Origin of the sequence: Paenibacillus glycinis (assembly GCF_009909185.1) — a bacterium.
Taxonomy (GTDB): domain Bacteria; phylum Bacillota; class Bacilli; order Paenibacillales; family Paenibacillaceae; genus Paenibacillus_Z; species Paenibacillus_Z glycinis.
In genome coordinates this window covers 1-57,671 of sequence record NZ_JAAAMV010000007.1, presented here as the reverse complement: position 1 = coordinate 57,671, position 57,671 = coordinate 1, and the positions used below count along the sequence as shown (strand labels likewise).

The 57,671-nt window shown below is 60.0% G+C and carries 44 protein-coding genes and 1 pseudogene (1 of these 45 running past the window's edge); 36 read left to right on the top strand and 9 right to left on the bottom strand.

Annotated elements, in window-relative coordinates; translation table 11 throughout:
• The 5 genes from GT019_RS11490 to GT019_RS11470 form a co-directional block, all read left to right on the top strand.
• Positions 1-1,950 carry the 3' portion of an ArnT family glycosyltransferase gene (locus GT019_RS11490; RefSeq protein WP_161743294.1) on the top strand. Its footprint begins 459 nt before the window's first position, so only the last 1,950 of its 2,409 coding nucleotides appear in the window; the start codon falls outside the window, past its left edge; the stop codon is at positions 1,948-1,950.
• A gap of 12 nt (positions 1,951-1,962) precedes the next feature.
• Positions 1,963-2,955, top strand: coding sequence for a glycosyltransferase family 2 protein (locus GT019_RS11485; RefSeq protein ID WP_161743293.1), 993 nt, complete (start codon positions 1,963-1,965; stop codon positions 2,953-2,955).
• Positions 2,952-3,368, top strand: a complete 417-nt coding sequence (locus GT019_RS11480; RefSeq protein WP_161743292.1) for a GtrA family protein — start codon at positions 2,952-2,954, stop codon at positions 3,366-3,368. The genes GT019_RS11485 and GT019_RS11480 overlap by 4 nt, the downstream gene beginning before the upstream one ends.
• Entirely contained in the window at positions 3,355-4,242 is an 888-nt protein-coding gene (gene galU / locus GT019_RS11475) for a UTP--glucose-1-phosphate uridylyltransferase GalU (RefSeq protein ID WP_161743291.1), read from the top strand. Before GT019_RS11480 ends, galU begins: the two co-directional genes overlap by 14 nt.
• A 111-nt stretch (positions 4,243-4,353) precedes the next feature.
• Entirely contained in the window at positions 4,354-5,145 is a 792-nt protein-coding gene (locus GT019_RS11470) for a phytanoyl-CoA dioxygenase family protein (RefSeq protein WP_161743290.1), read from the top strand.
• Positions 5,146-5,334: 189 nt separating this feature from the next.
• On the opposite strand, the gene GT019_RS11465 is transcribed toward GT019_RS11470, so the two are convergent.
• A complete protein-coding gene (locus GT019_RS11465; protein ID WP_161743289.1) occupies positions 5,335-5,895 on the bottom strand; it encodes a GNAT family N-acetyltransferase in 561 nt (186 codons plus the stop codon).
• Positions 5,896-6,095: 200 nt separating this feature from the next.
• Between GT019_RS11465 and GT019_RS11460 the strand changes: the two genes are divergently transcribed.
• Positions 6,096-6,443, top strand: a complete 348-nt coding sequence (locus tag GT019_RS11460; protein WP_161743288.1) for a DUF805 domain-containing protein — start codon at positions 6,096-6,098, stop codon at positions 6,441-6,443.
• A 117-nt stretch (positions 6,444-6,560) separates the two neighbouring features.
• Here GT019_RS11460 and GT019_RS11455 read toward each other — a convergent pair whose 3' ends face one another.
• On the bottom strand, positions 6,561-7,448 hold the full coding sequence (locus tag GT019_RS11455) for an alpha/beta fold hydrolase (protein WP_161743287.1): 888 nt from the start codon (positions 7,446-7,448) through the stop codon (positions 6,561-6,563).
• Positions 7,449-7,879: 431 nt separating this feature from the next.
• Here GT019_RS11455 and GT019_RS11450 point away from each other — a divergent pair, with 431 nt between their 5' ends.
• Entirely contained in the window at positions 7,880-9,214 is a 1,335-nt protein-coding gene (locus GT019_RS11450; protein ID WP_161743286.1) for an arsenic transporter, read from the top strand.
• Positions 9,215-9,626: 412 nt separating this feature from the next.
• Here GT019_RS11450 and GT019_RS11445 read toward each other — a convergent pair.
• Positions 9,627-9,800 (bottom strand): annotated as a pseudogene (locus tag GT019_RS11445) (small acid-soluble spore protein H); the annotation flags it as partial.
• A gap of 273 nt (positions 9,801-10,073) precedes the next feature.
• Here GT019_RS11445 and GT019_RS11440 point away from each other — a divergent pair.
• The 3 genes from GT019_RS11440 (at position 10,074) to GT019_RS11430 (ending at position 14,126) form a co-directional block, all read left to right on the top strand.
• The gene (locus GT019_RS11440) at positions 10,074-10,628 is read left to right on the top strand and encodes a glycerol-3-phosphate responsive antiterminator (protein ID WP_201755351.1); all 555 of its coding nucleotides are present in this window, start codon (positions 10,074-10,076) and stop codon (positions 10,626-10,628) included.
• Between the two features lie 66 nt (positions 10,629-10,694).
• Entirely contained in the window at positions 10,695-12,182 is a 1,488-nt protein-coding gene (gene glpK, locus GT019_RS11435) for a glycerol kinase GlpK (RefSeq protein ID WP_161743284.1), read from the top strand.
• Positions 12,183-12,422: 240 nt separating this feature from the next.
• Complete coding sequence (locus GT019_RS11430) at positions 12,423-14,126, top strand: glycerol-3-phosphate dehydrogenase/oxidase (protein ID WP_161743465.1); 1,704 nt, start codon at positions 12,423-12,425, stop codon at positions 14,124-14,126.
• A gap of 199 nt (positions 14,127-14,325) precedes the next feature.
• Here GT019_RS11430 and GT019_RS11425 read toward each other — a convergent pair whose 3' ends face one another.
• Positions 14,326-18,021: a chemotaxis protein CheB gene (locus GT019_RS11425; RefSeq protein ID WP_235947745.1), complete on the bottom strand. Its 3,696-nt coding sequence runs from the start codon at positions 18,019-18,021 to the stop codon at positions 14,326-14,328.
• A gap of 234 nt (positions 18,022-18,255) precedes the next feature.
• On the opposite strand from GT019_RS11425, the gene GT019_RS11420 reads away from it, so the two are divergent.
• Together GT019_RS11420 and GT019_RS11415 are read left to right on the top strand one after the other, a co-directional pair.
• On the top strand, positions 18,256-18,921 hold the full coding sequence (locus GT019_RS11420; protein ID WP_161743283.1) for a cobalamin B12-binding domain-containing protein: 666 nt from the start codon (positions 18,256-18,258) through the stop codon (positions 18,919-18,921).
• Positions 18,918-19,478 carry a hypothetical protein gene (locus GT019_RS11415; protein WP_161743282.1) on the top strand — a complete coding sequence of 187 codons (561 nt, stop codon included), beginning with the start codon at positions 18,918-18,920 and terminating at the stop codon, positions 19,476-19,478. The genes GT019_RS11420 and GT019_RS11415 overlap by 4 nt, the downstream gene beginning before the upstream one ends.
• A gap of 112 nt (positions 19,479-19,590) precedes the next feature.
• Here the strand turns inward: GT019_RS11415 and GT019_RS11410 are convergent, their stop codons facing one another.
• Positions 19,591-20,511: a GH25 family lysozyme gene (locus GT019_RS11410; RefSeq protein ID WP_161743281.1), complete on the bottom strand. Its 921-nt coding sequence runs from the start codon at positions 20,509-20,511 to the stop codon at positions 19,591-19,593.
• Between the two features lie 206 nt (positions 20,512-20,717).
• The gene (locus GT019_RS11405; RefSeq protein WP_161743280.1) at positions 20,718-21,362 is read right to left on the bottom strand and encodes a GntR family transcriptional regulator; all 645 of its coding nucleotides are present in this window, start codon (positions 21,360-21,362) and stop codon (positions 20,718-20,720) included.
• 322 nt (positions 21,363-21,684) lie between these two features.
• Here GT019_RS11405 and GT019_RS11400 point away from each other — a divergent pair, with 322 nt between their 5' ends.
• The 7 genes from GT019_RS11400 to GT019_RS11370 all read left to right on the top strand — a co-directional run bounded on the left by GT019_RS11400 (position 21,685) and on the right by GT019_RS11370 (position 32,038).
• Entirely contained in the window at positions 21,685-22,515 is an 831-nt protein-coding gene (locus tag GT019_RS11400; RefSeq protein WP_201755359.1) for a transporter substrate-binding domain-containing protein, read from the top strand.
• Positions 22,516-22,537: 22 nt separating this feature from the next.
• The gene (locus GT019_RS11395; protein ID WP_161743278.1) at positions 22,538-23,191 is read left to right on the top strand and encodes an amino acid ABC transporter permease; all 654 of its coding nucleotides are present in this window, start codon (positions 22,538-22,540) and stop codon (positions 23,189-23,191) included.
• Positions 23,188-23,910 carry an amino acid ABC transporter ATP-binding protein gene (locus tag GT019_RS11390; protein WP_161743277.1) on the top strand — a complete coding sequence of 241 codons (723 nt, stop codon included), beginning with the start codon at positions 23,188-23,190 and terminating at the stop codon, positions 23,908-23,910. Before GT019_RS11395 ends, GT019_RS11390 begins: the two co-directional genes overlap by 4 nt.
• Before the next feature lie 102 nt (positions 23,911-24,012).
• Positions 24,013-25,221 carry an ornithine--oxo-acid transaminase gene (locus tag GT019_RS11385; RefSeq protein WP_161743276.1) on the top strand — a complete coding sequence of 403 codons (1,209 nt, stop codon included), beginning with the start codon at positions 24,013-24,015 and terminating at the stop codon, positions 25,219-25,221.
• A gap of 46 nt (positions 25,222-25,267) precedes the next feature.
• Entirely contained in the window at positions 25,268-26,224 is a 957-nt protein-coding gene (gene rocF, locus GT019_RS11380; RefSeq protein WP_161743275.1) for an arginase, read from the top strand.
• Positions 26,225-26,731: 507 nt separating this feature from the next.
• On the top strand, positions 26,732-31,336 hold the full coding sequence (locus GT019_RS11375) for a M20/M25/M40 family metallo-hydrolase (protein ID WP_161743274.1): 4,605 nt from the start codon (positions 26,732-26,734) through the stop codon (positions 31,334-31,336).
• Between the two features lie 204 nt (positions 31,337-31,540).
• Positions 31,541-32,038 (top strand): hypothetical protein, encoded by a 498-nt coding sequence (locus GT019_RS11370; RefSeq protein ID WP_161743273.1) that lies wholly within the window; start codon positions 31,541-31,543, stop codon positions 32,036-32,038.
• A gap of 79 nt (positions 32,039-32,117) precedes the next feature.
• On the opposite strand, the gene GT019_RS11365 is transcribed toward GT019_RS11370, so the two are convergent.
• On the bottom strand, positions 32,118-32,666 hold the full coding sequence (locus GT019_RS11365; protein WP_161743272.1) for a chromate transporter: 549 nt from the start codon (positions 32,664-32,666) through the stop codon (positions 32,118-32,120).
• 142 nt (positions 32,667-32,808) lie between these two features.
• Positions 32,809-33,297 (bottom strand): Lrp/AsnC family transcriptional regulator, encoded by a 489-nt coding sequence (locus tag GT019_RS11360; RefSeq protein WP_161743271.1) that lies wholly within the window; start codon positions 33,295-33,297, stop codon positions 32,809-32,811.
• A 185-nt stretch (positions 33,298-33,482) separates the two neighbouring features.
• Here GT019_RS11360 and GT019_RS11355 point away from each other — a divergent pair, with 185 nt between their 5' ends.
• The 10 genes from GT019_RS11355 (at position 33,483) to GT019_RS11310 (ending at position 42,874) form a co-directional block, all read left to right on the top strand.
• Positions 33,483-33,992 carry a GNAT family N-acetyltransferase gene (locus GT019_RS11355; protein ID WP_161743270.1) on the top strand — a complete coding sequence of 170 codons (510 nt, stop codon included), beginning with the start codon at positions 33,483-33,485 and terminating at the stop codon, positions 33,990-33,992.
• Positions 33,989-34,561 carry a hypothetical protein gene (locus GT019_RS11350; protein ID WP_161743269.1) on the top strand — a complete coding sequence of 191 codons (573 nt, stop codon included), beginning with the start codon at positions 33,989-33,991 and terminating at the stop codon, positions 34,559-34,561. The genes GT019_RS11355 and GT019_RS11350 overlap by 4 nt, the downstream gene beginning before the upstream one ends.
• Before the next feature lie 83 nt (positions 34,562-34,644).
• Positions 34,645-35,196 carry an AAA family ATPase gene (locus tag GT019_RS11345; RefSeq protein ID WP_161743268.1) on the top strand — a complete coding sequence of 184 codons (552 nt, stop codon included), beginning with the start codon at positions 34,645-34,647 and terminating at the stop codon, positions 35,194-35,196.
• 124 nt (positions 35,197-35,320) lie between these two features.
• Positions 35,321-36,421 carry an ABC transporter ATP-binding protein gene (locus GT019_RS11340; RefSeq protein WP_161743267.1) on the top strand — a complete coding sequence of 367 codons (1,101 nt, stop codon included), beginning with the start codon at positions 35,321-35,323 and terminating at the stop codon, positions 36,419-36,421.
• On the top strand, positions 36,418-37,266 hold the full coding sequence (locus GT019_RS11335; protein ID WP_161743266.1) for an ABC transporter permease: 849 nt from the start codon (positions 36,418-36,420) through the stop codon (positions 37,264-37,266). The genes GT019_RS11340 and GT019_RS11335 overlap by 4 nt, the downstream gene beginning before the upstream one ends.
• Positions 37,267-37,272: 6 nt before the next feature.
• Entirely contained in the window at positions 37,273-38,100 is an 828-nt protein-coding gene (locus tag GT019_RS11330) for an ABC transporter permease (RefSeq protein WP_161743265.1), read from the top strand.
• On the top strand, positions 38,097-39,170 hold the full coding sequence (locus tag GT019_RS11325; RefSeq protein WP_161743264.1) for an ABC transporter substrate-binding protein: 1,074 nt from the start codon (positions 38,097-38,099) through the stop codon (positions 39,168-39,170). The genes GT019_RS11330 and GT019_RS11325 overlap by 4 nt, the downstream gene beginning before the upstream one ends.
• A 194-nt stretch (positions 39,171-39,364) precedes the next feature.
• Complete coding sequence (locus tag GT019_RS11320) at positions 39,365-39,835, top strand: acyl-CoA thioesterase (protein ID WP_161743263.1); 471 nt, start codon at positions 39,365-39,367, stop codon at positions 39,833-39,835.
• A gap of 7 nt (positions 39,836-39,842) precedes the next feature.
• Positions 39,843-41,081, top strand: a complete 1,239-nt coding sequence (gene fabF, locus GT019_RS11315; RefSeq protein ID WP_161743262.1) for a beta-ketoacyl-ACP synthase II — start codon at positions 39,843-39,845, stop codon at positions 41,079-41,081.
• 122 nt (positions 41,082-41,203) lie between these two features.
• Complete coding sequence (locus GT019_RS11310) at positions 41,204-42,874, top strand: class I adenylate-forming enzyme family protein (RefSeq protein WP_235947742.1); 1,671 nt, start codon at positions 41,204-41,206, stop codon at positions 42,872-42,874.
• Positions 42,875-43,044: 170 nt separating this feature from the next.
• On the opposite strand, the gene GT019_RS11305 is transcribed toward GT019_RS11310, so the two are convergent.
• Positions 43,045-45,018 carry an alpha-amylase family protein gene (locus GT019_RS11305; RefSeq protein ID WP_161743261.1) on the bottom strand — a complete coding sequence of 658 codons (1,974 nt, stop codon included), beginning with the start codon at positions 45,016-45,018 and terminating at the stop codon, positions 43,045-43,047.
• A 182-nt stretch (positions 45,019-45,200) separates the two neighbouring features.
• Between GT019_RS11305 and GT019_RS11300 the strand changes: the two genes are divergently transcribed.
• From GT019_RS11300 to GT019_RS11270, 7 genes are all read left to right on the top strand, one after another.
• Positions 45,201-46,070: a helix-turn-helix transcriptional regulator gene (locus tag GT019_RS11300; RefSeq protein WP_161743260.1), complete on the top strand. Its 870-nt coding sequence runs from the start codon at positions 45,201-45,203 to the stop codon at positions 46,068-46,070.
• Positions 46,071-46,180: 110 nt separating this feature from the next.
• Positions 46,181-47,020: an SDR family oxidoreductase gene (locus tag GT019_RS11295; RefSeq protein ID WP_161743259.1), complete on the top strand. Its 840-nt coding sequence runs from the start codon at positions 46,181-46,183 to the stop codon at positions 47,018-47,020.
• Positions 47,021-47,336: 316 nt separating this feature from the next.
• Entirely contained in the window at positions 47,337-48,824 is a 1,488-nt protein-coding gene (locus GT019_RS11290) for an alpha-N-arabinofuranosidase (protein ID WP_161743258.1), read from the top strand.
• Positions 48,825-48,830: 6 nt separating this feature from the next.
• Positions 48,831-49,109: a DUF6171 family protein gene (locus GT019_RS11285; RefSeq protein WP_161743257.1), complete on the top strand. Its 279-nt coding sequence runs from the start codon at positions 48,831-48,833 to the stop codon at positions 49,107-49,109.
• 405 nt (positions 49,110-49,514) lie between these two features.
• Positions 49,515-50,513 (top strand): acrylyl-CoA reductase family protein, encoded by a 999-nt coding sequence (locus GT019_RS11280; protein WP_201755350.1) that lies wholly within the window; start codon positions 49,515-49,517, stop codon positions 50,511-50,513.
• Positions 50,514-50,701: 188 nt separating this feature from the next.
• The gene (locus GT019_RS11275; protein ID WP_161743255.1) at positions 50,702-51,559 is read left to right on the top strand and encodes a protein phosphatase 2C domain-containing protein; all 858 of its coding nucleotides are present in this window, start codon (positions 50,702-50,704) and stop codon (positions 51,557-51,559) included.
• 815 nt (positions 51,560-52,374) lie between these two features.
• Positions 52,375-57,671: lamin tail domain-containing protein (locus GT019_RS11270; protein ID WP_161743254.1), on the top strand; the 5,297-nt coding region annotated here is incomplete at its 3' end.

The window sequence follows — 57,671 nt, the reverse complement described above, 5'->3', positions numbered from 1 at the left end:
CTCTTCAAAGGCATCCGCAACCACCGCGCGGGCACGGTCGTCGGCGCGTTCGCCATGATCGGCGTCGCGTTCAACATGAAGATGCTGCAAGCCTACATGGTTCTCCCGGCGTTCTACCTGTTCTATATCCTGGCGGCAAAAGCGAACTGGAAACGCAAGACGGCGGTGCTCGCCGGGGCAACGGCGCTGATGTTCCTTATATCAATCTCCTGGGCGGTCGTCGTCGATTCGATTCCTGCCGACAAGCGCCCCTATATCGGAAGCAGCGAAACCAATTCCGTCCTGAACCTGGCTTTCGGCTATAACGGCGTCTCCCGTTTGACGGGCGATCAAGCGCCGGGAGGCGGAGGCGGCATGGGAGGCGGACGAGGAAGCCGCGGCGACGGCGGAGCGTTCACGCAGCAAAACGGCGAGGCGGGAGCGGGTACGGACGATATCGCAAACGGCGCCAATTCAGTGCCGAACGGCGGCGGCCAAGCAACCGACGGCTCGGCGAACGGAACCGCGCCAAGCGGAGACGCGTCGGGCGCCGGGGCAAGCGGCGGAATGCCCGCTCAGGACGACGGCTCCGGCACGGCCGCCGCGGCCGGCGGCCTTCCGGGTCAAGACGGCGGCCTCGGCGGCTTCCAAGGCGGAGACGGTCCCGGCGGCGGAGGCGGGAACATGTTCGGCACCGGCAATCCGGGCCCGCTGCGGCTGTTCCAATCCGGCCTGTCCGGCCAGGCAAGCTGGATGATTCCGTTCGTCATGTTCGCCGGCGTCGTGCTGCTCTCGGGCTTCCGGTTCAAGAAGTCGTTCACGCCGAAGCACGAAGAAACGCTGTTCTGGCTCGCATGGCTCATCCCGGGCATGCTGTTTTTCAGCGTAGCGGGCTTCTTCCATCAGTACTACCTCATCATGCTCGCGGCGCCTATCGCGGCGATCGCGGGAGCGGGCTGGGTCGAATCGTGGAACGCCTACCGCGGCGGCAAAGGCTGGACCTCGTATCTGCTGCCGGTTGCCGTCACGGCGACGGCGGCGCTTCAATGGTATATCATGCAGCGCTTCGACGATACGATCGGCAAAGGCTGGTCCATCGGCGTCGCCGCGGCGGGCGTCCTCGCGACAATGGTGCTGTTCGCGTTCAAGAACGGCGGCGAGCCCGGGCCGGCTCGCCTCATCGGAACGGTCAGCCTGCTCGTCATGCTGATCGGCCCCGCCTACTGGTCGCTGACGCCGATTACGTACGGCCAGAGCAGCATGACGCCCATCGTCGGTCCGGACGGCGCGTCAAACGGCTTCGGCGGAGGCGGAGCTCCCGGCGGCTTTGGCATCGGCGGCATGCAGGGGCAATTCGGCCAGGCAGCCGGCGTTCCAGCGCAGAGCGGGCAGGACGCGCAGGACCAGGATGGTCAGGCGAGTGACGGCCAGGGGCAAAACGGTCTAGGCGCACCGGGTGCAGCCGGCCAAGTAGCCGGCCAAGTAGCCGGCGGCTCGGTGCCTGCTTTCGGCGGCGGAGGAGCAATGCCATTCGCGGGCGGCATGAACGGCGGCCCAGCGATCAACGAGCAAACGCTGAACTATCTGCGGGAGCACAACACGGGCGAGGAATACCTGTTCGCGACCTTCGACTACAACACGGCCGCGCCGTACATTATCGACGAGAACGAGAAAGTCGTTACGCTGGGCGGATTCTCCGGCTCCGATCCGGTCTATTCCGCGGAGAAGCTGCAGAAGCTCGTGGCGAGCGGCAAGCTGAAGTATTTCATGATCTCCGGCGGCGGTCGCGGCGGCAGGGGAGGCAGCTCCGAGCTGACGGTTTGGATCGCCGAGCATGGCACGGTCGTGCCGACGAGCGAATGGCAATCCGCCGCATCGACGGATTCGGCGACGGAAGGCGGGGGGCAGTTCGGCGGCAGGGGCATGAACGGCGGATCCACGCTTTACGAAGTGACCTTGGATCAGAATTAAGGAGGGATCGTCATGAGCAGAAAAATCACCTTCTCCATTATCGTCCCGATGTACAACGAAGAGGCCGTCATCCAGGAAACGTACCGGCGGCTGAAGAAGGTCATGAGCGCCGCGGGGCAGACCTACGAGCTGCTGTTCGTCAACGACGGCAGCAAGGACCGGAGCGCGGCCATCATCGAGGAATACGGTTATTGGGACGAGACGGTCAAGCTGATCGATTTCTCCCGCAACTTCGGCCACCAGATCGCCATCACGGCCGGCATGGATTACGCGTCCGGCGACGCGGTCATCATCATCGACGCGGATCTGCAGGACCCGCCGGAGCTCATTCTCGGCATGATCGAGCGGTGGCGCGAAGGCTACGAGGTCGTCTATGCCACGAGAGGCAAGCGCAACGGCGAGAGCCGCTTCAAGAAATGGTCGGCCAGTGCGTTCTACCGCATCCTGCGGGCTTCGACCGACATCGATATCCCCGTGGACACGGGCGATTTTCGCCTCATGGACCGCAAGGTCGTCGATCAGATGAACCGCCTGCCCGAGAACAACCGGTTCGTCCGCGGGCTCGTCAGCTGGGTTGGATTCCGCCAGACGTCCATCGTCTACGAACGGGACGAACGGTTGGCCGGGGAGACGAAGTACCCGCTGCGCAGAATGATCAAGCTTTGCCTCGACGGCATTACCTCCTTCTCCTACAAGCCGCTGAAGCTGGCGGGTTACATGGGGGCGGCGCTGTCGGGCATCGGGTTCCTGTTCCTGTTGTACGTGGTGTACCTGGCGGTCTTCACGCATGCCACGATGAAGGGTTGGCCGTCGCTTATGGGCATCATGCTGATTTTTAACGGATTTATCCTGATTATGCTCGGCATACTCGGCGAATACGTCGGGCGGATCTACGACGAGACGAAAGGACGTCCGCTGTACATCGTCCGCGACGTCCGCGGCCTCGCGGCCGGACTGGGAGAGAAGGCAGCGCTGCCCAGGACGGGCAGCGGCGGACAGCCATGAACGGCCGGCTGCTGAGGTTCGCCGCCGTCGGCCTGCTGAATACGGGCGCCGATCTGCTCGCGTTCGCGATGTTGACGGCTGCCGGCTGCTCCGTTGTGACGGCGCAAATCCTCGCATACGGCTGCGGGATGCTGAACAGCTACCTCCTGAACCGCAGCTGGACGTTCGGCTCCGGCGCCAGCCGCTATCGGGAGCTGCCGCGTTTCTTGCTGCTGAATTTGGCCGTGCTGGCCTTTGTCGCCTGGCTGCTCGAGCAGCTGCACGCGGGAGCGGGGCTGCCGCTCCTGCCGAGCAAGCTGCTGGCCACGGGAGCCGGCATGATCGTCAATTATGCGGGGAGCCGATGCTGGGTATTCGGCGCCGGCGATTACTCAACCCAAGCAAGGAGGAAGACCCGCCATGACCATTCGTAAAGCCGTTATTCCCGCCGCGGGCCTCGGAACCCGGTTCCTGCCCGCGACGAAGGCGCAGCCCAAGGAAATGCTGCCGATCGTCGATAAGCCGGCCATTCAATATATCGTGGAAGAAGCCGTGCAGAGCGGCATCGAAAGCATCATCATCGTCACGGGACGGGGCAAGAAGTCCATCGAGGATCATTTCGACAAGTCGGTCGAGCTGGAGCAGCTGCTCGCGGACAAAGGCAAGCTCGGCCAGCTGCGGGAGGTGCAGGCGATCAGCGACATGGCGAGCATCCATTTCATTCGGCAGAAGGAGCCGCTCGGCCTCGGGCATGCCATTCTGTGCGCGAAGCAGTTCATCGGCGACGAGCCGTTCGCCGTGCTGCTCGGCGACGACATCATGTTCTCGGAGCCGCCGGCGCTGGCGCAGCTTATCGACGTGCACGCGCGGACGCGGCGGCAGGTCGTCGGCGTCAGGGAAGTCGCCGCCGGCGAGGTCGGCAAATACGGCATCGTCAAGCCCGCGGCGGCGAAGGCGAACGGCGTCTATCGGGTGGAGGGCCTGGTCGAGAAGCCCGCCGTTCGGGAGGCGCCGTCCAACCTGGCAATCATGGGCCGCTATGTGCTGAAGCCCGGGATTTTCCCCGTGCTGGAACGGCTGGAGCGCGGAGCGGGAGGGGAATACCAGCTGACGGACGCGCTGGACGCGATGTGCGCGGAGGAAGAACTGCTCGCCTTGACGCTAGGCGGCAAGCGCTACGACATCGGCGACAAGATCGGCTACATGAAGGCCGTCATCGAGGTCGGCCTTCGCCGCGAGGAGATGCGGGACGTGCTGCTGCCGTACCTTCGCGAGGTGACGGACGAGCAGCGGGTCCTCGGAAGATAGCGGTTTCAATTTTGGCAGATCGTCCGTGTTTTTCCCCTTATCGTCCAAGATGGCCCGGGGTACCCGGGTGTAGAGTAAAGGTATCCGATACGAGAAGGGGAATGAGTACGCATGCTGAACGCAACCATCGAGCTTAGCGACGAGAAAGTGGCTTTTTACCGGGAAAACGGATTCGTGCAAATCGATAACGTCTTATCGCCGGAGGAGCTCGCGGAGCTTCGGGAATACATGGACGAGACGATGAACAATCAGGGCGGGCGCGGCCTCCAGACGGATCAGGCCGGCGGCGCCTATTATAAGGTATTGAATCAGCGGGTGAACACCTGGAGGGATCACGGCGGCATGGCGAAGTTCGTGCTCGGCGAGCGATTCGCGGATCTGGGCAAGCAGCTGACGGGCTTCGCGGGCATCCGTCTGTTCCACGATCATGCGCTGCTGAAGATGCCGGGCGATTCCAAAGTGACGCCGTGGCACCAGGATCGTCCGTACTGGCCGATGGCGGAGATGAAGGAGCAGAACGCCTTCTCGATCTGGATCGCGCTGGATGACGTCGACGAGCATAACGGCTGCATGATGTTCGTGCCGAAATCCCAGAAGGTCCGCAACCTCAAGGGCGTGAGCCTGGTCACGCCGGAGGATATCTTCGCGCAGGAGGGCGCCAAGGACCTGGACCGCAACACCGCCGTCATCTGCCGCATGAAAGCGGGCAGCTGCACGTTCCACGACGGGATGACGTTCCACTTCGCGCATGCGAACGCGACGGACAAACCGCGCCGGGCGCTGGCGATCATCTTCATGGAGGACGGGACGACCTACAGCGGAGACAATCACGTCATCACGGATGGGCTCGGGCTGGAACGCGGCGACAAGCTTGGCGGCGGCTTGATGCCGAAGCTGGCGTAACGGGCGAAAAGCCGGCTCTCCTAGCGTTTGCAGCGAGGCATTTGCAGATCGGGAATGCCGCCGAAGGCAGAGACGCGCGGGTTCGCATAACCATGAAAAGCCGGACGATCATGATGATCGGTCCGGCTTTTGCCGCTTTATCGGTTTGGGGCGGGCAAGGGCGAGCTTCGGACACCGCGTCTCGCCTGCCTACAGCCGCTTCACCATCCGGCGATAATCGCTGCCGCCGATGCGCAGCAAGCCGTCCTCCGCGTAACCGCGGCGCACATATATACCGTACGCCCGCTCGTTGTACGCTTCCACGATGAGCGACGTCCGGTCGAAGCCCAGCTCCCCCGCCCGCCGCTCCGCGGCCGCCATGAGCGCTTTCGCGATGCCCTGCCCGCGGTAGTCTTCGGCGACGGCAAGCGCGTCCAAATAGTATTCGCCGTCCCGCGCTTCCCGGACGATCTCGCGTTCGGCTTCCCCGAAGTCGCGCCGCATCCGTTCCAGGAACGGCTCGTCCAGCCGCTGCGCGTCGTTGCCGGAATAGGCGACGAGCATGCCCGCGACCCGGCCGTCGCGTTCATTGACGAGAACATGCTCGCGGCTGATCCGATTGCCGGGCTGCTTGTAGAAATCCGTCAAGCGCCTTGCCGCATCGGCGTCGTCCGAGGCGCCTGTGAGCAAATAAGCGATCGGGCCGATCGCTTCCTGCAGCAGCGGAATGACCGCCGGGGCATCGTCGTTCGTTGCGTATCGCGTGTCCATGCCTATCGTCCTCCATGCGGGCAAGTTCGCAGCCGACGCCGCGAATCTGAAAATCATGCCGCTATTATGGCTAAATCGGCGCGATCCCATTCGCAAGGCCGCGCAATATCCTCACGATAACCGAAACGCGGGGCATTGTCGACGCGGCCGCGCAATAGGCTAATAAGCGAGTACACTATGCCGGCCGGAGGGATGAGCCAATGGAATGGTACGTCAAAGTGCTGCAAAATTACGTCGGCTTCACGGGAAGGGCAAGGCGGAAAGAGTATTGGATGTACGTGCTCGTCAACTGCATCCTGTCCATCGCGCTGGCCATCGTGGATGGCATCCTCGGGCTCGACCGCGTGCTCGGCGCCTTGTATTCGCTGGCCGTGCTGCTGCCGTCGCTGGCCGTCATGGTTCGCCGTCTCCACGATACGGGACGTTCCGGCTGGTGGTATTTCATCATCCTGATTCCGATCGTCGGGGCGATCGTCCTCTTGGTGTTCGCCTGCTTGGAAGGCGATTCGGGGCACAACAAGTACGGGCCGGATCCGAAGAACGAGTGAACCGGGATCCGCGGCGCGCGGAAGCAAGCAAAATTCGGGAAATCAACGCAAAAAGGCGGAGCGGCCGATCGGGCCGTTCCGCCTTTTTGCTTATAAGCCGGCGTGCCAGGGGACGAATCAGTCCCGCGAAGCCATGTACAACAGCTCGGCGATTTTCTTCGGCTCCGTCTTGAAATACGTCATATGGTCGGCGTATCCCTTGATGAGCCGGAACTGGCCGAGCCGGCTCGACATATGCGGATGCCAGCCGTAGCCTTCGCCTTGCGGTAATACGTTGTCCACCGTCAGGTAGACGTAGCTCTTGGGCGTCGTCAAGCTGTAGAACTTCTTCAAATCCAGCTTCTCGAAGAGCGGGCCGCCCGGTTCGGGCTTGACGCCGGCATATAATTGCTGCGCCGTCTCGAGACTCGCCAGATTGACGAAGGCGTCGCGGAAGAACGGGAAGGGCAGCATGATCGTGTTGTTGCCCGACTGTTTCATCAGCTCGCTGAAGAAAGCCGCTCCTTGAGGAGGGAGTTCGTCGCTCAGGCTGCCGCCGTCCTTCAGGACGAAGCCGTCGATGAAGACGATCCGTTTCAGCCGGTCCGGCACGAGCCCGGCGGCCTTCTGCACGACGGAGCCTCCGAAGCTGTGCCCGACGAGCACGACGTCGTGCAGATCATGCGTTCGAATATAGTCCGCCACCGCTTGCGACATCATGGCATGAGTGGCGTTCGTATTGGCGAAGTCCGCGCCATGGCCGGGATATTCGGGCGCGTATACGGTATGGCCCTGCTTGCGCAGCTCGGCCGAGACGCCGTCCCAGAAGCTCGCATCGGCCCAAGAGCCATGGACGAGCACGAACGTAAGCGGCTGTTCTTTCTTGCGGTTCGCTTCGAGGCTATGATGCATCGCCCATTGCTGCGCCGGAGAGACGTAATAGAACGTCGGAGGATTGGCGCCGCCGTAGGAGCCATAATGGCCGTATGGGACTGGACCGTACGGACCGGACGAATAGTAATTCATGGTGTCGATGTTCCTTTCCTGATTGAATGATTTACTATACGCCCAGATGCGAAGGGGTGTTACCCGCCCGGCCGGTATTGTTGCCCGAAGCTCCGGCCATGCCCGCGGCTTCGGGCTTTTCGCGCGCTCGGACAGCGGCGGGAACGCGGCGCCGGCCGGCAAAGAATAGGCTTTCGTCCATTGCCTCCATACGTCACGACGGGATAAACGTCAACGCTTGATAGGAGATGGTTTTCATAGAGTTAGGTAGTTTGACCAGTACGAGCTATATGCCATGTACGTATAAATACAGTACATCCTTGCTGTTCTGCGCATCCCGCCCGAACGACTCTATGAAAACCGCGGCGTCGCCGCTTCGATTTTCGGCAGCATCGAAGGAAAGCGACCGGCAGCAACGGAGCAGCATTCCGACAAGAAAGAGAGGTTGAGTCATGCATGATTTAACGGTTATCACGACGATATGCGCGTTCCTGCTTACCCTCGGATTCATCTTCCTGCGCCCCGGCGTCAACGAAGCGATACCGGCGTCGATCGGCGCGTTGTTCGTGCTTCTAAGCGGCAGCGTCTCCTTGTCCGATCTCGGGACCATCACCGAAACGATCGGCGGCGCCGCCATCACGATCGTCGCCACCATCGTCATGGCGATCGTGCTGGAGAGCTTCGGGTTCTTCTACTGGGCGGCGGATATTTTGGCCAAAAAAGCGAAAGGCTCCGGCATCCGGCTGTTTTGGCTGACGAATTTGTTCTGCTTCCTCATGACGCTGTTCGTCAACAACGACGGAAGCATTCTCATCACGACGCCGATCCTGCTCATGCTGCTGAAGAACATGGGCCTCAAAAATCATCAGAAAATCCCGTATCTCATCTCCGGCGCGATCATCGCGACGGCTTCGAGCGCGCCGATCGGCGTCAGCAACATCGTCAATCTGATCGCGCTCAAGATCGTCCACATGAGCCTGTACATGCACACGGCGATGATGTTCGTTCCGGCATCGATCGGGCTGTGCCTGTTGGCGCTCATCCTGTACGCGATCTTCTATCGCGCGCTGCCCAAGAAGATCCCGATCGCGCTGCAGCAGGGCTTCATGCCGGGCAGCCACCCGCTCAAAGACGTCTATCAAAACGAGAACCGCAACAAATTCATGCGCAATGTGCTGATCTTCGTTTTCTGCGTTCGAATCAGCCTTTTCGCGGCTTCCTACATCGGATTTCCCGTCTCGATCATGGCGGTGATCGGGTCGGCCGCGCTGCTGGCATGGCGATGGATCTATTTGAAAATCACCCCGCTGGACATGCTGAAGAAAACGCCGTGGTATATTCTGATCTTCGCCTTCGGCATGTACGTCATCATCTATGGCCTCAACAACATCGGCCTGACGGATTATCTTATCCGGCTGCTGCAGCCGATCGTCTCCGGAGGCCTGCTGAACGCAAGCGTGCTGATGGGCGCGATGATCAGCGTGCTGTCCAATCTGTTCAACAATCATCCCGCGCTTATGGTCGGCACGCTGACGCTGACGCATATGGGACTGGATCCGCTGACGCTCAAGCTATCGTACCTCGCCAGCGTCATCGGAAGCGACATCGGTTCGCTGCTGCTGCCGATCGGCACGCTCGCCACGCTGATGTGGATGCACATCGTCCATAAAGGCGGCGTCAAAATCAGCTGGATGCATTATTTGCGGGTCACGATCATTGCGATTCCGATCACGGTCGTGTTCACCTTGGTCCTGCTTTCTTATTGGGTAACATGGCTTTTCTCCTAAAGCGAGGGAGCCGTTTTCGCGTTCGGCAAACAAAAAAAGGATCTTCAGCATCGAAGATCCGAATAAGAGAAGAAGCACATCACAGTTTATGACGCGCGGCCCGTATCCGTATGGGTCTTTGGCGAAAACGGGACGATCCGGCGCAATAGCGGTTGTTGCTTGGCATGCGCGATGGAAAAACGTGGACGCTGGCGCAAGAATGATACGCAATTGTAACGCAACTGCAATGCCGTTTTCAGGTTCTCTTAATCTTCGGTCCCTATAATAAGACTCAACCCCCTATTATATAGATTGACTTCAGACCCGCAGCCCGTTGCTGCGGGTCTTTTTTTTGCGATGCGGAACGTCCGCGCTACTGCCCTTGGTCAGGCGGGCACAGCATGTGGATGCCGTCCCCTTGGAACGGGGATGCCTCGACCAAAGTGCCCAAAGCGACGGTTTGCTCTTGGTCCGGCTGGTCCAGCGGATAGATGCGGGCCGTATCGTTCTCGGCGTCCACATGCTGAATGTAGACGGGGACGCCGTCGCAGGTGACGTCGGCCATGACGGGCGATTCCGCGATTTCTTGCGCGCGCTGCGGGTTCATGCTGATGCCTCCTCGTACGAATGTGTGGTCGCTTTCTTCATCAATATGCCGCTTTATCGGCGCGTTTTATTCATGCAGCGGCAAAAAGCCGGATATCCCGGCGGCAGGATGCGGATGGCGCCGCGGCCGAATTCCGGCCGGCGGGCGATTGTCAACGCGCGGGAAATCTGGCATATTGAAAGGATAACGGAGCCGTGCGCCAGCCGCGGGAAGCGAACGCGCGCGTCATAAGCCGCATGTGCGGCCAACCTCGGCGGAAAGGGGGCGGATGCCTTGCCATTGTTCCAATCGGGCAGGAAGGTGCTGCCGGCCGTACGCAAGCCGAAGGAAGTGGAAGCGCTTTTAACGGCTGCGTTTCCCGGATTCGTGCTGCTGGGCGGCCATGTGGGGCAGATCAAGCCGATCGTGGATCTGGCGCGGGCCCACGGGAAAGACGTGCTGCTGCATGCCGATCTGATCGACGGCCTCAAGAACGATGAATACGCGGCCGATTTTCTCTGTCAGAGCATCCGGCCCGCCGGGCTGATCTCGACGCGGGCTGGCGTCATCCAGCGAACGAAGCAAAACAAGCTGATCGCCATCCAGCGGCTGTTCCTGCTGGATTCCGATGCGCTGGAACGCAGCTACGCGCTGGTCGGCAAGACGCAGCCGGATTACGTCGAGGTACTGCCCGGCATCATGCCGGAAATCATCGCGGAAGTCAAGGAACGGACCGGCGTGCCCGTCATCGCGGGCGGCTTGATCCGGACGGAGGCGCATGTGCGCCAAGCGATCGAAGCCGGCGCGGCGGCGGTCACGACTTCTCGCCGCGAGCTATGGGAGCTGTAGCGCGCGAACGGACCGTGGCTCGCCGCCCGGCAACGGGTCATACGACTGCAGGGAGGGGATACACGCATGGACAACTATATGCTGGCGCTGGATCAAGGCACGACCAGCACGCGCGCGCTGCTCGTGGACCGCAAGGGCGCGATCTCGGGCATGGCGCAGCAGGAGCTGCCGCTCCGGTATCCGGGTTCCGGCTGGGTGGAGGCGGATGCGTCGTTTATCTGGCATTCGGCGCTAGGCGTGATTCGGCAGCTGCTGGCCGAGACGGGCGTCGGCGCGGAGCGGATCGCCGGACTCGGCATCACCAACCAGCGCGAGACGACGATCGTCTGGGACCGCGCGACGGGGGAGCCCGTCTATCCGGCGGTCGTCTGGCAATCCCGCCAATCCGCAGGCATCTGCGCGCGGCTTGCGGCGGAAGGCCATGAAGCGGCGGTCAGGGAGCGCACGGGACTGCGGATCGATCCGTATTTCTCGGGCACGAAGGTGGCCTGGATCCTGGAGAACGTACCCGGCGCCCGCGAACGGGCGGAAGCCGGCGAACTGCTCTTCGGCACCGTCGATACGTGGCTGATCTGGAAGCTGACGGGCGGCGAGGTGCACGTGACGGACGCGACGAACGCCTCGCGGACGCTCATGTACAACATTTACGAGCTGGCTTGGGACGACGGGCTGCTTGCGATGCTCGGCGTGCCGAAGGCGATGCTGCCGGAAGTGCGCTCCTCCTCGGAGGTGTACGGTCATACGGCTCCCGGCCTCTTCGGCGGTTATGCCGTTCCGATCGCCGGCGCCGCCGGGGACCAGCAGGCGGCGTTGTTCGGGCAGGCCTGCTTCGACAAGGGCAGCGTGAAGAACACGTACGGAACCGGCTGCTTCATGCTGATGAATACCGGCGGGCAGCCCGTGCCGTCCAAGAACGGGCTGCTGACGACGATCGCCTGGCAGACGGACGGACGGGTGGAATACGCCCTGGAAGGCAGCGTCTTCGTGGCGGGCGCCGCGATCCAGTGGCTGCGCGACGGCCTCGGCATGATCGCCTCGGCCGCGGAATCCGCGGAGATCGCGGCGCCTTCCGCGGACGGCGTATACGTGGTGCCCGCCTTCGTCGGACTCGGCACGCCCTATTGGAACAGCGACGTGCGAGGCGCGATGTTCGGGCTGACGCGCGCCACGAACAAGGCGCATCTCGTCCGGGCGGTGCTGGAGTCGCTGGCGTACCAGACGAAGGACGTGCTGACGGTCATGGAAGAGGAGTCGGGAATCGCGCTATGCGCGCTGTCCGTCGACGGCGGCGCGGTCGCCAACGATCCGCTGATGCAGTTCCAGAGCGACATGCTCGGCGTGCCGATCGAGCGGCCGGTCGTCAATGAATCGACGGCGCTCGGCGCGGCATACCTGGCGGGCCTGGCCGTCGGCTACTGGTCCGGACGCGAGGAAATCCGCGGCCTGCGGCAGGTCGACCGCCTGTTCGCGCCGGCGATGGAGGAGGCGCGGCGGACGCGGCTGTACGACGGCTGGCGGCGCGCGGTGAAAGCGGCCATGGCGTTTTGCGAATGAGCATGGTATAGTAGCGGTAAGTTAATAACGGTTGGAGACACGGAGAAACCACGAAGATTGTTGTTTTGGCACGCCCTTGCCGGCGGTCCGGAGCAGCGACTATTCGTGGTTTTTTTGCATCGGCCGGGGCGGTGCCGGGTAATACCAATCTAACGGCGCCGACCGTCGTCCATGCGCGGGCCGGAGGCCTCCGGCGTACATTGTGAAAAGGGAAAGGCAGGCGTGAAGTTCATGACAACCATGAAGAGGAACGGCCGATTCGGAGCGGAGGACCGGGGTTCCGTCTTGCAAGACATTCAGCGTAAGCCGCTTGATCTGCTCGTGATCGGCGGCGGCATCACGGGAGCGGGGATCGCGCTGGATGCGGCCGCGCGCGGCCTCAGGACGGCGGTCGTGGAGATGCAGGACTTCGCGGCGGGCACGTCGAGCCGCTCGACGAAGCTCGTGCACGGCGGCCTGCGGTATTTGAAGCAGCTCGAGGTCGGCGTCGTGGCGGAGGTCGGGAAGGAGCGGGCGATCGTGTACGAGAACGGCCCGCATGTGACGACGCCCGAATGGATGCTGCTGCCGCTCTATGCCGGCGGCAGCTTCGGCAAGCTCTCGACGAGCCTCGGCTTGCGCGTCTACGATTTCCTTGCCGGCGTGAAGCGCGGGGAACGGCGCGTCATGCTGAACGCGCGGCAGACGCTGGAGAAGGAGCCTTTGCTGAAACGGGAAGGCATGAAGGGCGGCGGCTATTACGTCGAATACCGGACCGACGACGCGCGGCTCACGATCGAAGTGATGAAGAAAGCGGTCGAGCACGGCGCCGATGCCGTCAACTATGCCCGGGTGGAGGAGCTTCGCTACGCGGAGGACGGGAAGCTGAACGGCGCGGTCGTCCGCGATCTGATCGGCGGCGGGGCGTATGCGGTCGCGGCCGACAAGATCGTCAACGCGACCGGGCCGTGGGTCGACCGTCTGCGCGAGATGGACGGCTCCAAGGAGGGCAAGACGCTGCGCCTGACGAAGGGCGTGCATCTCGTGTTCGACCAGTCGCGCTTCCCGCTGCGGCAGGCGGTGTATTTCGATACGCCGGACGGCCGGATGGTGTTCGCGATTCCGCGCGAGGGCAAGACGTATTTCGGCACGACGGACACGAATTACGCCGGCGATACCGAGCGGCCCGTCATGACCGCGGAAGACAGGACTTATCTGCTGGAGGCGGTCAATTTCATGTTTCCGGGTCTTGCGCTGACCGCGGCGGACGTGGAATCGAGCTGGGCCGGTTTGCGCCCGCTCATCCAGCAGGAAGGCAAGTCGCCCTCGGAGGTCTCGCGCCGGGACGAGATATTCGTCTCGCCGTCCGGACTGATCTCCATTGCCGGAGGCAAGCTGACGGGCTACCGCAAAATGGCGGAGACGGTCGTCGACAAGGTCTCCGAGCTTCTCGTGCAGGAAGGCAAGCGCAAGCTGCCCGCGAGCGGGACGAAGTCGATCCCGATGTCCGGCGGCGATCTCGGCGGCTCCCGCAACTATGAAGCGTACGTGCGCACGAAGACGGGCGAAGGCCAGCTCCGCGGCTTCTCCGCGGACGAAGCCGCGTTTCTGGCGCGGCGCTACGGCTCCAACGCGCCGCTGCTATTCGAGCTGGCGGAGACGACGAAGCCGTGGGCGGCGAAGCACGGGCTGCCGCTCGCGCTGGCCGTCCGGCTGCGGTACGCGATAGAGGCGGAGATGGCGGCGAAGCCCGCGGACTTCCTCGTTCGCCGGACCGGCGACCTGTTCTTCCGCATCGCGGAGGTGCGCAAATGGAAGGACGCCGTCATCGCCGCGATGGCGGAGCGGCTGCGGTGGACGGGGGAGCAGCGGGCGGCTTATGCCGCGGACATCGAGCGGAAGCTGAAGGAAGCGGTGGAGCCGCGGGAAGCTGCGGCCGCGGAGCCGGTCCGGGCGGCGGAATAAGCCGTCAGGCCGGCAGCGACTCGAAATCCCGTCCAAAACAAAGAGCCTCTAAACCGCTGCCAAAGCAGGGGATAGAGGCTCTTGGCTGATTCCTTCAGGCTTAGAGCGATACCGATATGCACCCGCGCGAAGGTATCCTCGCCGCGATTGAACGGCTTCGGGCGCCGCGCGGAAGCCATTCTCCGCCGCCCGTTTGACGTCAGTTGAGCAAGGCGGGAAGCTCGATGGTCACGGTCGTGCCGAAGCCTTCCTTGCTTTGAAAGGCGATGCTGCCCTGATGGTTCTCGATGATTTTGTGGCTGACCATGAGGCCGAGGCCGGTGCCTTTCTCTTTCGTCGAATAGAACGGCTCTCCGAGCTTGGCCAGCTTGCTCTCGGGGATGCCGGCGCCGTTGTCGATGAAGCGCACGATGATGCGGTTGTCCGCGCCGATCGCCGCCTGCACGTGGATGCGCCCGCCCTTTGGCATGGCCTCGATGGCATTCTTGAGCAGGTTGATGAACACCTGCTTGAGCTGATTCTCCACGCACAGCACGCGCAGACCCTCCTGCAGCTCGGAGTGCATCTCCACGCCGCCGAGGTTCGCTTGGGATTCGAGCAGCATCAGCACGTCCTGCACGATCGGCCCGAGCTCCTTGTTGGCGAAGTCCACGGCCTGCGGCTTGGCCAGCACGAGCAGCTCGCCGACGATTTGCTCGATGCGGTCGAGCTCGTCCAGCATGATGCCGATATAGGAGCTCTTGCTGTCGCCCGTATTGCTGATCAGCTTGGTGAAGCCCTTGAGCGCGGTCAGCGGATTGCGAATCTCGTGCGCGATGCCCGCCGCCATCTGGCCGACGGCCGACAGCATCTCCGTCTTGCGGAGCATCTCTTCCGCGTTCTTGCGCTCGCTGATGTTCTCGGACAGCTTGACGAAATGGATCAGTTGGCCGTGATCGTCCTTGATCGGGATGATTTTCACGGATTCCCAGTAGGTATTCCCGTTTTTGGCGCGGCTTTCGAGCTCGCCCGTCCATACTTTCCCGTTTCCGACGCTATTCAGGATCGCCTCGAACGACCGCTCGCCTTCCTCCCACCGGCTGAACGTCTGCATGTTCAGGCCGTAGGCCTCTTCCAGCAGGTACCCGGTCACCATCGTGAACTGCGGATTGACGTATTCGATCGTGCCGGCCGTGTCGGTCATCATCGTGATGCTGGGGCTTTGCTCGATCGCGTACGACAGCTTCAGCAGCTCTTCGTTCACGGTCTTCAGGTCCGTGATATCGACGAAGGTGAGCACGACGCCGCTGACGAAATTATCCTCCGTCCGATACGGCAATATCCGCATGCTGTACCAGGTGCCCTTGTGGCTTTGAATTTCCCGCTCGAGCGGGACGAGCGTCTGCAGGACGTTTCGGGCGTCGCTTACCAGCGCGTCGTCCTTGAAATGGTGGGAGATGTGGTCGATGGGCCGCCCGCAGTCCACATCCATCAGATTGATCTCCTTCGTGATGGCCGGCGTAAACCGGCGGATGCACATCCGCTTGTCGAGGAAGATCGTCCCGATCCGCGTGCTGACGAGAAAATTGTTCATGTCGTTGTTCAGATCGGTCAGCTCTTGAATCTTGAACTGGTACTCCGTGTTGACGGTGACCAGCTCCTCATTGACGGACTGGAGCTCTTCGTTCGCGCTCTGCAGCTCCTCGTTCGCCGCGACCAGCTCTTCGTTGGTGGATTGCAGCTCCTCGTTGGAGGTTTCCAGCTCTTCCACCGTCGCTTGAAGCGCTTCCTCGGTCCGCTGGAGCTCCTGTTCCAATTCGAAGATGCGGGTCTTGGCGTCGCGGTCGAGATCGGCCGACGCGAGCGTCTGCGCCGGCTTCCGCGCGGGCTGCTCGGGTTCTTCGAACAGCACGAGGATATGCTTGCCGAACGCGGCATTCTTGGCGGAGAACGGACGAAGCTTCAGGTCGACGGTCCGGTCGCCCCGGTTCGTGCGGATGGCAAGCGACCGGTAGACGACTTCCATGCGCTCCTTCCGGATCTTCTGCATGGCCGTGGAGATGGCGACCCCGAGGCTCGAGTCGACCATCTTGTACACGTTCAGGCTCGGCGTGCCGCTCGCCAGCAGCAAGTAATCGTTGATCGCGCCGTTCAGGTGCACGACTTCGTTATTCGTGTCGATCACCATGCTCGGCGCTAAGTGCTCGTCCGTCAGAATCGTTTGCAGGTCATCGGTTTGCCTACGGATCTTGTTCTCCTGGACGACGGCAGGGGGAAGCTGCAGCTTGGCCCGCGGGGATGTCTGGGCGTACTGCCCGGGCATGCCGAAGCCACGGGATTCGCCGGGCTGCTTCGCGCCCTTGTGGCTGAAAATATTCCAATGGCGGTCGAGCGGCTCGAACTGGTTCGTGAATTTGCCGATCGTCTCGCTCGGCCCGAGGAAGAGGAAGCCCTCCGGCGTCAGCGCGAAATGGAACAGCGACAGCACCTTGAATTGCATTTCCGGCTGCAGGTAGATGAGCATGTTCCTGCACGTGATCAAGTCCAGGTTGCTGAACGGCGGATCCTTGATGATGTTGTGCGGAGCGAAGACGATCATTTTCCGGATCTCCTTGGTCACCTGGAACATGCCGTCGTCCTTGATGAAGTAGCGCGCGATGTCGTCCTCCGACAGATGCGAGTTGATGCTCTCGGAATAGACGCCCTGGCTCGCGTATTCGATCGATTCCTTGTCCAGGTCCGTCGCGAAGATCTTGATCGTGTAGGGCACATCCATCCGATCGGCATGCCTGCGCATCAGGATGGCGATGGAGTACGCCTCCTCGCCCGTGGAACAGCCCGCGACCCAGACGCGGATTTCCCGGTTTTTGCCGTTGTTCGCGAAGATGCGGGGGAGCACTTTCTCGTCGAGGACCTTGAACGCTTCGGCGTCGCGGAAGAAATTCGTTACCCCGATGAGCAAATCCTTGCGCAGCGCATGCAGCTCCTCCGGCTGCTGGCCGAGAAACGCCAAATAATCGGAGATATCCGCCACGTTGTTCATGGCCATGCGGCGCTCGATCCGACGCAGGACGCTGTTGCGTTTGTAATAGGTGAAGTCAATGCCCGACGCTTGTTTGATTTTGTCAAGGATAAGCTGGATATATTGTTCGATCGTGATCGTCGCCGTCTTGAATTCCCTCTTTTCTTGGGTTTGAAATGTTTGGGCGTGCGCGATCAGCCTTTCCGCCATCAGCTGGGGCGCGAGCACGGCGTCGACGACGCCGGTCTGGCAGGCGCTGCTCGGCATGCCGTCGAATTTGGCCGAGAAGCCGTCCTGCGCGATAACGAGCCCGCCCGCTTCCTTGATCGCCAGAATTCCGCGCGAACCGTCGCTTCCGGCACCGGACAAAACAACGGCAACGGCCCGCGAACCGAAATCGGCCGCGAGCGAGCGGAAAAACATATCGATGGGCAGGCGAAGACCCGTTCTCGGGATGGAATCGGTCAATTGCAGGCGTCCGCCGGCGATCGTCATGTTTTTGCGGGGCGGGATCAGATAGACGCGGTTCGGCTCCACGTACATGTCATGCTCGACCTCGACGAGGAGCATGCGCGTATTTTTGCTCAAAATATGCGGCATTAAGCTCTTATAGTCCGGCGAGAGATGCTGGACCACGATGAACGCCATTCCGGAGTCCGGCGGCATCGGGTCGAAGAAGAGCTCCAAGGCTTCGAGCCCGCCGGCCGAAGCGCCGATTCCGACGATGCAATGCGGAGATTCCGGCCCGTTCGGCGGCATCCCCTTTCCGATTTCGTGTTCGGACATTTCCTGCTGAAGATTCTCGTCTCCGTGCATCCGTTCGTTCACCTCCGGATTTCCCGATCCGCCAGGAACGGGGGTTTGTCCCGTTATCGCGCGCGTTGTCGGCAGCAAGCATCCTCCCGCTGCCGGAACCCGCGGAACGAAAATGTGACCTGTGCATTCGACTCTAGCGACCGAGGGAAATATTTCCTTGCAAAAGAGAATCATTTCCATCATATAAGTAGTTCGGGAGTCTCGTCAAATTCGACAGCAGGAGACAATTCCGGCCTCTAGGCCGAAGCGCGAATGTGTACTACAATGGTCTACAAGCGTTTACGAATTCGACAAAGCTAAGAGGTGTTCGGCATGCAAATGGAAATCGAGTGGTTTGCGGAACAATTGATTAGCGGTTCGATAGAGTCATGTTGGGAAAAGCTGCTGCGGTTCATGGACGCCGGCGCGAACAGCCTGTTCATCTACGAGCAGGTGTTGACGTCCGCCATGCGATACATCGGTTCTTTGTGGGAGCAGAATCTGATTTCCGTAGCGGACGAGCACCTGGCTTCGGGTCTATGCGATATTTTGATTACCCGCTACGGGATGGCGGTGAATCAGGCGCCGGCCAACGGTTTGAAGGCGATGTTCCTGTGCGTGGAAGGGGAGACGCACGACCTGGGCTTGAAGATCGTCGGCGCGCTGTTCCGGGAGCACGGCTGGGACACCCGGAGCTACGGCGTAGGCCTGCCGCTCGAACTCGCGGTTGCGAGCGGGATGAATTGGCGGCCGGACGTGATCGGCCTATCCGTCTCGATGGCCGCTAATCTGCCGGCCGCGCGAACGTACGAAGAATCGCTCGCGGAGCTGTTTCACGGCCCGACGATCATGATCGGCGGACGGCAGGCGGGTGCGTACGCCGCCCTCCGGCAATCATCGGAGCGCTTGGTGCTCGCAACGAGCTTGCTGGACGTCGGCGAATGGCTGCGCGCCCGTCAAACGGACATGCCGCGGCGAAGGAGCGCGGGGAAGTCATGATGGCGGCGGACGATATGCCGGTGCCGTATTTCGAGATTGCGGCCGATTACCGCATCCGGGCCGTATCCGCAGCCGCGTCGGCGATCTTTCCGCCTGTACCCGACTGGCGGGAGTTGCTCGACGCCGGTTCGCGGGACAAAGCGGCCTCGCTCGTCGCGCCGAGCCATTCCGGCATGAAGGTGGAGCTGAACCTCCGCGCCGCGGGGCGCCCCGCGGCATTGTTCGACGTGTATCAAAGCTGGAGCGGGGACGGTACCGGCCATCTGGTTTGCATCGGCCGGCAGCATCGATTCGATGCCGCGTCCGAGCAATTGCGGCTGCTCCGCGAGACGCTGGAACGGGACGGCGAGGCGGGAGGCGGCCGGCGGGAGCCCGCCCGCCGGCCGGAGCCGATTGCCCGGCCCGAAGAACGCGACGTGCGCGCCGCGCTGGAGACGATCGGCGAGCTTGTCGAGCTGCTGCGTCCGAGCTTGACGGAGCTTCATAAAGCGGATTTCGCGGACAGCATTCAAGCGCACATCCGCCTTGCGCTCGAGGCCGCGGCGCCGGAAGGTTGACCGGGTACGCGATAACCATGCCTTGCATGGCAAAAAACCTTGCCGGGATTTCGGGCAAGGTTTTTTGCTCTTTCTTTTGTATAAAGCAAACAAAAATCACCGACTTACCAGATTAATAGTAGATATATACCTTATTCGTCCTGCCATCCCAAGATACTTTGCCGCCGAGGAAGCGGCCGACGGCGCGGACGCTGACGTATGCCGATCCGTCGAGCAGCGTGAACTGGGTGACGGGGAAACCGTTGACGTACGGCATGCGGGTTGCCGCGTTCCACGTGACGGTGGCGCCGAGCGATTCGCCGAGCTGCCTGAGCGGCGCGTAGACCGTGCCGTTGCGGTTGCGTCCGTAGGCGGCTAGCTTGTCGTTGACGACGACCTTGACCGTATCTTGTTCGCTGATCGGCTGCACGGCGACGACGCCGGCATAACGGTCGAAGAACGATTCTTCCATGGCATTCAGGTCGACGTTCCCGGCAATGCCGTTCACGGAACCCGTCGACGTGTATTGGAAGACCGCCCACTCGTCCCACGTATCGTTGTCCATCGGTCGGTTCGTGCCATAGTGGGCGATCCAGAGCGGCCATTGGCCGAGCTCCTTGCCCAGGTAAGTCTTCGCGAAGCTGGCGCCGGTGTACACCATGGCGTCATGGCCCGTCAATCGTTCGACTTCCCGCAGCCACTGCGCGCACCAGTCCGTCAGTTCGTCATCGGGTACTTGCGCGGCATCGCCCTCGACGTCGAGGACATGGGGGAAGTCCGCTTTATAGCCGGCGATCACGGAGACGAAATGCGCGGCCTCCGCCGCGGCATCGTTCGATTCCGGATGCGCGTAATGATAGAAACCGACCTTTAATCCCGCCGCGGCCGCATTGACCGCATTGGACGGCAGCGTCGAATCTTTGAAACCGCCGCCTTCCGTGGCTTTCATGAACACCCCGACCACGCCGTCCGTCCGCACCTTGTCCCAGTTGACGATGCCTTGATGATGCGAGACATCGATGACTTTCAAGTTGCTTGCGCTTCTTGCTTGCATGCCATCACGGCTCCTTCGCTATGAAATGTCGCCTCTTGATAGTTTATGAGCCTGCGAGAGCCGACGTTCCAGGGAGAGTGCCTTTTTGGAAGGGAGGGCGGCGGCAATAAGCGCAGCAGTGCAGCCCGGTTATGTCGAATGAATAAAAAAACGACCCGCGCGGGTCGTTTTTTTGTAAGCGTTTATCGTTACGGCCGAATCACGGGCTACAGCATATCCGTGTCGATGATCCGCCAATGGTATTTCAGCGTGCATTCCAGCTGGGGCTTATCCTTGAGACGGATCAGCTCGACGATTTTGCGATGCTCGGAGTTGACCTCGTTCAAGACGGCTGCGAGCTTCTGTTTATCTTCGCTGGAGTAGGACTGCCGGACGAAACTGATTTTGAGCGAGTGCATCATGTCGATCAGCAGCGGATTGTCCGATTTGCGGATATAAAGTTCATGGAATTCGTACTGATCGGCGTGATACTCGGTGAAATTCAAGCGTTCTATGTCGTGATCCATTTTATTGACGAGTCTTTCCATCTCCGCAAGATCGCTTTCCTCGAGATGATCCACCGCCAGCGTGGCAGCCAGCGCATCCAATGTGCCGATGATCCGCGAGAAATCGATCTTCTTCTTTGCATCGAAAGCTTTCACGGTAAATCCGCGCCGCGGCAAATATTCAAGCAGGTTGTCGGAGGTAAGCTGGAATAGCGCTTCTCGGGTCGGCGTGCGGCTGATGTCCAGTTTCTTGCAAATTTCGGCTTCGTTGATTTTATGGTTGGGAAGGAGGGTGCCGTCTTGAATTCTTTCCGCGATGTAGTTATAAACGTGGTCTTTGAGCGATTGATACTTTGGCATCTGCATGAAAGCTTCTCCTTTCAACCGGGATAAATCTCTCGTATTACTTCGGTTATGTATATATAATAATCTATTTTATCATTGCTATACTTCGTGTTCAAGCAATGTTATTCCAGTATGTGTTAGGTTTTGTCACGCGAAAAAGGCGAATCTCTCATTTGGCGACGAATGGAAGAGGAAAAATCTTGTAGAGTCCGAGAACTGGTGTTATAATCCATTACATCGACAGGTGAATATTGTATTTTGTATACAGATTTAACGAAAGCCTGACGGGGGAATCGGGTAAGCGAAGGCCAAAAAGAAGAGGAGAGATGAGAACGTGAAGAAGATGCTGCTGGTGATGATTGGGCTAATGGTGGTTCTGACCGCCTGCGGGGAGAAGAAGAACGAAGGCGATTCCGGGAATGCCGGGGCCGCGAACGCCAATGCAACTGCCGATGCGGGAGCTTCCGAACCGGCCGGGCAGAAGACGCTCGTGCTGGGAACGAGCGCCGACTACGCGCCTTATGAGTTTCATAAAAGCATCGACGGCAAAGACGCGATCGTCGGCTTCGATATCGAGATCGCCAAGGAAATCGCCAAAGACATGAACGCCGAACTCAAAATAACGGACATGGATTTCGACGGCTTGCTGCTTGCGCTGGATACGGGCAAAGTGGACATGGTTATCTCCGGCATGACGCCGACGGAGGAGCGCAAGAAGAACGTGGACTTCTCCGACCTCTATTATTTGGCGGAGCAGGCCGTGCTGGTGAAGAAGGATCAAACCGCGCAATACAAGACGCTCGACGACTTGAAGGGCAAGAAAGTCGGCGTGCAGAAGGGTTCGATCCAAGAAGGCATCGCGCAAGAGATCGAAGGCGCCAAGCTGACGTCGCTGGCTAAAATTCCGGAGCTGATCCTGGAATTGACGAGCGGCCGCTCGGACGCGATTATCCTGGAGAAGCCGGTTGCCGACCAGTACGTCAAGACGCAGACCGACCTCGTGGTATCGGAGGCGAAGATCGTGCAGTCCGAGGACGAAGCGGGCGCCGCGATCGCGATCAAGAAAGGCAACCAAGCGCTGGTGGACAGCGCCAACGCCACGATTAAACGCCTGAAGGACGGCGGCGACATCGACCGTTTTGTCGTCGAAGCCAATGAGCTTGTCGGGGAATAACGAACGGACGGAGTAGGTGGACATGCATTTCGATTATTCATTTTTGGGCGAGTATTGGCCGACTTATCTGCGTGGCGCCTGGCATACGCTGCAGCTGTCGTTCTTCGGCGTCATTCTCGGGACGCTGCTTGGCGTCGGGTTCGCCTTGCTGCGCATCTCGCGCGTCCGGCTGCTTCAATTTCTGGCTATGGCTTATATAGAAGTCATCCGCGGCACGCCGTTCATGGTGCAGATTCTCATTATCCACTTCGGCTTGACGGAATTCGGCATCGACCTGCCTCCGTTCATGTCGGCGGTCGTCGCGCTGACCATCAACAGCGCCGCTTACATGGCCGAAGTCTTTCGGGCGGGGATCGAAGCCATCGACAAAGGCCAGACGGAGGCCGCGCGCTCGCTCGGCATGACGCGCGGCATGACGATGCGCCTGATCGTGCTGCCTCAAGCCTTCCGCAGCATGCTGCCGGCGATCGGCAACGAATTTATCGTCATCATTAAGGATTCTTCGCTCGTTTCCGTTATCGGGATCGCGGAATTGATGTATTCCGCGCGCACGGTGCAAGGGATCACCTATCAGCCGATGGAGCCGCTAATCGCGGCCGCGGCGGGTTATTTTATCCTCACGTTCACGGTCTCGAAACTGTTGGGCGCGCTGGAAAGGAGGCTGGGCAGTCGATGATCAGGGTAAGCGAACTGCGGAAGTCGTACGGCAAGCATGAAGTGCTGAAGGGGATCGACGCCGAGATTCGGAAGGGCGAGGTCGTGGTCATTATCGGTCCGAGCGGATCCGGCAAGAGCACGTTCCTGCGCTGCCTCAACCGTCTGGAGGAGCCGAGCTCCGGGGGCGTTTATTTCGAGGGGCGGATGATCACGGGCAAGCAGGCCGATTTGAACGCGACGCGCCAGCAGATGGGGATGGTGTTCCAGCATTTTAACCTGTTTCCGCATATGAGCGTGCTGGACAATCTGACGATCGGACCGCGCAAAATCAAGAAGCTGTCCAAGGACGAGGCGGAGGCGATCGCGGTCGACCTGCTCCGCAAGGTGGGGCTGGAGGACAAGCGCGACGCGTTTCCCGGCAGTCTCTCGGGCGGCCAGAAGCAGCGGATCGCCATCGCGAGGGCGCTGGCGATGCAGCCGGACGTCATGCTGTTCGACGAGCCGACCTCCGCGCTGGACCCGGAAATGGTCGGGGAAGTGCTGGACGTCATGAAGCAGCTGGCGATGAACGGCATGACGATGGCGATCGTGACGCACGAGATGGGCTTCGCGAGGGAAGTCGGCGACCGGCTCTTGTTCATGGACGGAGGCGTCATCGTGGAAGAGGGCGTTCCGAAGGACGTGTTTCTTCAGCCGCGGCATGCGCGAACGCAGGAGTTTTTGTCCAAAGTGCTTTAGTGAATTAACGCGTTTATTAGGTAGGATTGCCGGTTAACGGCTGGGAATCGGTTTTTTATACCGTCTCATGTATATTGTATACAAATAAAGGAGTGCATACAGATGGAAGTCGGCGAATCGGGGATCGCCATCGCGCTTGCGGACCGGTACGGTGCCCGTAATTATCATCCCTTGCCCATCGTGATCGCGAACGCGTCCGGCGTCTGGGTCGAGGATCCCGAAGGGCGCCGTTACATGGACATGCTGAGCGCGTATTCGGCGCTGAATCAAGGGCATCGCCATCCGAAGATCATCGGGGCGCTTGCGAAGCAGGCCGGGAAGGTGACGTTAACCTCCAGAGCTTTCCACAACGAAACGTCCGGCTTGTTCTACGAAAAGCTGTCCCGGTATACGGGAATGCCGCGGATTCTGGCCATGAATACGGGAGCGGAAGCGGTAGAGACGGCGATCAAGGCGGCGAGGCGCTGGGCATACCGGCATAAGGGCGTGCCGCGGGATCAAGCGGAGATCATCGTATGCGCGGGCAATTTCCACGGGCGGACGATCACGGTCACGTCCTTCTCTTCGGAAGAGGGCTACAAGCGGGACTTCGGGCCGTTCACGCCGGGCTTCAAAGTCATCCCGTACGGCGACATCGCGGCATTGGAGCGCGCCATCACGCCGAATACGGCCGCGTTCCTGGTCGAGCCCGTACAAGGGGAAGCGGGGATCGTCATCCCGCCGGAGGGTTATCTGCGGCAGGCAAGAGCGCTGTGCGACGCGCATCGGGTCCTGTTCGTGGCGGACGAGATCCAGACGGGATTCGGCCGGACGGGGCGCCGCTTCGCTTGCGACCGCGAATCGGTCGTGCCGGATATGTATATCATGGGCAAGGCGCTTGGCGGAGGCGTAATGCCGATCTCCGCCGTCGCGGCGAGCGACGAGATCCTTGGCGTCTTCGAGCCGGGTTCGCACGGCTCGACGTTCGGCGGCAATCCGCTTGCCTGCGCGGTGGCGATCGCGGCGATCGAAGTCGTGGAGGAGGAGGAGCTGGCGGAACGCTCGGAGCTGCTCGGGGGCTATTTTGCCGATCGGTTGGCCGAGATGGCCAGTCCGCTGGTGCGCGAGATCCGCGGCAGGGGGTTGTTTATCGGGGTGGAGCTGCATACGGCCGCGAGGCCCTATTGCGAAGCGTTGATGCGGCTGGGACTGCTGTGCAAGGAAACGCACGAGACGACCATCCGGTTTGCGCCGCCGCTTACGATCGAACGGGCGGAGATCGACTGGGCGCTGGAGCGGATCCGGCGCGTGCTCACGGGCGCGGCCATTTAGCCGGCTACACCGCCGGCGTATCATCGAGAGGAGAGAGGCTGACGCGATGGAAACGAATAGGAATGTAACCGCTGCGGGTACGCAATTGCAAGGCGCGGCCGGCACGCAGAAGAAAGTCAGGCTGATTCGCGTTCCCTTCTGGCTTGGCGGCGGCAAGGCGGGAACGGATCTCGGTCCGGAGTATATCGTCAAAGCCGGGCTTATGCGCAAGCTGCGCGCCATGGACATCGAGGTGGAGGACGAGATCGAGGTGGATTGCCCCGTGCAGCCGTTGCTGACCGGAGCGCCGGCCCGAATCAAATACCTTCCCGAAGTGCTGGAAATGAGCGGGCTGGTCGGCGAGCAGGTATACCGGGCGGCAGCCCGCGACAGTTTTCCGCTAATTCTGGGCGGCGACCACAGCGTGGCGATCGGTTCCTTGGCTGGACTGACCGCCCATTACGAGAATCTTGGCGTTATATGGTTCGATGCGCACGGCGACCTGAATACGGAGGAGACGACTCCGTCCGGCAATATGCACGGGATGGCCCTCGCGATCGCGATCGGCAAGTCAAACTTCAAGCTGACGGACATTCCGGGAGCGGGTTCCTTGATCAAGAAGGAAAACATCGTGATTATCGGTGCCCGGGAGCTCGACCCGGGCGAGCGCGAGCTTATCCGCTCGGAAGGCATCGCCTGCTTCTCCATGCACGAGATCGACCGGCTGGGGATCGCCGCCGTCATCGAGAAGGCGCTGGAAATCGCCGGGAACGGCACGGACGGCATTCATGTGAGCTTCGATCTGGATTGTCTCGATCCCCGGGAGGCGGCGGGCGTCGGCACGCCGGTGCCGGGCGGGCTGAATTACCGGGAGGCGCATTTCGCGCTGGAGCTGCTCTCGGAGTCGAAACGGGTTACCTCCATGGATATCGTGGAAGTTAATCCGCTGCTCGATTATGACAGGCGCACGGCCACCCTGGCGGTGGAGCTCGCGACGTCGCTGCTCGGCAAGCGGATTCTGTGACCGGCCGTCCGGGCGGAGGAACTTGCTCTCGAGGGTCGATCTGTCGGGAGCGACTCCAAGGCGGGCAACCGCGATGATTTGTTCCCGTTTGCGCAAGCCGGCGGACAATGCGAGATTCGCAACTCATGATAGATTCGCGTTATATTATTTAACTAAATTTTAGAATTTGATAGACTTTACTCTCAAAATGTTATATTATCTAACGCATTAGAGGGCTAAAGTGAGTGTCGGATTAAGTATTGATTATCAACTAGTAGGTATTCAGTCGTGATGTCATTATACTTAACATAATATCGTATATTGTGTTATGTATTTTGTATACATATTGTCGATCAAGCGGGCGAGAGATTATCGGGCGAATCCATGCAGCCAAGCCGGCGACGAGAGATCAGGAAACGGAGGGATGCTTAGAGGCACGGGAGTTACATGGATGTTCGCACTGAATTTTTTATGCGCGTTTTCCTTATATGAATCTTTCATCCGTTCGACAAGATTAGGAGGAATACCATGTTCAAGAAAATGATCACGCAACGCTTGCTTTCTTTCCTGCTCGTGTTCACGATGGCGGTCTCGACCTTCGTACCGGCAGCTTATGCGGAAGACGCCAATACCGGGGGGCCGGGAACGGTAGAGACAGATCCGGCAGCCGAAACGCCGTCGACGGAAACGCCGACGGAAACGCCAACGTCCGACGCGCCAACGTCCGAGACGCCGTCTACGGAAACGCCGACGACGGAAGCGCCGACGACGGAAGCGCCGACGACGGAAGCGCCGACGACGGAAGCGCCGTCGGCCGATCCGGCAAGCGAATCGTCGGTTGCCGCGCTCGATGCGCCTGTCCTTAACTTAAAGGAAGGCGAAGTAGGCTACGCGGCTTCGCAATACCTGACGTATCTGTCGACGACGATCGGTACGCGTACCGCGGGCAGCGACCCCGATAAAGCGGCCGGCGACTACATCAAGGGCGAGTTCGAGAAGATGGGCTTGTCCGCTACGAAGCAGGAATTCTCCTACACGAGATCGGGCAACACGGTCACGACGAACAACATTATCGCCACCAAGCCGGGACTCTCGGACAAAACGCTCATTATCGGCGCGCATTACGATTCCGTCAGCTCGGGCGGCAGCATGGGAGCCGACGATAATGCTTCCGGCGTGGCCGTCATGATGGAATCCGCTCTGGCCGTCGCGAGCAAGTCGACGCCGTACACGATTAAATTCATCGCGTTCGGAGCGGAAGAAGCCGGAACGAGAGGCTCGCAGTATTACGTCTCCCAAATGGATGCCGCTGCCAAGAAGAACACGGTGGCCATGATCAACCTGGACAGCGTGGCCGTCGGCGACGACATGAACATCTACGGCAATGCCGGATTCGAAGGCTTCGTGCGCGATCAAGGGCTCGCGATCGCCGACCGTCTGGACTTGAACATCAAGACAAATCCGGGCTTGAATCCCGCATATCCGGCCGGCACGACCGGCGATTGGAGCGACCACGCCGCATTCCGTAAAGCCGGAATTCCATACGGTTACTTGGAAGCGACGAACTGGACCCTCGGAGATTTGGACGGATACACCCAGACGGTCCTGGAAGGCGAAGTGTGGCACACGGGCAAAGATAATCTCGCGCATATCATCGAGACGTATCCCGGCCGAATCGAAGAGCATCTGACCTCCTTCACCAAATTGCTCACGGCGCTGCTGCTGGAGCTGAAGGAACCCGAGGTCCAGCCGATCACGCTGAGCGACGACAAAGCCTCCATGACGGAGAAACGCACGATCGACGTGGAGTTCGAGCTTCCGACCACGTCGGCCGTAACCGACCTGCAGTTCACGTACGGCGGCAAGCCGCTGTCGGATTGGAAGAAATGGAGCACGACATCCACGCCGGCCGGCTATACCGGCGACCCGTTCATTTACCTGGAAGGCACGCCGGTCGTCGAAGGCACGAAGGTCAAAGCCAAAATCACGTTCGATCTGATTTACGGCACGGCCGACCTCTCCGGCACGTATCGTACCCGGTATCCTGAAATGATCGGCACGCATGACCTGGAAGTTCTCGGCAAGACCGGCAACGTCTTCGCGGCGGCGCCGATCAAGCTGAACCCGTACGATTCGTTCCATTTGTACGACGAGATCAAACCGGCGATCGACGCCATCACGGCCAAGGCCAAAGAAGGCCGTTACATCGAGACGCGCGTGCTCGGCCAGTCGTCGCAAGGACGCGATATCTACTTCACCATCCTCGCGAAGGACAAGGCTTCCGTCGACCAATACGTGAACGAGACGCTTCCGGCGATGATGAACGATCCCGCGGGACTTCAAACCAAGATCAAGAGCGGCAAGCTGAGCAACTACAAGGTGCCGATCTGGATCAACAACATTCATCCGGACGAAGCGCCGGGCATCGACGCGATTCTCAATATCTTCGATGCGATGTCCAGCCAAGACACCGTCACGTACGACACGACGGACGAAGCGGGCAAGCCGAAGACGGTCACGATCGACGTCAACCAAGCGCTGGACAACGTGATTTTCCTGCTGGACTACACGGAGAATCCGGACGGCCGTTACCTGAATACGCGCGCGAACGCCAACGGCTTCGACCTGAACCGCGACAATTCGTACCAAACGCAGCCGGAAACGCAAATCGTGGCCAGCGAAATCGCGAAATGGTCGCCGACGTCGTTCCTGGACTTCCACGGCTTCGTGAAGCAGTTCCTGATCGAGCCGTGCACGCCGCCGCATGACCCGAACTTCGAGTACGACCTGCTCATCGATAACATGGTGGATCAGGCCAACGCGATGGGCCGCGCGGGCGTAGCCAATACCAAATACGACGTGTATCACATTCCTTACGAAGAAGCCCGCAAAAAAGCGGCGGATCCGGACTACAAGCCGATCGCCAACGCGACGGGCTGGGATGACGCTTCGCCGGCTTACACCGCGGTATTCGCGATGCATCAAGGGTCTCTCGGCCACACGGTCGAAATTCCCGAGCTGAACGAGGATTCGGTATCCGCACTGTTCTTCACGGCCATGGCTTCGACCAAATACGTCATGGACAACAAGAAGGAGCTGTTCCTGAACCAACTGGAAGTGTACAAACGCGGCATCGAGAACGTCGACAGCTATTCGGTCGATAAATACTTGATCAATGCCAGCAATGAAGTTATCGGCAGACCTCGCGACGGAGAAGACAACTTCTTCCCTGAATACTACGTGCTGCCGGTAGACGCAGGCTTGCAAAAGAATGCGCTCGAAGTCTACAACATGGTGCAGTACCTGCTGCGAAACAGCGTCAAGGTGGAGAAATCCACGGTTCCGGTGACCGTCGGGACAACGGTGTATCCGGCCGGAAGCTATATCGTCAACATGCATCAGGCCAAACGCGGATACGCCAATCTGGTGCTGTACGACGGAATCGACGTATCCGACTTCAGCGCGATGTACGCGGACATTATCCAAAGTTTCTCGTACATGAGAGGCTTCGACCGCTATATCGTCCGCGATGCGGGCGCGTTCGCGGCCAAGACGGCGCCGGTGACCTCGCTGACCGTTCCGACGACGCAAATTACGGGCTACACCGTACACTACGTCATCCGCGATACGAATAACGCGGCATTGCAAGCCGTCAATGAGCTCGTGAAGGCGGGCAAGTCGGTCACGATGCTGGATAATGGCGGCACGGGCTATGAGAAGGGCGATTTCCTGGTCTCCTACGCCAACTTGAAAACCGTCATGGACAAATACTTGCTGGACGTGGTTCCGTTCGAGGAAAGCGGCAGCAAGGAAGGCAAGGTGCTCAAGCCGATCAAGGTAGCGGCGACGGGCGTTCCCGCATTCGTGCTGAACTCGCTTGGCTTCGACGTGACGGGCAGCGCGGCCGAGGGCGACGTGCTCGTGAATACGAGCAACAGCAACAGCTACATCAGCGCGGGCACGCCGTATATCGGCTTCGGCAGAAGCGTAATGAACTCCCTGAAGAGCTCGAACCTGCTTACGGGCTTCAACTTCGCCACGACGGGCAACGCGCACGAAGGCCTGTTCGAGACGATATTGGACCAAGACAGCGTGATTACGGCTCCTTACGAGGACACGGAATATTTGTATACGGTATCCGGTTCCTATATTACCGCCGTTCCGGAAGGCGCGGACGTCATCGCGACGGCCAGCTCGGACGACGACTTCTACTTGGCCGGCTGGTGGCCGAACCATGATAGAGCGAAGGGCAGCACCATTGCGTTTACGTACAAGACGGATGCCCTGAACGTGACGGTGTTCGCCAATGAACTGACGAACCGCGATCATCCGCAATTCCAGTTCCGCCTGCTCGCGAACGCGATCTTTGCTGCGGAGCCGGCCAAAGAAGGCACAGTCGACGATGGCGACGGCTCGCATCCGGAGCAGCCTGGTAATGGCGGCGGCACGGGCGGCGGCGGTGGTGGCGGTGGCACCGGAACGACGGATCCAACGACCCCAACGGAACCCGTGAATCCTACCGAACCTACGACCCCGACCGATCCGACAGGACCTGTTCTTGGCGCTCCTGCGTTCACGGATCTTGGACCGGTCGCCTCTTGGGCAAAGGATGCCATCGAGTCCTTGGCTTCCAAAGGCATCGTCAAAGGCATTGACGACAAGGGCAGCTTCGCTCCGCTGAAGCAAGTGACGAGAGCGGAATTCTTGACCATGCTCGTTCGCGCGTTTGATCTGAAGGCGGAGAACGCGACGATTTCCTTCAGCGACGTAAAATCGGGCGCCTGGTACTACGAGGCCGTTGCGGCAGCCGTCGAGGCGGGCATCGCCCAAGGCGTAGGCGGCGGCAAATTCGATCCGAACCGCCCGATTACCCGGGAGGAAATGGCGATCATGGCAGCGAACCTGCTGAGTACCATTAAGGACCTCCAAGTAACGGATGTAGCGGGTCAATTGTCCAAGTTCAAAGACCAAGGCAGCATGGCTTCCTACGCGAAAGAAGCGATTGCGCTTCTGACGCAAACGGGCGTCATCACCGGCACGTCGGCGGACGCGTTCACGCCGAAGGGCATCGCGAACCGCGCCCAAGCGGCCGTGATTATCAGCCGAATCTTGGAACTTGGTTCGGAAGCGTAAGGATAGCGGAATAAACAAAAGGAACTGCCGATTCGGGCAGTTCCTTTTGTTGTGCTGCGGGAATTCGAGGGGGAGCGAACTTCCGATAGGAGAGACCGAGCTCGCAATCAGATATTTAATGAAGGAAAGGGCTTCCTATGAAAGCCCGAACGAGGACATCCTATTGAAATATGAACAAGAGATTGCATGAATAGGGGGAGAGGTATGCTTTATCTATCACAGGTTAGCGACATGGAAACCTGGTACTTCGAAATAGATTCGCACAATCGCACGGCTTACCGGCAAGTGATGCATACGCGAGAAGGGGAATGGGTCGGTTCTAATAGAAGGCATCCCCGCTTCGGTTATTTTCTAAGCGATCAGGATGTGATCGCTGAACGGGGCGAGGAGATAACGAAACAAGCGTTCGAAGCGTTCTGGGAGCTAGCAAATGCCCCGCACTGGGCGGCCTGGAACAACGCCAAGCGCGCATTGCCGATCGGTGCCGACGTCGAGGGCACCTTGGATGTCTTTTACCCGCACGGCGTTATTTGTTCCATTCCTGCGTACTGGGCAGTTGGCTTGGCGAATTACGAAGCATGCAAGGCGCTGGAGGCTGAAGAGTTATTGTCCTGCGGCAGTAGTATCGCGGCCTGCGTATCCGGGTATGACGAAGTGAATCTGTGGATCGAACTGCATGTTAAGCGGCTCGGCGGCCTTTAAGGGAATCGCGTTTCCGTTTGCTGACGGGAAGTTCTCAGCGACGCAACGAACGAATAGACCCGTGCAGAGCAGCAATGCACTATCCGCGCAGAAACAGCGCGCCGATCACCAGCGACCCGATAATGCCGTAAACCGCGCTCAGATTCAAATAATACACCATGACAAAGTAACCCGCCGCCAGCAGGAACGGGATAAACGTGATGAAGCCCGGCGAGGTCTTCATGGCGTATTTGGCGAAATCATAGGCGAGCATCGCCATCATGACGAAGATGACGGGCTGGATGCCGCGGATCATGCCTTTGATGTACGCGTTGTTTTGCAGCTTGGACATGACGCCGACGAGCACGATCATGAGCAGCGCGGTCGGCAGGACGACGGCCGCAAGCGCGACGGCGGCGCCGGCCCAGCCGGCGACCTTGAAGCCGATGTACGCGGCAAGCTTCGTCGCGATCGGACCCGGCAGCGAATTTCCGAACGCCAAAGCATGGCCGAAATCCTCCGTCGTCATCCACGACATCCGGTTCACGACCTCGTTCTCGTATAGCGGAATAATCGAAGGCCCGCCTCCGTACCCCAGCATCGTCGCGCGTCCAAACGAAAGAAACAACCGCCATAATTCATTCCACATGGATTCCTCGTCCTCTCTTCGTCTATCTTTCTTTGTGTTGTTTCCGTTCATTTCTCGTGATTTTCGTGCTATCTTTTCTCTTTCCTACTTCTTCCCGAGTAAGCTTGGCGAAAAGTGACCGCAGGTCATGCCTAAACCAAGCTTACAACTTCATGCCCATGCGACTCTTATACCGCTTCAGCAGCAGCTGGCTGTCCACGCTCACGATGCCCGGCATGACGTACACCTTCTCGACGAGGAAGCGTTCCATGCCCTGAATGGTCTCGAATATTCCGTGCATATGCAGCTTGCTCGGCCCGCTCATATGATAGAGGCTGGTCACCTCGGGTTCGTCGGCGAGCTTGGCGGACACGTCCTCGAGGAACTGCGGCTCGACCTCGACGTTGAAGAACGCCGAGACCTCGATGCCGATCCGGGCGGGGTTGATCACGGCCGTGAACCGTTCGATGACGCCTTCGTCCATGAGCGCGGCGATGCGCGTCTGAACCGCGACGCGGGACAGGCCGACCAGCTTGCCGAGCTCGGTATAGGAGATGCGCGCGTTCTCGTGCAGCGAGGTGAGGATTTTGCGGTCCGTCTCGTCTAACGATACGACGGGCAGCGTGAACGTTTGCGGCGGTTTGGAAGTCACGGTTCCACTCCTTGTTATCGTTTTGAAACCATGGTAGCATAATTATTTTCGAAACGAAAGTTGTTTTTATCTTTCACTTTCGGGATGTGAATGAAAACAATTCACTCATTTTCAAATAGATGGACGGTTGGTATAATATTTTTACATACGCAAAGTCATTCCCAGCTAAAGGAGCTGCGTGAGAATTGTTGAAAGCCGCTGTTATCCGGTGGGCGGTGCCGGGGGATTGGGTGAAGCTCGGCGAGCTGCAGGCGAGAAGCTACCACGATGCCTACCGAAAGCTGCTGCCGCATGATTTTTTGAATCGCGTGACCGCGGAGAGCCGCCAATCCGAATGCCGGGAGCGGCTTCGGGAACCCGGACATACGGGAATCCTGCTGATCGACCATAAAGCGGTCGGGTACATAAGCTTGCGTTTTCCGATATCGCCTCAGCAGGGGGACGGCGAAATAACCGCCTTGTATTTGCTGCGCGAATATTGGGGGCGCGGATTGGGGACGCGGCTGATGGACTGGGGACTGGAGCGGCTCCGGGAACGAAGCTGCACGGAGGCAAGCCTATGGGTGCTGGAGAAAAACGCGGCCGCCCGGGGATTCTACGAACGGCTCGGTTTTCTGCCGGACGGCACGCGGCGCGTCGTCACGCGCGGAGACGAATTCGTGCAGCTGCGGTATGAGAGGAGGATCGGGACATGAGAAGAAGAAACACGATATTGGCGCTGATTTTGATCGTAGTCGCGGTGGCGTATTTCGTCTATAATCAGTCGGGCTACTATTTCGGCGAACATCGCGCCTTGGCGCAAACGGCTTCCTATAGCGGGCAGACGCGGGTGTACGAGCAGGCGCGCGGGAGCGACTCGATCGTCATTCTCTCCGACGGCAGCCGCAGCAAAGCGCAAATTCTGCACCGCAAATGGGGTTTCCTCTACAAGCCCGGCACGTCGGTGGAAATGGCTGCGCTGGAGGGACGCGAAGCTGTCCGCTATGCCTGGTTTTCGGCCGACGCGAGCAGCCATGACGGCAAGCGCGACATCGTATTCGCGGCGGAAACCTCGGATCCGGCGGTCAAGACGGTCATCGTGAGCAACGATACGCTCGGCCATCCGGCGGACAGCGCGGAAATCAAGCAGCAGGCATCCGTCTACGTCGAACTGGACGTGAGCGGGAAGTACGCCATCGCGATCGAAGGGCTGGACGAGAACGCGATCGGCAGCTTCGTCGTTCGCGCGGTGGATCCGGACGGCAAAGTATTGGCGGGTTCATAGGATCGGCACGGAGCATAGGAGCTCCGGGAACGAAAAGCAGCGAGTCGGGCAGGAAGGGCTACTTTGATCCAGGGGGTAAAATCATGCTGGAGCGCAAACCGATCCTATATCTGATATCCGGTCCCCCGGGCGCGGGCAAATCGACGACGTCGCGCGCGATCGCGGAACGGCTGGGCAGAAGCGCCATGATCGACGGCGACGATATTTACCATTTGGTCGTAAGCGGCAACCGCAGTCCGTGGGAAAGTCCGTTCCACGTCGGCCTGATGTGGCGGAACATCGCGGCGCTTGCGCGTCATTTTGCCGATGCCGGGCATGACGTCGTGATCAACTACGTGATATTCCGCGCAGATATCGAACGGTTCAAAGCGGAGCTCGGCGATGGATGGCTTCGGCGGGTTACGCTGAAATTCATTCTGCTTACCGCCGCGGAAGAGGAATTGCGGCGGCGTGACGCCGAGCGGACGCCCGAGCTTCGCATGGGCGAGCGCTGCGGCATCGTGCTGCGCGAGCTGCTCGCCGATCATGGCGCCGACGCCGGGCATCGCTTGGATACGACGGCGCTCGCGCTCGAACAAGCCGTCGAGGAAATCATCGGCGGCGCGAGGTTCGAGATCGTTCATCCCGGCAGCTAACGGAGCGCCGCCCGGCGCATCCGGTCAGGCGCGGTTTGATGCGCGGTTATCAATTGGGCATACTATCCATTAACGAACGACGCAGCGGAACGGCGCACCATCATTTTGCAAGGAGGTCTTATTCATGGAGGGACAGGCAAGCCTCGGAACGATCATTTCTTTCCGCGGCGTCACCAAGCAGTACGAGGGCGACGAAGCCGTGCTGAAGAACGTCAGCTTCGAGATCGAGCGCGGCAAGTTCTATACGCTGCTCGGGCCTTCGGGCTGCGGCAAGACGACGATTCTGCGCCTGATCGCCGGCTTCGCGGAGCCGACGAAGGGCGAGATTTATTTCAACGGCAAGGTCATCAACCACGTGCCCGCCAACAAACGGCAGGTCAATACGGTATTTCAAGACTATGCCCTATTCCCGCATCTGAACGTGTTCGAGAACGTCGCCTTCGGCCTGCGGATCAAGAAGTTCAAGCAGGCGGACATCAAGGAGAAAGTCCTCGAAGCGCTGCGTTTCGTCAACCTCGCCGGCTACGAGAACCGGGAGATCGGCGAAATGTCCGGCGGCCAACGGCAGCGCGTCGCGATCGCGCGGGCGATCGTCAACCGTCCCGAGATCATTCTGCTGGACGAGCCGCTGTCGGCGCTCGACCTGAAGCTCCGCACCGAGATGCAGGTGGAGCTGCGCGAGCTGCAGCGCCGTCTCGGCATCACGTTCATCTTCGTCACGCACGACCAGGAGGAAGCGCTCGCGATGTCGGACGAGATCTTCGTCCTGAACGAAGGCAGGATCCAGCAAAGCGGCACGCCGACCGACATTTACGACGAGCCGATCAACCGGTTCGTGGCCGATTTTATCGGGGAATCCAACATCGTGGCCGGCCGGATGACCAAGGACTTCCTCGTGGAGTTTGCCGGCAAGGCGTTCGATTGCGTCGACCGGGGGCTGCAGCCGAACGAGCCGGTCGACATCGTCATCCGTCCAGAGGATCTGGAGATCACGCGTCCCGGCGAAGGCAAGCTGGAGGTACGGGTCGAGACGCAGCTGTTCCGCGGCGTGCACTACGAGATTCAGTGCGCGGACGAGGCCGGCAACCGCTGGCTCGTTCATTCCACCCGGAAGGCGGAAGTCGGCGAGCCGATCGGCCTGACGTTCGACTCCGAGGCGATCCACGTCATGCGCTATAACGAGACGGAGGAAGAATTCGACAAACGGCTGGAGGCGTATACATGAGTCAAGCCGTATCGGAAGCGCCGGCGCAGGGCCAGGGCCGCGCGCTGTCCCGCTCGCGCAACTTCTATCTCGTGCCGTACCTGCTCTGGATGCTGCTGTTCGTCTTCGCGCCGATCGTCTTGATCGTTTACGATTCGCTATTCGACGTGGAGGGGGCCTTCACGTTCTCGAACTATGCCCATTTCTTCACGCCCGTCTACATGAAGATGACGTTCAGCTCGTTCTGGTACGCCTTCCTCATCACGGCGTTCTCGCTGCTCGTCGGTTATCCCGCGGCATACCTGCTCACCAAGACGAAGCATAAGCAGCTGTGGCTGCTGCTGATTATCCTGCCGAGCTGGATCAACCTGCTGCTGAAGACGTACGCCTTCATCGGCTTGTTCGGCACATACGGCGCGGCGAATGCTCTCCTGCAGGCGATCGGCATCGGCCGGCAGCAGATCCTGTTCACGGATTTCAGCTTCGTGTTCGTATCGGTCTATATCTTCATCCCGTTCATGATCCTGCCGATCTTCAATGCGCTCGAAGAGCTGAACCCGTCGCTGCTGGACGCCTCGCGCGATCTCGGCGCCTCGACATGGACATCGTTCCGGCGCGTCGTCTTCCCGCTCACGCTGAACGGCGTGAAGTCCGGCTGCCAGGCGGTGTTCATCCCGGCGCTGTCGCTCTTCATGATCACCCGGCTCATCGCCGGCAGCCGCATCATTACGCTCGGCACGGCGATCGAGCAGCATTTTCTCGTGACGCAGGATTGGGGCATGGGCGCGACGATTGCGGTGTTCCTCATCATCGCGATGGTCATCATCATGGTGCTGACCGGCTCGCGCGGCAGGACAAGGAGGTGACGGAGCATGAATAGGAAATTCAAAGCATCGCATCTATACCTGTGGCTCGTGTTCGTCGTCTTGTACGCGCCGATTCTGTACCTGGCGTACTATTCCTTCAACAGCGGGGAGACGATGCACGGCTTCGAGGGCTTTACGTGGCATTGGTACGGGGAAGTGTTCGCGGATACGCGGCTCTTGATCATCGTGCTGAACACGGTCGTGATCGCGCTCTTCTCCTCCGCCATCTCGACGATTCTCGGCGTCATCGGCGCCATCGCGATCCACCGGACGCGCAGGCTGCGGCGCCAGAACGCGCTGCTGTCGCTCAACAACGTGCTGATCGTCAGCCCGGACGTCATCATCGGCGCGTCGTTCCTGATCTTCTTCACGATGCTCGGCATCAAGCTGGGTTTTGCGTCCGTGCTCATCTCGCATATCGCGTTCAGCGTGCCGATCGTCGTCATCATGGTGCTCCCGCGGCTGAAGGAGATGAGCCCGACGCTGCTGGATGCCGCGCGCGACCTCGGGGCGACGGAATGGAACGTGCTGACGAAGGTCGTGCTGCCCGTCATCAAGTCCGGCATCTTCGCTGGCTTCTTCATGGCGCTGACGTATTCGCTCGACGATTTCGCGGTGACGTTCTTCGTGACGGGGAACGGATTCACGACCTTGTCGGTCGAAATCTATTCCCGCGCTAGACAGGGCGTATCGCTGTCGATCAATGCGCTGTCGACGCTGATCTTCCTGTTCACGATGCTGCTGGTCGTCGGCTACTATTTCCTCAGCCGCCGCGGGCAGCGCGCGAACGCGGGCCGAAGCCGCGGCGCGGAATGGGGGCTGCCGAACAAATGAACCAGTTGCTGCGCATGCTCGTGCTCGTGCTGATATTGGGGTTTGCCCTGATGTACGGCGCTTCCGCGCTGAACTCGTCCGAGGGCTACTCCGGGGCGAACACGCTGACGATCTACAATTGGGGCGATTATATCGACCCCGACTTGGTGACGGAATTCGAGCGGGAATCCGGCATCAAAGTGATCTATCAAACCTTCGATTCCAACGAAGCCATGATGACCAAAATCGAACAGGGCGGCACCACCTTCGACATCAGCGTCCCGTCCGAGTACGCCATCAGCAAGATGAAGGAAGAGAAGCTGCTGCTGCCGATCGACAAATCGAAGCTGCCGAATCTCAAGTACGTCAACCCGAGGTTCATGAACCTCTCGTTCGATCCGGACAACGAATACTCCATCCCTTATTTCTGGGGGACGGTGGGCATCATCTACAACGCGGACATGCTGGGCGGCCGGACGTTCAAGAGCTGGAACGACCTGTGGGATCCGAGCCTGCGCAACCAGATCCTGCTCGTGGACGGCGCGCGCGAGGTCATCGGATTCGGGCTGAACAGCCTGCATTACTCGCTCAACGACACGAACGAAGCGCATCTGCAGCAGGCGAAAGCGAAGCTGAACGAGTTGACGCCGAACGTGAAGGCGATCGTCGGCGACGAGATCAAGATGCTGCTCGCGAACGAGGAAGCCGCGGTCGGCGTCGTCTGGTCGGGGGATGCTTCCGAGATCATGGACGCCAACGACAAGCTCGACTATGTCGTGCCGGAAGAGGGCTCCAACCTCTGGTTCGACAACATGGTCATTCCGAAGACGGCCCGCAATATCGATGGCGCGCACGAGTTCATCAATTTCATGCTGGATCCGAAGCACGCCGCGCAAAACGCCGAATACGTCGGGTATTCCACGCCGAACGAGAAGGCCATGGATTATTTGCCGGCGGATATCTCGGGCGACAAGCGGTTCTACCCCGATCCGGAGCTGACGTCGAAGCTGGAGGTTTACCGTAATCTGGGCAAGAAGATGCTGGCGCATTATAACGAGCTGTTCCTGGAATTCAAAATGCATCGTAAATAAAGTAAGTAACTTTAAAAAAATCAAAATGCAAGCAGGAGTTTCTACCTATGCTTGCGAAATAGGTAAATACGGACATATAAAGCGCAGACTGCGCTTTTTTGTCGTCTGCCGGCATGGCTCTATGCGCGCTAGGATGCGCGTTATATGGGAATGCTGGTAATCAATTGCTTGTTGCCAGGAAAGGAGTGAAAGGGATGAACGACATTCGTCCCGATTTCGTGATGGAGATGACGGTGACGTGGGGGGACTGCGACGCAGCCGGAATTTCCTATTACGCCCGAACGTTCGACTGGTTCACGAATGCCCGCATGCAGCTGCTCGCTGCGCACGGTTTTCCATATATGGACGCTTTTCACCGCGAGGGCATCTCCATGGTCTGCTTGACGGCGGACTGCAAATATAAGAAAACGCTGCGGCCCGAGGAGAAGATCGCGGTGCACGCGTCCTTGACCGAGCTTTCGCGGGCGCGGCTGACGTTCCATTACCGCGTGATGAAGCTCGACGGGCAGCTCGCGGCGGAGGGCAGCACCACGCACGCGTATCTGGACAACGACGGGAACCCGTTCAACTTGAAGAAACGGCATCCGCGGCTGTGGGGACGGCTGACCGCCAATTGGTCGGCCCTCACGGACGAAGAGACCCGCCTGACGGACAAGGGACGGTGAGCCTAACATGAACCAGGAACGAATCGTCGTCACCGGCATGGGCGCCGTCACTCCGGTCGGCATCGGCGTAGACGCGTATTGGAACAACCTGAAGGCAGGCGCGAGCGGGATTCGCGCGATCGGCCGGTTCGATCCGGAGCTGCTTCCGGTCAAGATCGCGGCAGAGGTCAGTCCGTTCGACCCGAACGATTATTTGCCGCGCAAGCTGGCGCTGCAAACCGATATTTTCATGCAATTCGCGCTGATCGCCGCCGAAGAGGCGCTGGCCGAGAGCCGCATCCAGGCAAAGCCCGAACGGATCGGCATCGTGCTCGGCACCGCGCTTGCGGGCATTTCCACGGCGACGGAGGCGCAGGCGCAGGTTACCGCGAGCGGCAGCTACCGGGTAAGCCCGCATCTGGTGACCAAGATGCTCGGGAATATCGCGGCGGCGCATATCGGAATCGCGCATGATTTCAGAGGACCGGGCTATACGCTCAACACGGCCTGTTCCTCCGGAGCGGATGCCGTCGGATTGGCGTCGATGCTGCTGAAGTCGGGACAAGCCGATACGGTGGTGGCCGTCGGGGCGGAGTCGATCCTGTGCGCGCTGATGGATGCGGGCTTGGCTGCGTCGCGCGCGCTGTCGACCCGCAACGAGGACCCGGCCCGGGCGAGCCGGCCGTTCGACCTGAACCGGGACGGCTTCGTCATGGGCGAAGGCGGCGGGGCCGTCGTGCTGGAGACGCTGGACCATGCGCTGCGAAGAGGCGCGGACGTCAAGGCGGAGCTGCTGGGCTATGCCAACACGACGGATGCCTACCATGTCACGTCGTCCGAGCCGAACGGGCGCGGCGAGATCGACTGCATGTGGCTAGCGCTCGAGCGGGCGGGACTGGCTCCCGCGGACATCGATTACGTCAACGCGCACGGCACGTCCACCCCGCTTGGGGACCGGATCGAGACGATCGCGCTCAAGGCCGTGTTCGGCGAGCGGGCAGGAGGCGTGCCGGTCAGCTCGATCAAGGGCGCGACGGGCCACCTGATGGGCGCCGGCGGCGTGACGGAGCTGATCGCCTGCATCCAGGCCATCCGCGAAGGCGTGCTTCCGCCGACGCTCAATTACGAAACCGCCGATCCGGACTGCGATTTGGATGTCGTGCCGAACGCGGCGCGGAAGGCTCGCGTGAAGCGGGCAATGTCCAATTCCTTCGGGTTCGGCGGGCAGAACGCCTCGCTGATCGTCGGGGCGTACGAAGGGCAATAAGAAGGGCAATAAGCGATCGCGATCCATTTCGCGACGAGCGGTCTCGCGGTCAATCTTGCACGCGATCGATCGCGCATTCAATCAATCGTACGGGCAAACGTACAATCGAAAGGGTGGATCACATGGAACGCATGGAAGAAGCGTTAACCTACGATGTCGGGATGTTCAAGGAAACGTTCGAGTATTCCTTTACGTATCTGAACGGATTTATGCGCAATACCCACCGGTTCGCGAATCGGCCGGCGCTCACCTGTCCGCTGCGAAACATAACGTGGACGTACGCGGAGCTGAACCGCGAGGCGAACCGCTTCGCCCACGCGCTGCTGGCGGACGGCGTCGGCCGCGGCGACGCGGTCATGTACCAGCTGCTGAATTCGGCGGAGTTCGTGTTCAGCTTCCTCGCGCCGCAGAAGATCGGCGCCATCAATTGCCCGATCAATTTCCGCCTCTCGCCCGGCGAGACGGCTTTCATAATCGACGACAGCAAGCCGGCGGCATTCGTCTACGACAGCGAGTTCCGGGAGACGGCGCTGTTGGCGCTCGCCATGGCCGAGCATCGCCCGGCGCGGGTGATCATGGTCGACTTTACCGGCCAGAACGAAGCGCCGGAAGGGCATGTGGCGTATGCGGATTATGTCCGCGGCCGCTCCGAGGACAACCCGGTCATCGCGCCCAAGCACATCTACGAGGAAAACACGCGGCTCTATACGTCCGGAACGACGGGGCAGCCGAAGGGCGTGCCGCTCAATAACGTGAACGACGTGCTGTCGGCGCATGACGTCGCCATGCATTTTCCGCTCACGCCGCAGGACAAGACGATGAACATGAGCCCGTGGTTCCACCGCGGCGGCCTGCATTCCGGCGGCCCGAACCCGACCCTGTTCGTGGGCGGAGAGGTCGTCGTCATGCGTCACTTCAATCCGAAAACGACGCTCGAGTACGTCGAGAAATACGGGCTGACGTTCGTCATCGGCGCGCCGCCGATGCTCAAGATGCTGTACCAGCAGCAGCTGAAGCATCCGGCCGACCTGAGCGGGCTGAAGGGCATCGTAACGATGGGGGCGCCGCTGGAGAAGGAGGACTGCATCCGGTACCAAGAAACGCTGACGCCGAATATTTTCAACGGGTACGGGACGACGGAAGCGTTCTGGAACACGTTCCTGCGGCCGTTCGATCTGCCGGAGATGGCCGGAACCGCGGGCCGTTCCTGCACGGACGACGACGTGGCCGTGGTGAAGATCTATCCCGACCGCAAAGCCGAGCCGGATGATGTCGTCGCGCACGACGGCCATGAAGTCGGCGAAATCATCGTCCGGTCGCCGGGCAAAACCGCGTATACCTACGTCAACAAACCGGAAGAGAGCGGGAAGGTCTTCTATAAGGGCTGGATCTACATCGGCGACATGGGCACGTGGGACGAGAACGAGTACGTCACGGTCGTCGGCCGCAAGAACGACATGATTCTCTCCTCGGGCGAGAACATTCATCCCGTTCAGGTCGAGGAAATCCTCAATCAGCACCCGAAAGTCAAGGAAGCGGTCGTGGTCGGCGTGCCCGACGAGCTGCGCGGGGAATCCGCCGTGGCCTATATCATCAAGTCGGATCCGTCGCTGACGGCCAAGGAGCTCGGCAAGTACTGCAGCGAGCATCTGATGCTGGCCAACTACAAGCGGCCGCGGTTCTATCGCTTCATCGACGAATTGCCGTATACGGCGACGGGCAAGAAGAAGCATTTCGAGGTCAGGGCGATGGCGATCGAGGACCAGAAGCAAGGGTTGTTCGAGCGGGTATAGGAACGGCGGGCGGCGTTTTTTGACGCCAAGTCCGGCGATGGACTGAATTATAACTTCCTGGCTGCATTCGCCGACGTCAAGTCCGGGGATTGCTGGAATCATAGCAACATGGTGAAAAAAGAGGTGCCACGCAGCCGGTTCGACGGCTCGCGGGGCGCCTCTCTTCAGGTTCAGAACTGCAGCACGACCATGGCGTGGCAGGTGAATTCCGGCACGGTGTAGCGCACCGCGCCGTCCGTTTGCTCGAACGGCAGCGCTTCGCCCGAAGGCGCGAGCGTGACGCTCTGCACGGGCCGATCCGTGCGGACGCTCACGGCGGTGTCATAGATCGGCGTCAAGTCCTCGATGATCTGGATGTTCTCGCCGCGCGTGACCGGGGCCGCGTACAGCAGATGCTGCACCCAGCGGTGCTGATCCGGCTGCTTCTGCAGCGTGACGATGCCCTTCGCCGGCAGCGAGGTCGTCAGCGTCTTCTCCGGCAGCAGCCGGTTCAGCGCGTGGACGACGGTTTCCTTCAGCGCCAGGCTGCCCTTGGTCGCGTAGTCCTCGAAAACGTTCCAAGCGATGTAGATGCCGTCTTCGCCCTCCGTCATGCCGGGTCCGGCCGCTTGTCCGGTGCTCGGCGTATGCTGGTGCGAGCAGAAGGCGAACGCGTCGCGGTTGAAGTACGATTCTTCCCGGGCACCGAGCGGCTTGCCGCCGTCCGCAAGCGCGATCTCGTAAGCGTCGGCATACATGACGTAGGAGGCCGCGGGCAGTCCGGCGACGGGGAAGTCCGGCCGGAAATAGCTCGGCTTGATCGGCGACCGGCCGACGAACGAGGCGCCGAGCTTCCAAGCGAATCCGCCGCCGTCCGCCTTGAGCCCGGATTCGCCGGAGGCGAGCAGCTTGCCGCCGCCCTCCAGGAAGCGGTCGATCTTGGCCTGCAGGCTGGCGCCGATCGGCGCATGATCCGGCAAGATCAATACTTTGTACGCGCCGTAGTCCGCTTCGAGGTCGACGACGTCGAACAGAAACTTGCCTTCGAGCAGCATGCGGACGGCACCGGTATCGGATTTGCCCCGCAGGTTGCCATGATCCTCGTCCTGCCCGGGATGCAGCGCCTCGATCGTCAGCAGGGCGATATCCGCCGCCGCCGTGACGCCGCGGCACCAAGGCTCCTTCGCTGCCACTTCGCCGTAGGCCGCGCCGATCAGGGCATACGTCGCTTCGTCCATCAGGCCCTCGGGATGCAGCTGGTCGCCGATGGAGCAGCGCGCGCCGTTCGCGATGCCGAGCGCCGTCTCGTAGCGCAGCGCGTTCGGATGCTTGAAGCCGCCGAATTCGCCCCACGACGTGTGGAACTTGCCCGTCATGCCGAGGTAGTTCATCCCGAGCGTCTGCGCGTAGCGGGCCGACAACGGGAAATGATCGTAGCCCCAGCCGCCCGTCGGCAGCGATTCCAGCTCCAGATGCGTGTTGTAATGCGCCAGGTCGCGCCGGCCGCGGCGGATATGCCCGCCGTTATGGAAGACCGGCAGTCCCGGCTTATGCTTGTGCACCGCTTCGTTGGTCCGCGCGGCATAGTTCGCGTAGGTCCGCTCCCACAGCGCGAGCATCGCCTCGTCGTCCCGGGGATCGCCGCCTTCGGCGCGAATGGAGGCTACGCACGTTTGGCAGTAGCAAGGAACCACGCCGACGATGTCGAGGAAGATCCCGTCGACGTCGTAATTCCGGACGACCTCTTCGATCTGCGCGACCAGCACGTCGAGGTACGGCGTGTTCATGCAGAGCCGGTGATAGCCCGGGGTCATGAAGTCCTTCGCCCACGTCGTGGCTTCGTTCTTGGCGCGGATCAGCCATTCCGGGCGGCGGCGGGTAATCTTCTCGTCGAGCCCCGCGGAGAGGTAGACGGGCGTATTGACGCCGATCTCGTGCGCGGCTTCGATCATGCCGCCGAGCAGGTCGAACGTCAGCCCGGGATGGATCTCGTTCGCTTCGGACGGGTGGTACGCCCAGCCGTGGTGGCATTTGGAGAACACGGTAATGGAATCGACATGGCCTTTGCGGAGCATGTCTTGGAACTGCTCCTTCGCGAACCGGCTGCCGATCCGGCCGATCGCTTCGGACGTATGGAAATCCAGATGAACCTGACGAAAACGCATCGTTAACATCCTCCCGCCTTGGATAAGGTCTCGTCTCTAATGTAAGGGATATCATGACGGAGGAACAGCGCCGTTTTCTGCCCAAATAAGCACGATTTCGACTAGTTGAACGAACGGCAATGGCGTATAATACAGGATGAAAACCAGCATCGGCTGCGATCGCGACCGGAAGGAGGAAGAGCATGGATTGTCTGGAATTGCGCATACCGCCGCTGCCCCAGCTGCTGATGATCGGGCAGGCCTTATGGCCGCAGGGCATGCAGCATTACAAGCGTTCGTTCAGCCTGTACGATATGCTGTACGTGACGGCCGGGCGTTTCTACATGACGGAGGACGATCGGGCGTACGAGCTGGAGCGCGGCGATCTGCTCATCCTGGAGCCGGGCAAGACGCATTTCGGGCATCGTCCGGTGACGGAGCCGACGGAGCTGTATTGGGTACATTTCCGCCATCCGCATCCGCCGACGGCGAAGGCGCAGGAAGACATCCTGTGGTCGACGCCGCTCGGCAAACGGACCGACAAGGACCTGACGCCCGTGGATCAATACATGTACCTGCCGAAGCATGCCCGCATCGAGCCCGCGCTGCTCGTTCCGCTGCTGGCCGAGATGGCGGAGCTTCACGAGGCGCTGACGCTGCGCAATTCGCTGCGGCTTAACGTGCTGACCGGGGAGCTGTTCGAGCGGCTGCAGGGGACGATCAGCGGCAGCCTGAACAGCCGGTCGTACCAAATCTCGGAGCGCGTCGCGCAGTATCTGAAGACGCATCTGCTGGAGCCCTTCGACGCCGAGGCGATGGCGGGGGCGCTGCATTACCACTTCGATTACCTCTCCCGCTGCCTGAAGAAGCACACCGGGATGAGTCCTCTCCAGTACGTGCATCACCTGCAGATGAACCGCGCGGTCGCGCTGCTTCTGACGACGGACCTGTCCGTCCAGGAGATAGGCGAGCAGACCGGGCAGCCGAACGGAAATTATTTCATCCGCCTGTTCCGCAAGCATATGGGGATGGCGCCGGGGACGTACCGGGCGATGCATCAGCCGCAGGTTTAGGCAAGCGGCCCTTCTGCGGACGCGAGATAACGGGTTCGCGCGCAGGTCTCCGTTCGTCCGATTTAGGGAACGATTATGCTGCGTATACCAATCAGAAGGAGAGAGATGACATGAGCAAAATCATCGCGATCACCGGAGCTTCCTCCGGCATCGGACTGGCGTCGGCGCTCAAGCTGGCGGAGAACGGCTGGATCGTGTACGCGGGCACGCGGCACGCGGAGCGGGACCAAGCCGCGCACGAAGGAAAGGCCAATCTGCGTTTCATCGAGATGGAGGTCACCGACCCAGCTTCGCTCGAGGCGGCTTTCCGGCAGATCGAAGAGACGCATGGAGTGCTCGACGCCCTGTTCTGCAATGCGGGCTTCGGCTACCTCAGAGCGCTCGGACAGGCGGAGAACGCCGACATCCAGCGCGTGTTCGATACGAATGTCTACGGCGTCATGCATGCGATCCGCGCCGCCTTGCCGCTGCTGCGCAAAGCCGACCCGGGTTACATCATCGCGACCTCCAGCGTCGGCGGATTGGTCGGGCAGCCGTTCAACGAGATCTACTGCGCGAGCAAGTTCGCGGTGGAAGGGTTGATCGAAAGCTTGGCGACCTATTACAAGCCGACGTTCAATATCGACTTGACGCTGCTCGAGCCCGGCGCCATCGCGACGAATTTCACGAACACGGTGCTTGGGCACGTGCAGCAGACGGGCGGAATCCTGGACGACGAATACAAGCCGATGATTTCGCGTTATCTCGAATCGTTTCAAGCCCGCAACAGCGTTCCCCAAACCGCCGAATCGGTCGCCGACGTCGTCTGGGAGCTGCTGCGGCTGGAGACGAAGCCGCTGCGCGTCCGCACGTCGGAAGCCGCGGAAGCCTTCAGCAAATTCAAGGTCGAGCAGGATCCTACGGGACTCGAGGGGCTGCTGAATACCCGAAAGCTGCATTTGCGGCTGTAACCGTTCGCGCGGGCGGGCAGCCGTCATGGCCGGACCTGCGGCGCCGCTCCTTGGAGCGGCGTTTTTTCGTGCCGCGGACGACGCGCGGAACGCGGCCATCGTATTGCGTCCCGGGCGCGGCGCCGGGAGAAGGATGGGGAAATGCGCGTCGGCGGGCGCATGGATCGTACCGGGGGATAACGCGAACGGACGACGATGAAGAAATTGGGCGCGAGGCATTGAAAAATAGCCCGTCATCGGGTTTAATAGAAAAGTGAGTTGTTATTATGTTTATTGATTAACAAAAACATTAATTCAATGGAGGTTGACCGCACGCATGGCTAACCGCGCCGTCATTAACGCCGATCGTTCGATCGGACGCATCGACCGCAACATTTACGGACATTTCGCCGAGCATCTGGGACGCTGCATCTACGAAGGCATTTGGGTCGGGGAAGATTCGGACATTCCGAACACGCAAGGCATTCGCAACGATGTCCTGCAAGCGCTTCAAGGGCTGAACATTCCCGTGCTGCGCTGGCCGGGCGGCTGCTTCGCCGACGAATACCATTGGAAGGACGGCATCGGGCCGCGCGAGACGCGGAAGCGGATGATCAACACCCATTGGGGCGGCGTCGTCGAGAACAATCACTTCGGCACGCACGAGTTCCTGCTGCTGTGCGAGCTGCTCGGCTGCGAGCCGTATATCAACGGCAACGTCGGCAGCGGCACGGTTCAGGAGATGCAGGAATGGGTCGAATACATGACGTTCGACGGGGAATCCCCCATGGCTGCCCTGCGCGCGGCCGGCGGGCGGGAGAAGCCGTGGAAGGTGAGCTATTTCGGCGTCGGCAACGAGAACTGGGGCTGCGGCGGCAACATGCGGCCGGAATATTACGCCGACGAATACCGGCGCTACCAGACGTATGTCCGCAACTACGGCGACAATAAGATTTTCCGGATCGCCTGCGGGGCGAGCGATTTTAACTACGACTGGACGGAGGTGCTCATGCGCGAGGCCGCCAAGCATATGGACGGGCTGACGCTGCATTATTATACGATCCCGTTGGAATGGTCGGCGAAGGGCTCGGCGACGGACTTCGACGCGAAGGTCTGGTTCGAGACGCTGCGCAAGGCGCTCGTGATGGACGACCTCGTCGCGAAGCACAAGACGATCATGGACAAATACGATCCCGCGAAACGCATCAGCTTGATCGTCGACGAGTGGGGCACGTGGTACGACGTCGAGCCGGGTACGAACCCGGGCTTCCTCTTCCAGCAGAACACGATGCGCGACGCGCTGGTCGCCGCGGCGACGCTGCATATCTTCCACAAGCACAGCGACCGCGTCCGGATGGCGAACATCGCCCAGACGGTGAACGTGCTGCAGGCCGTCGTGCTGACGGAAGGCGGCAAAATGACGCTCACGCCGACGTATCACGTGTTCGAGATGTTCAAGGTGCATCACGACGCGGAGCTGCTGGACCTGGCTTTCGAAGCGGCGCCGTATACGGTCGACGGCATCTCGATTCCGCAGACGAGCGTGTCGGCCTCGCGGGCCAAGGACGGCAGCCTCCATATCAGTCTCTGCAATCTGAGCCACGACCAGGAAGCGACCTTGTCGTTCGAGCTTCGCGGCTTGGCGGCGGACGCGGCGCCGATCAGGGGCACGCTGCTGCAAGGCGATGCCTTGAGCGCGCACAACACGGTCGATCAGCCGGACCGGGTACGGACGGTGCCGTTCGACGGCGCGGTGCGCCAGGAAGACGGCACGATTCAGGCGACGCTGCCGGCCGCGTCCGTGGCCGTCCTGCGCATCGGGTAAGGGCGGATGCAGGCTGCTCATCCCGGGAAGGGCGATCCCTGCAAAGGGTGCAGCGCGTCCGTGCATGTCGCGGATGCCCAGATCGAACGCGTGCTGGCCAAGCTTTCGCTGCATGCGGACGACTGCGTCGGCGATGACCGGTACGCGGCCAGGCTGGCGGAGTGCGGGACCTGCCCGTCGCTCCAGTACGGCACGACCTGCGCGCACTGCGGCTGCTTCGTTCGCGTCCGCGCCAAGCTGGCGGCGAAGAGCTGTCCGCAGCCCGGCGGTTCCCGCTGGGCGTAAGCGATAGGAAGCGGAAAAGGGAGCGAGGCTGTTGCGGCACCGTCTATGACGATGCTGGGGCAGCCTCGTTTTGGTTGCGTCTTGCATGACGCGGTCGCGAAAAAAAACAAAGGGGCCGATGCGGCCGACTCCATAGTTGCCGAGCATCGATAACAAACTCGATCCACGCCCTGCGGCCGGTGCTTCCGGTGGCGTTTCGGCGCCGATTTGCGTCATGCCTCAAGAGGCACGACGGTGCATCGGACGCCATGCGCCGTGCGCGATGCCTCTGCACGCGATGCCGCCGCATGCGTCGTCCGGCATTTTGCATTGCGCCTGCGAAGCGGTATGCTAAAGGCATGACCGCTCGTCGTTAAGCAATCGGACAACAGGCGGAACCAGTCTTCTAGTGAGAGGGGAATGACCATGGATTCATTTCGGGCACTCGTGGTCGATAAACAAAGCGATGCGTTCGATGTCGGCATTCGCGAGCTGCGCATGGAGGACTTGCCCGAGGGCGACGTTACGATTCGCGTCGCGTACTCGAGCATTAATTATAAGGACGGGATGGCGGCAACGCCGGGCGGACGGGTCGTGCGCGCCTATCCGATCGTACCGGGCATCGATCTGGCCGGCACCGTCGTCGCCTCGTCGAACGCGCGCTGGCGCGAGGGTGACGAGATCATCGCGACCGGCTACGAGCTCGGCACCGCCCGCTTCGGCGGCTACAGCGAATACGCCCGGGTTCCCGGCGATTGGCTCGTAGCCCGGCCCCCGGGGTTGACGCTGCGCGAGGCGATGATCGCCGGCACCGCGGGGTTCACGGCGGCGCTGTCCATGCAGCGGCTCGAAGCGAACGGACTGAAGAACGCTGCCGGTCCGGTGCTCGTGCTCGGCGCGACCGGCGGGGTCGGGAGCCATGCCGTGGCCATGCTCGCCCGCGCGGGCTACGAGGTTACCGCCAGCACGGGCAAGGCGTCCGAGCACGACTATCTCCGCGGGCTCGGCGCGCGACATATTATCGGCCGCGAAGCGTTGATGCCGCCGGAAGGCGACCGCAAGCCGCTGCGCTCGGAGCAATGGGCCGCGGCGATCGATCCCGTAGGCGGCGCTTCGCTTCCGTACGTGCTCAGCACGGTCCGCTACGGCGGTTCCGTCGCGCTGAGCGGCTTGACGGGCGGCGGGGAATTTCCGGCGACGGTGTACCCGTTCATTTTGCGCGGCGTCAATCTGCTGGGGATCGACTCCGTGAGCTGCCCCGCGCACTTGCGCGCGCTGCTGTGGTCCCGCATCGGCGGGGAGTGGAAGCCGGAACGGCTCGAGGACATGGTGGCCGGCGAAGTCGCGCTTGACGAGCTGCCGGAGGCGCTGCCGGCTATTTTGAAGGGCGGCGTGCGGGGCAGAACGATCGTGAAGGTTTCCTGACGCGACGCTCGGTGCCTCGTGCATGCAGGCATGCGATTGCAAGATTCCCCGGCGGCGCGAGCTGCCGGGGTATTTGATTTGCAAGTGATCGGCCGATTGCGGGTTGCCTTCTGTCCGAGTTCTGGCATAAGCTTGAACCAGAGAACGCGGTTGGAAACGACCTGCGTGGGCAGGAGGGAACGCTATTCATGAAACTCAACGTTCGTACGCAACAAGGCGTCGGCGCGTGGAACGAGGACGCCGTCGTCTGCGAGGAAAGTCTCGGGTTATTCGGCGTCCTTGACGGGGCGACGTCGCTCGCGCCGTACCGCGGGCCGGGCGGGGAAACGGGGGGCTATCTGGCGGCGCAAGAAGCCGCTGCCGCCTGCATCCGCGAAGGACATGCCGGGACGGGCTTGCCGGAGATCATGACGCAAGCGAACGCGCGGCTTCGCGCGGCGATGGGCGAGGCCGGCATCTCGCCGGATATCCCGGAAGCGCTGTGGAGCGCCTGCGCGGTGCTGGTCCGCGTCGGCTCGAAGTGGATCGAATACGCGCAGCTCGGCGATTGCATGCTGGCCGTCTATTATGCCGACGGCACGATTCGCATCGCGACGCACGATCAACTGGCGCATGTGGACGACCGGACGAAGGCGGCATGGCAGGAAGGCGTCGCTGCCGGCTTGACCAGCTCCGCGGAGCTTTGGGCGCATGCGAGGAGCCAGATCGTCGCCGGTCGGGCGCTTGCCAATCGGACAGGGGGATACGGCGTATTGAACGGCGATGACGCCTGCGCGGACTTCGTGGAATACGGCAGGATCAGCGTTTCGAACGTGGTCTCGCTGCTGCTTTTCTCGGACGGGCTCTACATGCCGAAGCCGCCGGGCGAATCCGATAGGGACAGCGCCGTCCAGATCGCGTCGCTCGTCAGGGAGATGGGCTTGCCGCGCTATATGGCGTGGCTGACGGAGCTGGAAGAGACGGATCCGGACTGCACGCGTTACCCGCGCGTCAAGAAGTCCGACGATAAGACGGCGATTTGGATCGAGCTGGAGCCGTCTCGTTAATGGTCTACCAGTATCCGGCGGCGCAGCGTCCTGTTGCCAACGTCTGATTTGCGTATGCGACAGCTTCATTAATAGGAACTTGTTCAGAAGGCTAACGTCTTGCCGAAATTCGGCAGGGGGTTGGCCTTCTTCTATTTTAGCGTTCTCGATCTAGGTCACTGACATAGAAAACGCCATTCGTTCATGAGTTTACGTCATCTATACATGGGCATGATCTGCCGCATACAAAACCGGATTACTATTGTGATTATGTGTTTATGCGACAATATTCTACATTATTCGCTAGTCGCAACGACAAAAGTACAACATGGAGAACGGGGCGTGTATGTCTGTTGAGTAAGAAGAAGTTTGGCAAGCCGGTCCTCGGCGCGTTGACGACCGCGAGTCTATTGTTAGGGCTCGCAACCCCCTATGGCGCAGGAATCGCCAGAGCGGACGGGGAGTTTGATTTCACGAAGGTGCCGAAGCTGTTGATTACGGAGCTGGTGCCGGATAGTTCGAACGTTCCTGGTGCAACGCCAGCTACGGATGCCTATGAATTTATTGAAGTTTATAACAATTCCAATGTACCTGTTACTTTTTTTGATAATTACAGCATTGATTATCATTATTTGAATGGTAGCAATGCGGATGTCGATGCGACTTGGGGGCTTGCGAACTCCTTAGATAATCCGATTATCCCGGCAAAGGGATCTATCGTCTTCTGGGTTATGAATACTAAAAATACGGATATGACTGTTGAGCAGTTCAACACGAATTATGGTACATCTCTCAAGGAAGGCACCGATCTGTTCCGCTTGTCGGGAGGTGACGGTATGCATAATAGCCAGCCCCGTGACCTGATCATCAAGGATAAGAGCGGCAACGTCATCGTTTCGGCTTCTTACCAGAACGACGACCAGACGCAGAAGGACAAGGGCATCTTCTATGCTTACCCAACCGACGGCAGCACTAAGATGACCATGGTGACGGATGGCGAGTATGCGACAGGTGTACACGCCGCTACCCCGGGCACGGCGGAAAGCGTCCTCGTACCGACGCAGACCCCGGACGACGGCAATCAAGAACCGCAGCTGCCGCAAACGCCGATCACGATCGCGCATACGCCGGTAACGGACGCGATCGACGACAGCGACTTGGAGCTGATGACGGAGATTTCCCCGAACGGCGCCGATGCGGCGAAAGTCGGCGCGACGGTCTACTACAAACTGAACTCGGAGACGACGTATACGGCGCTGCCGATGACGAAGAACGAGGACCGCTCGACGTCGGACGAGCTCGCGTTCGAAGCGGCGATTCCGAAGGAAAAGTTGACCGAGAGCAAGCTGCAGTATTACATAGAGGCGACCGACGGCATGGGTTCCAAGGACACGGAAGTGTACACGGTGAACGTCCGCGCGAGCATGAACTACAACTACGTGCCGGCACTGCTCGTCACGGAGCTGAATCCCAATTCGGCGAACGTCAAAGGAGCAGACGCCAAGGATTACGACGCTTACGAGTTCATTGAGGTGTACAACAACTCCAATCGTACGCTTAATTTGAAAGACTATCCGCTGATGTACCGCTACACGAATCAAACACCGAATACGGAGAAGAAGTGGGATACAGGCGACGTTATCATTCCGTCCCAGCAATCGGTCGTGCTTTGGATTGCCAACGCCGGGTCGAAAACATTAACCGAACAGAATTTTAACGACCACTTCGGTACAAACCTGAAGCTTGGCGAGAACCTGTTTAAAATCGAGAACGACGGCATGGCGAACGGCGGCGCGAGAAGCATCGTGTTCCGCAATGCCGCGAACCAAGAAATCGTATCCGCCCACTATGAAGGCCAAGTGAGCAACGTCAAAGACAAGCCAATCTTGTACAATTACCCGGACGACGGCACGACGGCTATGCTGTTTGGTTCGGCAGGCTCAGCCGCCGCAACGCCGGGCACGGTCAGCCCGACCCAAGTGCCGAAGCAACCCGTTTCCCTCCCAGAAGAAGGCACGAACGAAGCACCGGTCATTACCCATACGCCGGTCACGCATGCAGAAACGAACGTTAACCTGCAGATAACCGCGGACATTACGAACAAAGAAAGCGACAACGGCATTTTTGATCCCGTGAATGCGATGGTTTATTATAAAACGCAGTCGCAGACGACGTTCTCGTCCATGCCGATGACGGTGACTTCCGGTCATACGTACTTGGCGGACATTCCGCGCGGCGAATTGAAGGAAGCGAAGTTCGACTATTACATTGAAGTGAAGGACACCAAAAACACGGTCAAAACGGATACCTATACCGTCGACGTGAACGTGCCGGATTACGATCCGCAGAAGGTGCCGCCGCTTCTGGTCACCGAACTTATGCCGAACAGTTCGAACGTTATCGCCGGCGGCGGCGATACGTATGAATACATCGAACTTTACAACAACTCCGACAAAACGATCGACTTAAAGGATTACAAAATATACTACCGCTACACGGATTCCGGTCCCGATGCCGACATCGTATGGCCGACGGATAACGAGAGCATGATGATCGACCCCGGCAAGACGCTCGTGTTCTGGATCATCAACAGCACGAACACGACAAGCACGGTAGCGGATTTCAACCAGTTCTATCATACTAATTTGGTCGAGAACCAGGACATTTACAAAATGTATTCCGCCGGCATGTCCAATTCGGGTAAACGGGGAGTCGTCATCGGTACCAACACGCATGTCGATTTGTCGGCAGCCTATTATAACGGGGACTTGAAAGACGAAACGAAGACCGACAAACCTATCGTTTACGGCTACCCGACCAACGGCAGCACGACGATGATCAAGCTGAGCGCCGGCACGGAAACCCCGACGCCGGGCAGCGTGGCGAATGCTCAAGTTCCCGCGGTACCGGTAACGACAGCGGACGATCAAGCCGCGCCTAGAGTGAACGATTTGACGGACGTGACGAGCCTCGACCAGTCCAAGGACCTGGCGATCGAGGTAGACGCGCAGGATGAACTAAGCGTCAAGACCGTCCAACTGTTCTATAAAACGAACAAGGACGCTGGTTATACGAGCCGCTACCTGTATCGCGATACCGACGCGCTGTACCATTTCAAGCTCTATTCGCCGGAATTGATCGGGAAGACGGCGATTCAATACTATTTCCAAGTGTCCGACGGCACGCACGTCGTGAAGACGGATTCGACCACCGTCGCGATTACCGGAGGCCCGGACCGTTCCGAGCTTCGCCTGAACGTGAAGGACGGCGACATTTTCGGCGGCACGAAGGTCATCAAAGGAACGGCGGAACAAGCCGGACCGGATACGCTGCAGCTCAGCGTGGACGGAACGCCGCAGACAGATGGCACGTACCATGCGCTCGAGAAGGATCCTTCCTTCGCCTTCGATGCGAATTCGGTCAATTATTACTTCAAGAACGGCGTAACGATAGGCAAAGAAATTCTGTACACCTTCATGGATCCGATCAATTCCTACCAAACCCTTTCCGTGCCGATCGATGCGAAGCGTTTGAAGGAAGGCGCTAACGTGATCTCGATCCGGGCGGGCACGAAGTCTTCGCCGTTCGACGACCGTCCCGAAGAAAATAAAGATGATTTCTCGGTCAAAAACGTGCGTCTCGTACTGGCCGACGGTACCGTCATTTACGATCCGAAATACGCGAATCCTGCGACGGTGCTTGCAATGGGCGACAGCGCAGGAAAAAATCCGGTCATTGATTTCAATCTTCCGATCGCGGCAAGCGATCTGAAATCGCAGGCTTACGATTTGGATACGACCAAATTAGCGGACGGCGCGCATACCGTAACTGTCGAGAACGCCGCTCACGAGCAAGTGAAAGCCGACATCAAGATCGATAATACGGCCCCGGTCGTGGTGCCGAACATGGAGAACGATCAAACCTACCGCGGCGAAATTACGATCAATGCGGAAATCTCGGATGCCGTAGCCGGCATGAAGACATCTTCCGCCGCGCTGGACGGCAAAGAAATCTCGCTGCCGTACGCGACGTCCTCCTCGAAGCTCAGCCCTGGCGCGCATACGCTGGTAATCAAGGCGGAGGATACGGTCGGCAACGTAACGGAGAAGACGGTCACCTTCGACGTGCCGGACGAGAACCCGCTCAAGCCCGAGCTGATCTCGCCGACGAACGAGCAGACCGGCGCCGCTCCGGATTTATCCGTCAAGGTTCAAGACCCGACGGACGATGCGATGAACGTCGATTTTTTCAAAGGTTATTTATTCGACAGCAATCACCGTACCGGCTTCTCGGCCTTTAAGAACGCCTCGGACGTCGAGCCGCCGAAGATGCTGAAGCCTGATGGAGAAGTCGCGTTCACGGATGAGGATTACAACCTCGTGAGCGCCGCGGACGGTCAGTATCTGAGCAACGATTCCGACGAGAAATTCCCGTATCACCGTTTCGAGGTGAACCTGGATTCTTCGGTCATGGCCGATGACAGCGTGGAAATCGATTGGAAGGGCAAATCGCTTGAAGGCCGTCAAGTAAGCCTGTACGCTTGGAGCCCTACAGCTAACAATTGGAAGAAGCTTGACGAGAAGGTAGCGGGCAACGATGAGTTTTCCCTGTCCGCGGAAGTGAAAGCAGGCGACTTTGCCGTTGACGGCACGATTCACGTCATCGTGCAGGATGAGCTGCCGGTCAAGGATGATCCGTACGATTTCAGCTTCGTGTGGATGTCCGACACCCAGTACTACTCCGAGAGCTATCCGGAGATTTACGAGGGCAACGTGCAGTGGATCGTCGACCACAAGGACGACATGAACATCAAGTACGTCATTCATACAGGCGATATCGTCGATGAGGCGGACAAGGAATACCAGTGGCAAGAAGCCGACAAGGACATGAAGGTCCTCGAGGATGCGAACGTGCCTTACGGCGTGCTTGCGGGCAACCATGACGTATCCCATCAATTCGCCGACTACACGAAATTCTATCAATACTTTGGCGAGGACCGTTTCAAGAAGCAGCCGACCTACGGCGGTTCCTACGAGAACAACCGCGGCCATTACGATCTGGTATCGGCTGGCGGCAATGATTTCATCATCATTTATATGGGTTGGGATATCCGCGACCAAGACATCCAATGGATGGACGACGTGGTGAAAGCCTACCCGGACCGCAAAGCGATTCTCGATTTCCATGAGTATCTGCTCGTATCCGACAATCGCGCGCCGATCTCGGAGAAGATCCACGAGCGCGTCGTCGTGCCGAACAAGAACGTCATCGCGGTGCTTTGCGGACACTACCACGATGCCGAGAAACTGGAAGACGAGATCGACGACAACGGAGACGGCTTACCGGATCGCAAGGTCTATCAATTGCTGGCCGACTACCAAGGCGCGGAGAAAGGCGGGCTCGGATACATCCGTCTGCTCCAGTTCGACACGAAGAACAACCAGATTCATGTGAAGACATACTCGCCGTACCTGGACGATTACAACTACTATGATCCGACCACGTATCCGGGCAAGGACGAGTTCGACTTGGATGTTGATCTGCAGCCGATGCATAAGCAGGTCGCAACGGATTACTTCGGCGTGAAAGTGTACACCGACGAATTAATCGGCAAGCAGGAAAACGTAGCAAGCGGCTCTTCGGCGTCGGCGAAGTGGAGCGGCTTGACGCAAGGGAACTATTATCAATGGTATGCCGTAGCCGAGGATGCATTCAGCGGCTATACCCGTTCCGATATTTGGGGCTTCACGGCAGGCAGCGGCGGAACCGACGCGACGGCTCCGACATGGACCGAAGGCAGCTTGACCGCATCGGACATCGGCAAGACAACGCTGAAGCTGACCTGGACGGGGGCTTCGGACAATGTCGGCGTCACGCAGTACAAGGTGTACAAAGATAACGTCGAGCTGGCGACCGTAACGGGTACGAGCTATGACGTAAGCGGATTGACGGCGAACACGTCGTACACGTTCAAGGTCGAAGCGGGAGATGCGTCCGGCAATTGGAGCACGAGCGGACCTTCGGCAACGGAGAAGACGTCTGCGGACACCAACGAAGACGCGACGGCTCCGACATGGACCGAAGGCAGCTTGACCGCATCGGACATCGGCAAGACATCGCTGAAGCTGACCTG

What these genes read in the sequence shown, in the direction of transcription:
- GT019_RS11485 (WP_161743293.1), top strand. Translation starts at nt 1,963, where the DNA reads ATGAGCAGAAAAATCACCTTCTCCATTATCGTCCCGATGTACAACGAA.
- GT019_RS11480 (WP_161743292.1), top strand. Translation starts at nt 2,952, where the DNA reads ATGAACGGCCGGCTGCTGAGGTTCGCCGCCGTCGGCCTGCTGAATACG.
- galU (WP_161743291.1), top strand. Translation starts at nt 3,355, where the DNA reads ATGACCATTCGTAAAGCCGTTATTCCCGCCGCGGGCCTCGGAACCCGG.
- GT019_RS11470 (WP_161743290.1), top strand. Translation starts at nt 4,354, where the DNA reads ATGCTGAACGCAACCATCGAGCTTAGCGACGAGAAAGTGGCTTTTTAC.
- GT019_RS11465 (WP_161743289.1), bottom strand. Translation starts at nt 5,895, where the DNA reads ATGGACACGCGATACGCAACGAACGACGATGCCCCGGCGGTCATTCCG.
- GT019_RS11460 (WP_161743288.1), top strand. Translation starts at nt 6,096, where the DNA reads ATGGAATGGTACGTCAAAGTGCTGCAAAATTACGTCGGCTTCACGGGA.
- GT019_RS11455 (WP_161743287.1), bottom strand. Translation starts at nt 7,448, where the DNA reads ATGAATTACTATTCGTCCGGTCCGTACGGTCCAGTCCCATACGGCCAT.
- GT019_RS11450 (WP_161743286.1), top strand. Translation starts at nt 7,880, where the DNA reads ATGCATGATTTAACGGTTATCACGACGATATGCGCGTTCCTGCTTACC.
- glpK (WP_161743284.1), top strand. Translation starts at nt 10,695, where the DNA reads ATGGACAACTATATGCTGGCGCTGGATCAAGGCACGACCAGCACGCGC.
- GT019_RS11430 (WP_161743465.1), top strand. Translation starts at nt 12,423, where the DNA reads ATGAAGAGGAACGGCCGATTCGGAGCGGAGGACCGGGGTTCCGTCTTG.
- GT019_RS11420 (WP_161743283.1), top strand. Translation starts at nt 18,256, where the DNA reads ATGCAAATGGAAATCGAGTGGTTTGCGGAACAATTGATTAGCGGTTCG.
- GT019_RS11415 (WP_161743282.1), top strand. Translation starts at nt 18,918, where the DNA reads ATGATGGCGGCGGACGATATGCCGGTGCCGTATTTCGAGATTGCGGCC.
- GT019_RS11410 (WP_161743281.1), bottom strand. Translation starts at nt 20,511, where the DNA reads ATGCAAGCAAGAAGCGCAAGCAACTTGAAAGTCATCGATGTCTCGCAT.
- GT019_RS11405 (WP_161743280.1), bottom strand. Translation starts at nt 21,362, where the DNA reads ATGCAGATGCCAAAGTATCAATCGCTCAAAGACCACGTTTATAACTAC.
- GT019_RS11400 (WP_201755359.1), top strand. Translation starts at nt 21,685, where the DNA reads ATGCTGCTGGTGATGATTGGGCTAATGGTGGTTCTGACCGCCTGCGGG.
- GT019_RS11395 (WP_161743278.1), top strand. Translation starts at nt 22,538, where the DNA reads ATGCATTTCGATTATTCATTTTTGGGCGAGTATTGGCCGACTTATCTG.
- GT019_RS11390 (WP_161743277.1), top strand. Translation starts at nt 23,188, where the DNA reads ATGATCAGGGTAAGCGAACTGCGGAAGTCGTACGGCAAGCATGAAGTG.
- GT019_RS11385 (WP_161743276.1), top strand. Translation starts at nt 24,013, where the DNA reads ATGGAAGTCGGCGAATCGGGGATCGCCATCGCGCTTGCGGACCGGTAC.
- rocF (WP_161743275.1), top strand. Translation starts at nt 25,268, where the DNA reads ATGGAAACGAATAGGAATGTAACCGCTGCGGGTACGCAATTGCAAGGC.
- GT019_RS11375 (WP_161743274.1), top strand. Translation starts at nt 26,732, where the DNA reads ATGTTCAAGAAAATGATCACGCAACGCTTGCTTTCTTTCCTGCTCGTG.
- GT019_RS11370 (WP_161743273.1), top strand. Translation starts at nt 31,541, where the DNA reads ATGCTTTATCTATCACAGGTTAGCGACATGGAAACCTGGTACTTCGAA.
- GT019_RS11365 (WP_161743272.1), bottom strand. Translation starts at nt 32,666, where the DNA reads ATGTGGAATGAATTATGGCGGTTGTTTCTTTCGTTTGGACGCGCGACG.
- GT019_RS11350 (WP_161743269.1), top strand. Translation starts at nt 33,989, where the DNA reads ATGAGAAGAAGAAACACGATATTGGCGCTGATTTTGATCGTAGTCGCG.
- GT019_RS11345 (WP_161743268.1), top strand. Translation starts at nt 34,645, where the DNA reads ATGCTGGAGCGCAAACCGATCCTATATCTGATATCCGGTCCCCCGGGC.
- GT019_RS11340 (WP_161743267.1), top strand. Translation starts at nt 35,321, where the DNA reads ATGGAGGGACAGGCAAGCCTCGGAACGATCATTTCTTTCCGCGGCGTC.
- GT019_RS11335 (WP_161743266.1), top strand. Translation starts at nt 36,418, where the DNA reads ATGAGTCAAGCCGTATCGGAAGCGCCGGCGCAGGGCCAGGGCCGCGCG.
- GT019_RS11330 (WP_161743265.1), top strand. Translation starts at nt 37,273, where the DNA reads ATGAATAGGAAATTCAAAGCATCGCATCTATACCTGTGGCTCGTGTTC.
- GT019_RS11325 (WP_161743264.1), top strand. Translation starts at nt 38,097, where the DNA reads ATGAACCAGTTGCTGCGCATGCTCGTGCTCGTGCTGATATTGGGGTTT.
- GT019_RS11320 (WP_161743263.1), top strand. Translation starts at nt 39,365, where the DNA reads ATGAACGACATTCGTCCCGATTTCGTGATGGAGATGACGGTGACGTGG.
- fabF (WP_161743262.1), top strand. Translation starts at nt 39,843, where the DNA reads ATGAACCAGGAACGAATCGTCGTCACCGGCATGGGCGCCGTCACTCCG.
- GT019_RS11310 (WP_235947742.1), top strand. Translation starts at nt 41,204, where the DNA reads ATGGAACGCATGGAAGAAGCGTTAACCTACGATGTCGGGATGTTCAAG.
- GT019_RS11305 (WP_161743261.1), bottom strand. Translation starts at nt 45,018, where the DNA reads ATGCGTTTTCGTCAGGTTCATCTGGATTTCCATACGTCCGAAGCGATC.
- GT019_RS11300 (WP_161743260.1), top strand. Translation starts at nt 45,201, where the DNA reads ATGGATTGTCTGGAATTGCGCATACCGCCGCTGCCCCAGCTGCTGATG.
- GT019_RS11295 (WP_161743259.1), top strand. Translation starts at nt 46,181, where the DNA reads ATGAGCAAAATCATCGCGATCACCGGAGCTTCCTCCGGCATCGGACTG.
- GT019_RS11290 (WP_161743258.1), top strand. Translation starts at nt 47,337, where the DNA reads ATGGCTAACCGCGCCGTCATTAACGCCGATCGTTCGATCGGACGCATC.
- GT019_RS11285 (WP_161743257.1), top strand. Translation starts at nt 48,831, where the DNA reads ATGCAGGCTGCTCATCCCGGGAAGGGCGATCCCTGCAAAGGGTGCAGC.
- GT019_RS11280 (WP_201755350.1), top strand. Translation starts at nt 49,515, where the DNA reads ATGGATTCATTTCGGGCACTCGTGGTCGATAAACAAAGCGATGCGTTC.
- GT019_RS11275 (WP_161743255.1), top strand. Translation starts at nt 50,702, where the DNA reads ATGAAACTCAACGTTCGTACGCAACAAGGCGTCGGCGCGTGGAACGAG.